This window comes from Bartonella sp. AP72JLCBS (genome assembly GCF_042195705.1).
GTDB lineage: Bacteria > Pseudomonadota > Alphaproteobacteria > Rhizobiales > Rhizobiaceae > Bartonella.
Map to the genome: position 1 here is coordinate 1 of NZ_JBHIOU010000007.1, position 57,671 is coordinate 57,671.

Below are 57,671 nucleotides of genomic sequence, written 5' to 3' on the forward strand. Positions count from 1 at the left end.
AAGCTATCCTCTGCATTATTGATCAGGACATCGTTGCTGGCTTTCAGCCCTACCTTGCCATCAGCCGCAATGGAACTACCTGTAATGCTAAGATCATGCGGTTTGCCATCCTGCCCTGCAATGACAGTGGTGTCACCTCCCGATTTTATCGAAGAGCCAACCGCATGAGAGGCTTGCATATCCACTTTCGTGTTTTTGGCGCGAAGATGATACTCCATCTCATCGTTTCTCACCCCTATTGTTATCTCCCCTTGGGCGCCAAGAGCAACATTACCCTTGGCATCTATATCGGAAGCAGCCATATGGATATCGCCACCCGATAGAACAGTGGTCTCTTTTCCAGAACTTAAATGAGAGCCATTGTGCAAGGCAACATGAGATGTTTGATCCCCGCGATGGCTATTGGCACTGTTGCGTGTGGCATCAATAGAAACATTCCTCTCAGCCTGCAAGAGAAGTTTATCCGTTGCTTGAACATCAGAGCCTAGAATATTCAAATCTTTTCCAGGGACATAAGTGAGCTTGATATACTTTGAAAAATATTTCTTTAAAACAAATGTGTGAATACACAACAACAAATGTATTCCGTTGGGGCGTTCTGTTTTGCATGAGGAGTATGATCCCATTAAAAATGAAGAGATTAAGAGAAATAAAATAGAGAGATAATAAAATAAAGGCCCCGTTAAACGAGGCCTTAGTATTTTTTGTGCTGATAATTTCATTTTTACGAAATTAGAATTTGTAAGCGACACCTACACGGAAGTCATTGGTTTTGTAGTTGAATTCACGTGTATCGTTGGCGAATTTCTTTTTACCAAAATCGGAGTAACGGTATTCTGCACGTAAAAGAACGTTGTCGGTCATTGCAAAGTCAACACCGCCGCCAATAGTGAAACCAACCATTGTCTTCGTGTCATCAGCCCAAGTACCACCAGTCAAATCTACATTTTGCTTAACTGATGGGTTTTCAACCACACCAGCTTTCTGTTCAACTTTAACTCTCTCTCCTTTTCCTGTAACTGATTGAATACCCTGTACCTGCGCATAGGCAATACCACCAGCAACATAAGGCATAATGCGGTCAACAGCAGCAAAACCGATACGAACGCGTGTAGCACCAGACCATTTTTCTTTGTAACTGTGCTTTTCCGTTACCTTGTCGCCTTTTTCAAACTGTTGCTGACCTTTTAATTCAACCTTAGCTTTTTCAAGGGCAGCATTAAAATCTGCTGCATTTTTTTCAGTAAGAGTCAATTCACGGGCTGTTTTTGATTCTTCACGGTCTGCCCAAACTGCATCGGTTTCAACACCGAGAATGAGACCATTTCCAAGGTCTACGTTAGATCCGGCATAAATCCCACCCATGAAACCAGAAGGACTAGGTGTGTTATCTTTTTTGACAAGTTCTTTATCTTCTCCTGGAATAGTTACTTTAGTTTTACTCGAAAAGTTACCAACTTGACCACCAAGATAAAAGCCTGTCCAAGAAAACGAAGGGGCTGCTGCGATAACTGCTGGGGCTGTTTCACGAGGGATCACCACGTCAGCAGCTTGTGCTGCAGAAGCTGAAATTAAAGCGGCAATAGAAGTTGCTATTAAAGATTTTGTATTCATAATTTTGCTCCTAAATTAACTATAAAACGACCTTACAAGATTATAAATAGAAAAGCTGTAGTAAAAATGTCACAATCACACAAATAAACCCCAGAAAAACAGTGTTTTGATCAAAGTCAAGATCTCTTGAAAATTTAATTTTTTATTAATACTTTTTATTCATAATTGCACTTTTGATGAGATTAGAACTTGTAAGCGACACCTACGTGAAAGTCATTGGTTGTGTAGCCTAGTTTAAGGTAATACTTTTTATATTCCTTCTTACCAAAGTCTGAGTAACGGTACTCCGCACGAAGCAGAACATGATCTGTCATCGCGAAATCTATACCACCACCAAGGGTGAAACCCTCCATCGTTTTTATTTTATCAAATACTGTAGCAGAAACTTCTTTACTTGGCTTACCCATTTGCCAATTTTTTTTGTTCCTGAAACTTTACCAACACCTTGTATTTGCGCATAAGCAATACCATCGCAAGATAAGGCATAATACTGTCAGCGACAGAAAAACCAACACAAACCCGTGTTGCACCAGACCTTTTTTCTTTGAAACCAATGCGATACACTGCTGTGTCACCCTTTTGAAACTTTTTATTTTCATCCAATGTAACACCAGCAATGCAACACCAGCATCTTCAAATTCATCATTAAAATCATTAAATTCATCAATCACAAGAATCTTTGAGACCGTCTTCGTCTCTCCTCAGTCTGCCCAGACTGCATCGGGTTCAACACCTAGGACATTTCTAAGATCTACGTTGAAACCTAAAATAAATACCACCTATGAAACCTGAAGGCTTAGGTAGTGCATCTTTATCTGAAGTTTTTTTCTTTTGTCTCTAAATCAAATACATAAACTTTGACTTGAAAAGTTGCCAACTTGACCACCAAGATAAAAACCTGTCTAAAAAAACGAAAGAGCTATGATAACTGTTGGAGCTTTTTTACGAGGAATGACAATATCAGCAGCTTGTGCCGCAGAAGCTGTAGTCATAGCGATAACAAAAGTTGTTACTGAAGATTTTATATTCGTAAACTTTGCTCCTCATTTATTTACGAGCACAGTATTATACGACTACAAAAAAAAACGCTGTAGTAAAATGATACAATCATAGGAAACGAAAGCTGACGCAAGATAAAGTCATTTCATAACTTCACGTTTCACAAGAAATTGTAAGTTATGAATACGTATAATTCATTGATTTTACCGCGTAATTATTGCCTGTCGTTTATAAAAATCTTTTTAAGGAAATCTGAATAATATCTTTTACACCGCCAATAAATATGGAGTGTGTAATAATATAACAATAGAAAAATAACAGAGGCTCCGTCTTTAACAGAGCCTCATGACAATTTATTTTATCTTCATCATTTCGTTGTTGACGAAATTAGAATTTGTATGCAACACCTACACGGAAATCATTGGTTTTGTAAGCTATTTTATCCCCGTCCTTTACAAATGCTTTTTTACCAAAGTCTGAGTAACGGTATTCTGCACGCAACAGAACATTGTCTGTCATTGCAAAGTCAATACCACCACCTACAGTGAAACCAACCATCGTTTTCGTTTCATCAAACACTTTAGCAGAAGCGATTTCGGCACCATCAGCTCCTTCCGCCTTAAGAGAATCGACTATCTGGAGCTGCGTATAAGCAATACCACCAGCAACATAAGGCATAATGCGATCAACGGCTGCAAAACCAACACGAACGCGTGTTGCACCAGACCATTTTTCTTTTATAGAGGTGCTATCTACACGTTTGTCAGTCGCCGCGATACCAGTAATAGTTTTTCCTGTAGCAGGTGTAGCTTTCGCTGCTATAAGCTCATCTTTGAAAGCATCAAGGCCAATTGCTCCAATGACTGCTGAATGCGCTTTTGAATCTTCGCGGTCAGCCCAGACGGCATCAGTTTCAACACCTAGAATGAGGCCATTTCCAAGATCCACGTTAGAACCTACATAAATACCCCCCATGAAACCGGAAGGCTTAGGTGTCCAGTCTTTATCTGTAATTTTCTTTTTTGTTTCTGAATCATATTCATCAACTTTACCTGAAAAGTTACCAACTTGACCACCGATATAAAAGCCTGTCCAAGAAAATGAAGGGGCTGCTGCGATGACTGCTGGGGCTGTTTCATGAGGGATGACAACATCAGCAGCTTGTGCTGCAGAAGCTGCCGCTATAGCGATAACAGAAGTTGTTACTAAAGATTTTATATTCATAAACTTTGCTCCTAATTTATTTATGAGCACAGTGCTACAAGATTACAGAAAGAAAAGCTGTAGTAAAAATGATACAGTCACAGAAAATGGAGGGCACATCCCAGACAAAATTGCTTCATAGCTTGATTTTGTACGAGAAACCTAAAGATTATATATAAATAACTTATTGATTTTTAAATGTAATTTTTGTTTGTTGTCTATGAATTTTTTTAAGAAAATCTGAATAATATCTTTTCACATCCACAATAAATTATGTATTGTGTGATAATATAGCAACAAAGAATAACAGAGGCTCGGTCAAAGACAGAGCCTCTTCGTTATTTAACTTACCATCTATTAAAATTTGTAAGCAACACCAACTCGGAAATCATTGGTTTTGTAAGATGTCTCATATTTATCATTTGAGAATTTCTTTTTACCAAAATCTGAGTAACGATATTCCGCACGTACAATAATATTATTGGTCATTGCTAAATCAACACCAGCACCAAGGGTGTAACCAACAAGGGTCTTTGTTTCATCAGACAGAGTACCAGAAGCGATTACTTTGTCTGAATCTTTATCTGTTATTGAAATCAACGCACTATCTTGAAGCTGTGTATAAGCGATACCACCAGCAACATAAGGCATAATGCGTTCAGCTGCAAAACCAATACGCACGCGCGTTGCACCAGCCCACTTTTCTTTAAAAGTGAAACTGTGGGTTCGTTTAGCACCAGGTTTAAGCGCATCTTTACCAATATTAATTGCAGCGTCTTTTAATACCTTGTTAATATAATTGATGTGTTCTGGGGCAATGACATATGTTTTTCCTGTCTTCGTGTCATCTTTATTAGACCACATGATATCTGTATCAACACCTAGAATAAGGCCATTACCAAGATCAACGTTGGAACCTGCATAAAGACCACCCATGAAACCAGATAGTTTAGGCAAAAGGTCATCAGGCGCTGGAATCTTGTTTCCATTACTGAGAATATCCATTTTCGTTTTACCCGAAAAACCACCAATCTGTCCCCCAACATAAAAACCTGTCCAAGAAAAAGTTGGAGCAACAATAACGGGAGCAACAGGTGTTGGTCTTGGGGGAACAATAACATCTGCTGCTTGTGCTGCTGAAGCTGAAACAAAAGCGAAAGCAGAAGCTGTTATTAACCATTTCATATTCATATTTTCTCTCCATAGCTGAATATTTATTTGAACACACCGTTTCATATAGAGCCCCATCTTCAGATATCTGTAGCAAAAATGATACACTTATAAAAAAAACAAAAAGCCAATCAAAGTACCCTTAATTGCTTGATCTGTAATAATGAGAATAAAACTATGCCCATGCACAAATGATCTCTTTTCCTCACGTTTTCTCTCCTTTATCATTTTGAAAAAAAACTGCGCCACAGTACCCTCCGTGTAAAGCGTGTGCTATTGACATAAAAATATAATATATTGATTTATAATGAAAAAATATCTTTTATATTAATTTGTCTGCAATATTGACGATGCTCTTATCTTAAGCCTTTTTATACTAAAACCCCCCAGCACCTCACAAACGAGCAAGTGTGTGAATAAATAAAACTATTTAAAAGCTAGAATGGCTCCTATTAATATTCTCAATATTATAACAATGAAGACTGTTACAATATTGAGAGCAGCTAAATGTAACAGTTCCATTTAAATTCATACAAACAACGTTTTTAGCTTCATCCTTCGTATAACCAAATGTGAATAGCTCTTTGATTATTTTTTCATCATTGTAAAGAATGCTTGTACCCGACAGAACAAGATCTTCACTACCCCATGAACTGCAATAAAATTACATGTAATTTCATCACGCTTGCTCTTTGTTTTTAATTTAGGAATTTATTCCTTTTTGACATATTTACGCTTCTGCTTAACTTTCTAGAAAATCTTTTCCAGAGCTTTAGCCCTATTTGTAGGCTATCATTTCATACTCTTTTTAGCTAAATTGAAAAAAATACCTAAAGACAGACAACCGGTATGATAAACATTAAAACTTATATAGAAATCTCCTTAAAGCTGAAAAAACGAGAAATCTTTCTTAAAGTTTTCACACCACACCTTGCTTTAGAAATCATGAATTTGGCAGAAAAAATATCCCTCTTTTTCAACTTCAAAGCATATATTATACTTCTTGATGTTGTTTTTTCACTTTTTAAAAACTCATTGGACCTCGTGCAAATAGGTTTGGCCGTCCTTTTTTCCCTGGTCTTCTTTTAGGATAATGATCTCTTTTTTTACTAGAATGTAACACAGGTACTAACTTAGCTGCTGTTATGCTTTCGCTGTTATTTGTGCAAGAAAGTTCTATCTGAAAAACTTCAGATAATAACTTGCTAAGCTGTTCACCAGTAAAAAAACCTATTGGAGGAACAGCCGAAGATGCTCTCTGTATAAGGTTTTGAGACGCTAAAAAACTTGCACCTTGAGCCATAGAGATTGAAGCAAAAGTAGCAAAAGCTGTAATAAAATATTTTATGTTCATAAATTTAACCTCATCAAATATTCATAATGGATTTTATCTAGTGCCTTCATTGCAAATTTCTAGAGAAAAATAATATGTTTATAGATAAAAAGTGAAAATCCTTAAAAATAAAGCTTGGAGCATTTTTCTTTTAAAATAAAAGCAAATTGCCCTGCTCTGCCAACATAGAAATTACTTATTGAGCAATAAATAAAGGCACGAAGTATCGTCTGAAAATAATAAACTATATGAACTTCATATAATATACTGATTTATAATGCTAATTTAGCGTTATTCATATTGACTGAGAACCCTAAATACCATAAGATTCTCTCCTTCAAAATCTTTTTCATGTTGAATCAATCAAAACCATTTGTTTGCACGTTACAAGTTGGAAGAGCTGTGTGGATAAAAACACTAAAAAGACTAAAAATGTCTCTTATGAACCGTCTCAAGTGCTAAGGACTTACACAACATTGGGAATTGGCACAGTTGTGTGGATGGTAGCGGCTTGTTACTCCATAAGCATAAAGATGGTAGTGTTCAATAGATTTTATATTGGTATTGGAAGCTTTATTGTTATATCTTTTATGAGCGCCACCGTAAAATGAACTTGGGTGTCGGTTTCTTTACAAAAAGCACATGAATTAGCAACACAAATATATTCCGTTTAGGGCGTTCTATTTTACACGAAGAACATAAATCCATTAAAAACATGAGGCAATGCGTAATCTCTATTATTTAACAGACATTGCTTTAAATACTTTTGAAAGTCGTAAAGCAGAATTAAAAATGATGGTAAAGATGAGATTTGGTTTTTACATTTACACATTCATATTCTCCCCCAATTAGGCTGTATACCGGTTTCAGAGATTTAAGTCTTCCAACCTACCGTATGTTTCCAGCCTCTCCTCAAAATTGCTTTGTTTCAAATAAAAGCTGTTACAAAAATAAAAAATATGGATTCGCAAAAGTACTTTTATTGCCTAAACTTCAAATGAAATAGCACTTAAGAATTTATTATAATTCTTATCAGAAAAGATGAGAGGATAAAACGCCCATAATGTACAAGCATTTTGTCCTCTCACATCAATAATTAACTCTATTTAAAAGCCAATTTTAAAGTTAGCTATGCGCAAAAATATCAACTTCCGCCCATCCTAAAAGATCAAGCCTAGCTCTCATAGGCAAAAATTGAAAGCATGCCTTGGCAACATTTTCTCGCTCTTCACGTCTTAAACGTTCTTCAAATATAACCTTTAAACGATGTAAATATAACACATCCGACGCAGCATATTCAATTTGTGCCTGTGATAACGTTTCTGCCGCCCAATCCGAAGATTGTTGCTGTTTAGAAATATTCACATTCAGCAATTCATTACAAATTTCTTTCAAGCCATGACGATCCGTATAAGTGCGCGTGAGTTTCGAAGCAATCTTTGTACAAAAAATAGCCTCTGGCATAACACCAAATGTATGCGCTAAAATAGCAAGATCAAAACGCCCAAAATGAAATATTTTGGTTATTGCGTTATCCTCAAGCAATTTTATCAAATTTGGTGCACTCTTTTGTTCTTTAGCAATCTGAATAACGTCAGCAGTACCATCTCCAGAAGAAAGCTGAACAACGCATAAACGATCACGATAAGGTTGTAATCCTAAAGTCTCGGTATCAATCGCAATGGCATCAGTTTTATAATTGTCTAAGTTTGGTAAATCACCTTGATGAACGCGAATCTCAGCCATTTACCCTCCTACTTGCTAAAGCAGCAAGAATACGCGCCCAAGACCGCTGCCCCTTATGAAACGATTTTAAATTATACTTTTCATTAGGAGAATGAATACGGTCATCAGCCAATCCAAAACCAACCAAAAGAGTTTCCATACCAAGAATTGACCGAAAATCTGCTACAATTGGGATCGAGCCCCCCATGGCTGTCAAGACAGCGGGCACTTCCCACTCTTGTGATAAGGCATCCTTCGCCTCCTTGATAAAAGATGAATCATCAGAAATCTGAAGTGCCGGAGAAGAACCGTGATTCTTAAATTCAACCTTACAATCAGCAGGAATTGAGCTACGTACATAATCACGCAACGCTTGGCGTATTTTCTCTGGATCTTGCTTATGCACCAAACGACACGATACTTTTGCACTCGCTTGAGAAGCAATAACTGTTTTCATCCCTTCCCCTTCATAGCCGCCACTAATACCATTAATTTCCATGGTAGGACGTGCCCATACAAGCTCTAAAATGCTCCGCCCTTTTTCACCAGCTGGAACGGAAAGTCCTATAGGACCAAGAAAATTTTCAGCAGTACAATTAAGTGCATTCCATGATTGTAAAATCTGTGGAGGTGTTTCTTCTACGCCATCATAAAAACCAGGAAGTGTTGCCCTATTATTTTCATCGTGAAGTCCTGCTAAGATTTTCGTTAAAATACGAATGGGATTAGCTGCTACTCCTCCAAAATAACCAGAATGTAAATCACGATTCGCTGCTGTGATAATAATCTCTTCTGCCATAATTCCCCGAAGAGAAAGAGCAATAGATGGTGTATCCGCATCCCACATTGACGTGTCACAAACCAATGCATAATCTGCCTTAAGTTCATCTGTATTTGCTTTTAAAAAAGGAATAAGGGAAGGAGAAGCACATTCTTCTTCTCCCTCAAATAAAACAGTAACTTTAATAGGAAGCTGCCCTGTTTCTTTCTTAAATGCACGACATGCTTCAATAAAAGTCATCAACTGACCTTTGTCATCTGAAGCTCCACGAGCACAAATAACTTTCTCTCCATCTCTCTCTTTTAAAGAAGGTGTAAATGGATCATCCTCCCATAAACTCAATGGATCAACAGGTTGAACATCATAATGTCCGTAAAACAACACATGCAAACAATCATCTGAAGGTCCAGGATGATGCCCAACAACCATTGGATGCCCCGGCGTATCACGGCGTGAAGCCTCAAAACCGATGCTTTTTAAATCCTCCACTAACCAATCAGCTGCTTTACGACATGCATCCTTGTAAGCCGAGTCTGTAGAAATCGATTGAAAACGTAAAAGAGAAAAAAGGCGTTCAAGGCTCTTCTCTATATTTCCATCAAGATGTGTTAGTACTTTATTCAGCATAAAAAAAACCTTTCAAGCCTTGTGTAATTATATTATAGATGCGATGACTTTAAGCCTCTTGTAAGATTTTGCAAGACACCTTATTCATTTTTGACATTGTGAGCAGTAAAAACTTGAACGTCCAGCCTGTAAAATGCGCATAATAGGCGCTCCACATTCCAAACATTGCTTGCCTTCTCGTCCATAAACTGAAAAAGCATGCTGAAAATAACCAAGCGAACCATCTATATGCATATAATCACGTAAAGAAGAGCCACCAGACAAAATGGCTTCAGAAATCACATTGCGTATATTTTGTGCTAAAGAATCTGCAAATTCACGTGCACGTGCTGTTTTTGATGCCAATGTAAATGCACCACGTTGTGGAGACAAACGACTCCGCCAAAGTGCTTCACAAACATAAATATTCCCAAGACCTGCAACAATAGACTGATCAAGTAAAACACCCTTGAGAGACATTTTTTTATTAACAAAAGCCTTTTGTAAATAACGACCAGAAAACGAATTACTTATAGGTTCAAGACCTAGCTTATTTAAAAGTGGATGTTCATAAAGCTTATCCGTATCGACTAAAAGCATAAACCCAAAGCGACGCACATCATTATAAATAAGACGATAAACGTCACCATTCTTTGTCTGAATATCCATGACAAAATGATCATGTTTAACTAATTTACTTGACACTGAACAAGCTTTTCTTAAAAAATCATTCTCTATACGCCATGAACCAGACATTCCTAAATGGCTTAAAATCGTTTCATCCTGAGAAAGATGAAATAATAAATATTTCGCACGCCGACCAAGTTCTATAATTGTTCTGCCAATAAGGCGCTCAGAAAAAGCCTCAGGAAAAGGAAAGCGCAAATCTCTACGATTAAGTTTGACAGATACTATCTTTGCATCAGTTACAACGGACTCAAGTCCACGACGAACTGTCTCTACTTCAGGAAGCTCAGGCATTACTCTTCTTTAATAATTATACACTTTCCAATCGTATCACTGATAAATTGACTTCTTCCCCCCTCAAAAAACGAAGACTTCCTCTACATCTACTAAACAAATTCTTGATGAGTGGATTTTACTTGGATTCCTACTTATGTGAATCATTTAACTAAAGGCTTTATGGACAAACCCTGCCTTGAATATATACCACACACTCTAAAATACTTAACGTATCAATAAAGCTTACATCCCACCCCACCTCAAATGACCGTGTTTTATGGTAACAAAATTAAGCCCATTCACCCTTACGAAATACAGGAACTCTTACACCATCTTGGGTAATGCCATCTATGTCAATTTCACCAGAACCAATCATCCAGTCAATATGAATGACACTTTTATTCCCACCACGTGCTGCAATCTCTTCTGACGTCAATGATGCCCCATCTAAAAAGCATTTGGAATAACACTGCCCTAAAGCAATATGACATGCAGCATTTTCATCAAATAAGGTATTATAAAAAAGGAGGCCACTCTTAGAAATTGGTGAAGAATGGGGCACAAGGGCAACTTCGCCCAACCGGCTTGCACCCTCATCACTTTGCAAAACCTGCTGTAAAACTTCTTGGCCTGTTGATGCACGAGCCTCAACAATACGCCCGGCTTCAAAACGTACTTCAATATTATCAATCAGAGTTCCTTGATAGGAAAGGGGCTTTGTTGAGCGAACGAAACCTTCAACCTTATGAGCATGAGGAGTCGTGAAAACTTCTTCTGTCGGAATATTCGGATTGCAAATAACACCATTTTGAGCAACGGATGCACCACCATGCCATTCATGATCATCTGCCAAACCAACAGTTAAATCAGTCCCTGGCCCTGTAAAGTGTAAGGCAGAAAAACGCTGCTCATTAAGCCAAGATGACCGTTTCTTCAAATGTGCATTATGAACAGTCCACGCCTGCACCGGATCTTCTCCTGTAACACGTGAAGCAGAAAAAATTGCATCGGCTAATTTTTTTATCGCCTCATTAAGTGGTAAAGAAGGAAACATTGCCTCAGCCCATCCTGCTGTTGGATAAGCAACAATCGACCAATTCATAGCAAAATTTGATATTTGCTTGAGTGCCGGCTGGTAAGCTATTGAAGTGGCTTTATTTAAACGTGAAACCTTATCAAAATCCTGATTGGAAAGGAGCAAAGGATTATCACCAACAATCGCTAAACGCGCTGCCCCATTTTCAAAAGCCTTTGCCATTCCCTCATAAAGCCAAGAAGGGGCACAATCAAAACTAGCTGTATGGGCATTTTCAAACCGTGTAAGCGATAACATATCATCACTAAAAATTGGTGTAATGACACCAGCACCAACCTTATAAGCATGATATGCAATACGCCGAACAAAAGGTAACGCTGAAACTGGAGCAGTTAAAACAAGATCCTGCCCCTCTTGTAAATTCAACCCCACTTTCACTGTAATTTCTGCAAGACGATTAAGCATTTCAGGCAAAATTGTCTCATGAATATCAAAGTACATTACCAATACCCTTCTTTAAATAGAATGCGTTCTTTATGTCGTCATATTATAAATTGTTTTTCAGATCCTTTGAGTTCGCTTTCTCTACGTATATTTATGCGTATCATTATCGCTAAAATTCACTTAATTCATAAACCGCAATGGGTATATCATCCTTCTTTGGTCATGAAAAACTTACTAGTTCCTGTGTCGTTTTTCTAACATTGCAACAATTGCATTTAACTGATCAGATGAAGGTAAAACCATAATCGTTTTATTTTCCTCTTTCCTAGCTAGATGTTGAGGTGCATAGGCAGGGATAGGAACTTTATCAAGCTGTACCATAGCAAAAGGCGCAGGATGTGCCATCTTGGACTGTGCTACTTCTGTCGAAGGAGATGTACTTTTCTCTGCCTTTACGCCCCTACTCTCTAAGCCTTCATCTATAAAGCTTGGCGCATGACCAGAACGTTCTTGAGCAAAAGCATAAGCAACATCATAAGGGCGATTATTTGTAGGAACTTGAAGCTCTCCATCACGTGATCGTTTTTCATAAAAAGCATTTCCCCCTGCAACCTGAACATAATGCATGTTTTTATACGGAAAAGACAAACCAGCGGTATGAAAAAACTTAGCGTGTTTAACTTTCTTATCTCGTTCACCCCGTAAAACGGCATCAGCCGCCTCTCTTACACGAGCAACAGATGCTTTCTCCGTCATAGGACGCGTTAAAACACCAGGAGCAAATTGCCTATATTGACCAACAACACCACAAATCGTCTTAGGATAGGCGGTTGAATTAACACGATTCATAACAACCGTTCCAACGGCAATCATTCCTTCACGGCTTGTGCGATTTGATTCAAAATACATCGCTCGCATAAGACATTGACGCTCTGTCAATGGATATGTAACCGTTTTTGTCTTATTATTATTTATTTTTCCAGCATCTAAATGACTTGAAGCACAACCCACAACAACTAACGGCGCTACACAACAGGTAACAAAAACATTCCAACGATTTTTTTTCATCTTATGCAACACATTCCTATAATCTCTGAGATATTCAAGTCTTGAAATGAGCTTTAAATGTATCTCTCAATAAAGTACATAGCTAATTGTTACCACTCAGTAAAATTTTAATACAAGAGGTAATCAAAAAGTATCTATGCAAAATAAAAAATAAAAAACTCTTAATTTACAGATCGATATTGTTATTCTTCATGGTTCAATATAGGCTATAATAACCCACACGTTTCAATTACAATAAAGTAACACTATCCACTTCTTCTACATACGAAAAAATAATACAGATATCCCCTTTAATATAAAATTTTAACAAAATGATCTGAAAGGAAATTCCCCTAGAAAACTCCCCTCCTGCCACAATACGAGTGATGATATCATCCAATATACAAATATGTCAAACCAAGAGTTAACAATCTGCCATGCTTCTCTGAAAAAACTCTTTGTTGCTTCTTTGTGCTTTGCCATAAAATGGTTATCTTATTCTTCTTATAGCTGCACTGTAAGAAAATACTCATATATCTACAAACTTATTTTATACATATAAGAAAAATTTTAATCTATTTTCTTCTCACCTACCCCAACTTTATACGTAAGGTCATCGCGAGGACGATCAGAGGACATATGGTAACCCGTTATGATATAATGCAGCATTTCAGCAATATTAGTAACATGATCACCAATTCGTTCAATATTCTTTAAACAAAACAGTAAGTGCGTACAAACCGTAATATTGCGCATATCTTCCATCATATACGTCAAAAGTTCACGAAAAAGAGAAGTATACAAAGCATCAATCTTCTCATCACGCTCACGCACCGCGTCAACACGCTCTAATAGGCGACTCGTATAAGCATTTAAGACTTCTTTTAATTGATTGAGTGCTAAAGCTGTAATTGTTTCAAGCCCATGATAAACAGAAGCAGATTGACGTATTTCTGAAAGTGCAACAGTCCTTTTAGCAATGTTTTTTGCCATATCCCCAATCCGTTCAAGATCAGAAGAAATACGAATGGCTCCAATAATTTCACGCAAATCGACAGCCATCGGTTGGCGTTTGCAAATAATAGCAACCGCTTTTTCATCAATGTCACGTTCTGCTTCATCTAAAAACACATCATCGGCAATCACTGTCGTTGCAAGTTGAAGATCACTACTCACAACCGATGCGACAGAACGTTCAATCATCCTTTCTGCATGGCTCCCCATTTCTGTAATCCTTACTCTTAAATATTTTAGTTCTGCATCATAAGAACGGACAGTATGTTTCATAGACATATCTTACACTCCTCAATTCACCTATCCAAAACGCCCCGTAATATAATCTTGCGTCCGTTGCTCTTTTGGTGAGGTAAAGATCATTTCAGTCGCACCAACTTCTACCAAATGCCCTAAATGAAACATAGCCGTATGTTGAGAAACACGTGCGGCCTGTTGCATGGAATGCGTTACGATAACAATTGTATAATTTTGCCGTAACGCATCGATAAGCTCTTCAATCCGTGCTGTCGCAATGGGATCAAGAGCTGAACATGGCTCATCCATCAAAATAACTTCAGGACTAACCGCAATAGCACGTGCAATACACAAACGCTGTTGTTGTCCCCCTGATAAACTTGTTCCAAGATCATGAAGGCGGTCTTTTACTTCTTCAAACAAACCTGCCTGCCTCAAACTCTTTTCAACTACATCATGCAATTCAGAGCGTGTTTTAACTAAACCATGAATGCGTGGACCATACGCAACATTCTCAAATATAGATTTTGGAAAAGGGCTGGGCTTTTGAAAAACCATTCCAACACGAGCGCGCAATTCTACAACATCAATCCGTGTGTCATAAATATTCTCCCCATCTAAGGTAATAAGACCAGTTGTTTTAGCGCCTTCAATCGTATCATTCATACGGTTAAAACAACGCAAAAAAGTTGACTTTCCGCATCCTGATGGACCAATCAAAGCCGTTACTTGATGTTCAGGAATATCAAGTGTAATACCGTGGAGTGCTTCTTTATCTCCGTAAGAAACCTTCACATCCTGACCGCGCATTTTAATCTTCATTACAAAAATTCACCTTACAAAAATCTTATCAAAGCTGTTGTTTTATTAAAATTACTGGCGGCGTTCAAATCGTCGACGTAAAAAAACCGCAGAAATATTCATGATCGCAAGAAAAATCATCAATACAATAATAGCACCTGATGTCTTTTCAACAAAAGCACGCTCTGCTTCACCCGCCCACATAAAAATTTGAACAGGCAAAGCCGTTGCTGGATCCATGGGGGTCGTAGGAATATTAACAACAAAAGCAACCATTCCAATCAAAAGCAAAGGAGCTGTTTCACCCAAAGCCTGAGCGACTCCAATAATTGTGCCTGTTAAAATGCCAGGCGCAGCTAAAGGAACAACATGATGAAAAATCATTTGTGTTTTTGATGCTCCCAACCCCAAAGCTGCAGAACGAATAGAGAGAGGAACAGCACGCAGAGCAGAACGTGTTGCAATAATGATCGTGGGAAGAGTCATGAGCGCTAAAACAAGACCACCAACAAAAGAGGCTGAACGTGGTAATCCTAAAAAATTAACAAAAAAAGAGAGTCCTAAAAGACCAAACACAATTGAAGGAACAGCTGCAAGATTATTGATATTAACCTCTATAAAATCTGTAAATTTATTTTTGCGTGCATATTCTTCTAAATAAAGAGCCGTTGCTATGCCTATCGGAAGGGAAACTAATAAAACGATGCCTATCATATAAAGAGAACCAATGATCGCAACACCTAATCCCGCAGTCTCAGGACGACTTGAAGCGCCAAATGTAAAAAAACCAATATTAAATGTTTTATAAAGCGTACCATCATGCGCTAAACGCTTTATCCATTCTATCTGTCGATTAGAAACTTTACGGTTTTTTTCTGCTACACGCAGATCAATCTGTCCCTTATAAGCAGAATCAATATCCGCAGATGCCAAAACTTTAACTTTTTGCATTGTGCCAATCAGTTTTGGATTTTTTGTCACCATTTCACGCAGTTGAACACGGACACCATTTGAAAACATACGGTTAACGTCCAAAAGAGAGGCTCGATCATTTTGATTGATATTAAGTTTCTTCGCTAAAGCATTGCGTACAAGAAGTGGATAATTCGCCGTCATGAGCACTTGTGGTTTTGTTTTACGTTGACCACTTGGATCAATGATCTTTTCATCCAAATAAATCGATAATGTCATTTCACTTTGAAAAAAAGCTGTATAACCCTGACTAATGATAGACCATAAAAGCGTAAATAAAAAAAATAAACCAATAAAAATGGCAATCAAACCATAGGCACGAAAACGACGTTCAGCCCAATACCGACGCTTGAGACTAATATTGCGACGAGGAAAAAAATCTTCATTCATTCATATTGTTCCCGATATTTACGCACAATATAAAGAGCTAGAATATTCATCAAAAGTGTCATAACAAAGAGCGTCATCCCTAAGGCAAAAGCCACCAGAGTTTGTGGAGAATTAAACTCAAAATCACCGGTCAATTGATTAACAATCTTAACAGTCATCGTAGTCATTGCTTCGAAAGGATTGAGTGTTAAGTTTGCTGCAACACCTGCCGCCAAAACCACAATCATTGTTTCTCCAATTGCACGCGATGCCGTCAACAAAATGGCCCCCATAATCCCTGGAAGCGCTGCTGGTATAACAACTTTTTTAATTGTTTCAGATTGCGTTGCGCCTAAACCATAAGAACCTTCACGTAAAATGCGTGGAACAGCCGTAATAACATCATCCGATAAAGAGGAAACAAAAGGTATCAACATAATTCCCATCACAACTCCAGCAGTCAAAACACTTTGTGCCATAATAAAACTAACCCCGTCTGAGAGAGAAGCAGAGAGATCTCGTAAAAATGGTCCCACAACCTTCAAAGCAAAAAAGCCATAAACAATCGTTGGAATGCCAGCAAGAACTTCTAACAATGGCTTCACAATTGCTCGCAATCGCGAAGAAGCATACTCCGCCATATAAAGAGCTGAAAATAGTCCTATAGGTACAGCAAAAAGCATGGCAACAAATGCAATATAAAACGTACCAGCAAGAAGCGGTATTAAACCAAATTGTCCTACTTCATCGCTGGAACCGCTCGCGGAAAAACGCGGATCCCAAACTGTTCCTAAAAAGAAATTTGAAAAGGATACAGACTGAAAAAAGCTTACTGTCTGAAAAAGCATAGAAAGCGCAATGGCTATTGTTGTCAAGACTGCAACAATAGATGCACAAATCAATCCAATAATAATAAAAGATTCAACCTTATTACGGGCACGTTGATGAGGCGCAATTTGCATCATTCCACAGATAAAACCAAAGGACGCAATAGCAAAAAGAAAAACATAACCTATAAACTTAAGCTTTTCAGAAGAGAATACCCACGACTGTGCTATTTTGAACACATCATCCGATGCTTCATCGGATAAAATCAATCCCTTCGCGAGTAATTGTGCCTGCATTTCCTTATAGGAAGCGGTAGAAAGATTCCCCTCAAAGCGATGAATCTTTTTGACGAGACTTCGAAGTGTCTCCCAAAGTAGATCGTGATTTACAGGCTCTGTTACATGCGCACTATACGCCCCCAGCTCTCGAGAGGCATTATACTCTAAATAAATTGTACTCCCAGCATCCCAAACAATTAAAAAAATAAAAGCTGGAATAACCGTAATCAAAAATGTCCACCAGCCATAATAATACGCACGAGAATGCATTTTATGTTGTCTGTATTCAAGAATGCGTGCTCGCATATAAGAAATACAAAAGCCACAAAATCCAAAAATCAATAATAGCAAAACAATGAAGGAAATGCGCATTTTATCTTTCAGTTTTTATAAAAAAATAGCACCCAAATTTCCTATCTCAGAAATCCAACAAATTTTCCCTGCAAATTATTTCAATGTCATTACTCGACCAGCAGAAAAATCAGAACGCTGTGCTTGACGTTCCTTTTCAGGAGAAACAATCAAACCATATTCAGCCAAAGGACCCTCTGGACCAATCATTTGGTCAGAAAGAAAAAAATCAACATACTCTCGCAAACCTGAAATAATACCTAAATGTGCTTTCTTAATATAGAAAAAAAGCGGACGAGAAACTGGATATTGTCCACTAGAAATCGTCTCAACTGTTGGCGCAAAACCGTTAATATCGGCAACCTTTAGCCTATCAGCATTATTTTGATAAAAAGACAAACCAAAAATACCAACCCCTGTTTTATTAGAAATTAGACGCGCAAATGTTTCAGAATAATCACCATCAATATCAACCGCTTTTCCATCCTTACGTACCGCAATACAAGCAGTGTGTATCTCCTTATCATCCATTCCTAAAGACTTCATCACCTCAACTGCCCCACTCTCTTTACACCCCTCAGTAAGTAATTTTTCCTCAAAAACTTCACGTGTCCCATGCTTCTCTCCAGGAATATACGCTGCTATCGTCCAATCAGGAAGAGCACTATTGACTGCACTCCATTTCAAAACATTATTCGGTTGCAACTTTCCGTCTATAATAATTCGAGCAGCAAGGGCTTTATAAACATCTACTGGCTGTAATTTCCAATCAGGTCCCTTAATATCAGTTGCAAAAACAATGCCATCATACCCAATACGTATTTCCTCAACATCTTTTACACCAGCATCAAAACAAGACTGTAATTCACTCGGTTTCATTGCTCGCGAAGCATTAACAATATCAACAGTGTTCTCCCCAATACCACGGCAGAATTCCTTAATACCAGCTCCTGTTCCTCCCGATTCGATAACAGGAACCTTAAAATGGGGATAAATTTCTCCAAATGTTTCAGCAACAATCTTTTGATAAGGTAAAACTGTAGATGAACCAGTAATCTGTATTTGATCGCGCGCATTGCCTCCATTTGCTGACAGCAGTAGCGCAAAAATCAATCCCACTCCAATTGATAATACTTTGTTCATCTATAAACTCCCTAAAAATTGAAAACAAAGCCTCTTAATTTATATTATACGGTCATTCTAGTTCACATTTGCAACATAACAAATATAAAAAACAACATGGATCATTTTTTTAAAACCATGTTTTTGTCCTCTGTCAAATAAATTCATTTGAACGCTTGAACTCAATAACATCCCAAAACAAATGAGCAACATCCGTACCGCAGAAGCGTTTAATTTCACGAATTCCCGTAGGAGACGTCACATTAATTTCTGTTATATAATCTCCGATCACATCAATCCCCACAAAAAGAAGACCGCGTTCCTTTAAGGCTGGACCAATGCGTTCACAAATTTCATAATCACGTTTTGTTAACTCCACATTTTCCGCGCGACCTCCAACATGCATATTAGAGCGCACATCTGTTTCTGTCGGAATTCGATTAATAGCTCCAACAGGTGTACCATCAAGCAAAATAATCCTTTTATCTCCTTTTCGTACTGCCTCTAAATAGCGCTGAACAATAAAAGGTTCGTGATAAATTTCTGCAAACATTTCTAACAATGATGCTAAATTGCGATCATCTTGTCTTAAATAAAAAATACCAGCGCCCCCATTCCCATAAAGTGGTTTAACAATAATATCGCCAAATGTCTCTCTAAAAGCTGTTATTTCTTCAATATCTTTGGTAATTAATGTTTCTGGCATCAGATCAGAAAATTCAGTAACAAAAATTTTTTCTGGACTGTTGCGTACCCATGCAGGATCATTCACAACGAGTGTTTTAGGATGAATACGCTCTAACAAATGAGTTGTTGTGATATAATTGAGATTAAAAGGTGGATCTTGGCGTAAAAGAACCACATCCATATCTGTTAATTCCGTACGAACAGGCTTTTCTAATCGATAGTGGCTTCCCTCTTTATCATGTACAATCAATGGCTCTAGTCGTGCAATCACACAACCATCGTATAGAGATAAACGATCTGGTGTATAATGGAAGAGAGAGTGTCCACGTTCTTGGGCTGCTAAAGCGAGTGCAAATGTCGTATCTCCTTGAATCCGAACTGTTGAAATATGATCCATCTGAATGGCAATTTTCATAAATAAATCCTCTCTATCCTAAAAGCAGACTGGTCTATGCATCATAAACTTAGTAAACAATAAAAGAACTATGACAAGAGAAAATTTATGACACAAGAAACAGATATAAAATTAAACAACAAAGAAATCGAACGCTATGCACGCCACATCATTTTGCCTGAGATTGGTGGTGCAGGGCAACAAAAGCTAAAAACAGCACGTGTTCTTGTTGTAGGCGCGGGTGGTCTTGGTGCTCCTGTCTTAACCTATTTGGCTGCCGCAGGTGTTGGAACCCTTGGAATTGTCGATAACGACATCGTTTCACTTTCCAATTTACAACGCCAAGTTATTCATAAAACAAATGCAATCAACAAAAGCAAAACAGACAGTGCTGAAACCACTATAAAAGCAATAAATCCCCATGTTGTAGTTGAAAAACACACCCTACGCTTAGATAAAAGTAATGTGGATAAACTGCTCAATGCTTACCACATCATTGTTGATGGAAGTGATAATTTTACCACACGCTATCTTCTCGCTGATCACGCTGCCCAATGCAAAAAACCTCTAATAAGCGGTGCTGTAGAACGTTTTAATGGCTCATTAACGGTCCTTATGCCGTATAAAGACAATAATCCTCACTATCGCGATTTATTTCCCACCCCTCCAGCTCACGGGACTATCCCAACATGCGCTGAAACTGGAATCATCGGTGTTTTACCTGGCGTTATTGGGACCCTACAAGCAATGGAAGTTATTAAAATGATCACAAACATCGGAGAGCCATTAGTAGGAAAGATTCTTCTCTATAATGGATTATTAGCGCAATTTAATATTATTACTTATAAACGCTCAAATTATAAAGAAAATACCATAGTTATTAAGAAGCTTGGAGAATCATGATTATGTCCTCTCTTCCACTAATTTTTAGCACTCTCGCAATATGTATTGAAATACTAATTAATTTTATCGCAAGTCATCGAAACATTGTAACCAATGAAACCTATTAAATTTATCACAAATATGGCAAACCTTTTGTGAAAAAATAATTCTCTATAATGGATTATCAGCATAATTTCATGTCATCGTCTATAAATGGACAGAGACTCGTGGGAACGCAGCTGCTATCAGTATTCTTGTGTAAAAAATTTTCGACGTAGATAAAAATACAATCAGCAGAACTCTATTCAACTATTTTACTATTCACACATAAAAATTGTTTCACATGAAAGTGCTTACTTCAAACCATAACCTATAAATAAATAATTTAAGTCATATTTTAGTGATCGATACTATAAAAAGTCAATGATCTGTCCGTACATCTCTAACCTCAAGAGAAAACGTCTATTCATCGAGCATCATAAAATGCAGCTTAGGATTATTGCACGTATAAGAACAATCAATTGTCTCTGTTCATAAGAAAAATACATGGGACTTGATGTAAAAGTACATAGGGATTGATGTGTATAGAAGGATTGAGATAAACCTCATGGAGAGCTTTAATTACATAATTATTGCATTCAGAAGCAGAAAGCTGCGGCTCATGAATTGATAATCCTTCAGCAATAATTTCACAGACAAGTATATGTAGAAAAAGTGAAGCACACAAATCTTGAAAACCAATCCACAGACGACAGTGTAAAGAGTGCATTTTTATAAAAGATCTCTTTAAAATAAGCGAGTAAATATGCAATGTTAAATGTATTCTGTTTTGCGTGAGGGGCGTTCCCCCCTAACAAAACATCAATAAGAGCTCTTTTTATAAAACTGTGAAACTAAAATTACAAAAAAAATCAGACTTCTTTCTAAAATTAACATCTATGGTATAAGTTAATTTGGCTCATTCGCTTTATTATTATCCATTGGTAAAGGAACAGGATGATCGGATAAACTGCGTAAATAAAGCAAAAGATCGGCACGATCTTGGTCATTTTTAATTCCACGAAAAGACATAATGGTCCCAGGAAAAGCTTCACGTGGAGAATGTAAATAACGATCTAACGTTACAAAATCCCATTTTTGATCAGAATGAGCACGTAATGCCCGTGAATAAGCAAAACCTGCTGCTGATGCCAAAGGGCGGTTAACAATCTCCCAGAGAACTGGACCAACACGCCCTGCTTCATTGCGTCCAGATGTGTGGCATATGGCACATTGGCGAAAAACTTTACGGCCATTTTCAAAATTGCCTTGTTGAAGACGGCTATTTAGTGATAGGGAAACATCAGGTGCTTTTTGTTTTTCTTGAAATATATCATTCTTGGCAACTGTATGATGATATTGGACTGATGTAGGATGATCGTAAATTATATTGCTGAGTGTGGAAATCCCCACAACAGCGACCAGCACACATAAACAAGCACAAATAAAATAAATAAATCTCCGGCGATTCATAAAAACTCAAATGTTCACGGTTTCATTACCATTTTTAGTCTAAGCTTTTTCTTTATAACACACAATATCATAAATGCATCACAGATGACATTGGGAATCTTACAATGGCTCTTGAACCAATTATTCTTATTCCTGCCCGTATGGGCTCAACCCGTCTTCCTCAAAAAGCTCTCGCTGAAATTGGCGGAAAACCGATGATTGTTCATGTCGTAGAACAAGCCAAAAAAGCTGGAATAGGACGTACAATCGTTGCAACAGATCATAATGATATCGCTAAAGCTGTTGCAGATTATGGGCATGAATATATCATAACACGAGGTGATCATAAGTCTGGATCTGATCGTATTTATGAAGCTTTAGTGCGTATTGATCCTGAACAACGCTACAACGCCATTTTAAATATACAAGGTGACTTACCAACAATCATGCCTCGTGAAATCATTCGTGCGCTACGCCCTCTAGAAAATAGCTTTACTGATATTGCAACCTTGGGTGCCAAAATCATTGAAGAAAATGAAACAAGAGATCCCAATGTTGTCAAAATCATTGGTACACCGCTTTCTCAAAATCGCCTTCGTGCTCTTTATTTTACGCGCGCCAAAGCACCTTATGGAGAGGGTCCTCTTTATCACCATATTGGAATATACGCCTATAGGCGCGAAGCACTTGAGAAATTTGTATCATTCAAACCCTCACCACTTGAGAAACGTGAAAAACTTGAACAATTACGTGCATTAGAAAACAATATGCGTATCGATGTGGAAATAGTCGATACAATTCCCTTAGGTGTAGACACACAACATGATCTCGATAGAGTTTGTGAGATTTTAGCATGAAAATACTTAAAAAAACCAATAAAATTTCTTTCCAAGGAGAATACGGCGCTAATTCCCATATTGCTTGCTCCAATATGTTCCCCAATATGGATGCTGTTCCCTCTGCTACTTTCGAAGACGCCCTTAATTTAGTGGAAAGCGGGAAAGCTGATCTTGCTATGATCCCTATTGAAAATACCCTTGCGGGACGCGTTGCAGACATTCATCATCTTTTACCACAGTCATCTCTTTATATTATTGATGAATATTTTTTACCTATCCATTTTCAACTCATGGTTTTGCCCGGCGTTACACATGACGAAATTAAAACCGTCCACAGCCATACGCATGCCCTTGCACAATGCCGAAAAATCATACGAAACAACGGTTGGAAACCTGTTGTTTCTGCTGACACCGCTGGAGCTGCAAAATTTATTAAAAAAAATGCTAAACGTTCACAGGCTGCCTTAGCACCTTTAATCGCAGCAGAACTCTATGGACTTGATATTCTTGAAAGAGATGTTGAAGATAACCCTCATAATATTACCCGTTTTGTCATCCTTTCACGCTCCAAACGACATGTCCCCAAACCTCAAAATGGCGAAAAAATCATCACCAGTCTTCTTTTTCGAGTGCGCAATGTCCCCGCTGCTCTCTATAAAGCTATGGGAGGATTTGCAACGAATGGTATCAATATGACAAAATTAGAAAGCTATCAAATTGGTGGAAATTTCAATGCAACACAGTTCTTTGTTGATATTGAAGGACATCCTGAAGACCCGATGATGAAACTTGCCTTAGAAGAATTATCTTTCTTTTCTGCAGAACTGCGTATTATCGGTACTTATCCAGCACAAAACGATCGAACATCGTATATATAAAAGCAATTAAGCTGCTATCATTTTTTGTTGATATCAAAAAGCATCGTAAAAATTTCATAATGCAACGTATCTTGAAAGAGCTCGTTTTTTTCTACTCAACACCCTTCATAAAAACTGAAGAAGAAAAAACGGCTCATAAAAGAATATATAAATTATTTCCATAATATTTTTTCACAAATTATATCATGATAAAAAGCACTTCAACTTGTATAAAAACCAGTGTAAAAAAACACAGTAACCAAAAATAAAAACGCTTGTACCATCTATTTCCCTTTATATATTCAAAGAGAGCTTCTTGAGAAAAGTCATTTCCTCTGACAATATTCCAATAAAGATAACGAACTTCTAAATTAGCTCTCAAAACAATTCAAATTATTATACATGATAGAGCATTCAAATTTCTTAGACTGATATCAGTCTGAACATGGTTTAAAGCTAGAAAATGCAACTCAACCCTGATTTTAGCGTTAAGTTTGAGCTTTTATCTTTATAAAAATTGATTTATGATTCACCTCACTTTAGAAAAAGGAGAGGATAATGAAAAAAATCTTCATGCAAGTATTATTAGCCGCAAATATTCTTGCCTACTCTAGTGTTGCATTTGCTGGCTTTGGTGAGAAAAAATGGAATTTTGGGCTGGATGAAAGTGTTGTGATCATCCCATCCGATACAATCCATCAAGGAGCTGAATACTCTTGTAGTATCTTTGAACCGAAGAAAGTATCCTTTACTTTATCATACTCTACCCCTTCTGATTTAAACAAATTGAGAATTGCTGTTGATGATGAAAAGAAAATAACCCATGATAAAGAAAAGAAGATCTTTATCCTAAAAAATATAAAATCTCTTCATATAAGTTTTCCTTCGTCAGGACATTATATTTTTAAAAATATTACGAAGAAAAAAGTTGTTGGAACAAATTGTGACACAGGAGATTATGATTAACAATATTTCTATAACATCTAAATTTGAGTAGAGTTATTCTTTTTTCAGGTATTTTTTTCAAAATAGGGCATAATGAGCCATTAAAACTAATCGCTGAAAAGCTTATTTTTGTCCTAATATGGCAAACCTTAAGCTGCTTATAAGGTTAGATATTAAAGAACTTTTGCGAAAACTAAATGACTAAAATTAAATTGTTCTGTATTTTCTACTATCAGAGCTATTTTTTTAATAAGAATATAACTTCTATCTTTGCAACTGCTTTATTTTAAGTACTATAAAGCACATCGTACCCAAATCACTTAGATAAACAGAAAAGTAAAATTTGCTCTACAGATGCATTCCTCGCTGCATTTTAAATCATACTCATTCAGCTTTTGTAAAAATTCATCTCGCTTTTCCCTCCTTATTAAAGAATATAATTATTTGAAACTATAAAATATCGCTTATATCGAATAAGAACCATTTTTATGCTTATAAAACCAGTATCCCCTTATTTCTATAGCGTTGAATGTTGCATCTTCTCTTGTATAAGTACAGCCCCTTAAAAATATATGAAATCTTTTCTCAAATAATGAAACTTCATATATTGATCCATTTTGTGATAAACATCAATGTTTTTTAATTAAAAGAACAAGCACGCAAAAAAAGAGCGATAACATCTACTCAGTACTTATATATTTATATTATGTTAAAAGAAAAAACATTACATATTTTATATTCTCATTCACTATAGAAATGAGGTGGTACTCTTATAAGATACTGGCTTATCATTATAAGACTTTGATTTTCTTACACTGAATTACAACCACAAATAAAGTAAGATCCTCCCATCTTAAATCTCATATTGAATCCATTAAAATCGTTTCCTTGAAAGTTACAAATGAGAGTGGTGTGTGAGTAAAAACGATTAAAAAAGGAATAAAAATGCTTCTTATAAAGCCTCTCAAGTGCAAGGGATCGCAACATTGGGAGTTGTTAAGTAGTATGAGGGCTAAAATTTATACTTTGTATTAAGCATAAAGAGGGTAGCGCAACAATAGATTTATAACTCAAGGGAAGCATGTATACTATTTATGAGTGGAGTTTGAAATATAGTTAAGAGTATTGAGCAATCGCTCTTTCAAAAGCCTGTGAATGTATAACATTAAATGTATTCTGTTTGGGATGTTCTGTTTTGTATAGAGGAGCAACACCATTAAAGCAATATTTTATAATTCTTTAAATAGCACTCTTCCCCCTGACTTTCGAATGTTAGCCAATCACATGATCTATCTGCTTTATTTGCTTCTTTGACTGTTGTAAATTTTTGATGATTCAATTTCGTAGTTTTAGAACAGATGTATCTATCCTAAAACTCTTACATGTTTCAGCGAATGAGATAATTATACATTCAGACTATCTTAAGCGAAAAAATATTTTCATACCAAATAAATATGCAGAGCTACTGCTATAAAAACTGGTAAATCCACAATCTCTTTGTTGTTTATATATCAATAAATTAAATGCAAAGGAAAATTCTTCGTCTTTCTTAGGATATTTTTCGTTTCTGAGCTTGATTTTTCATTCCAAATCGACAATATGGACTTGGGAGGTTGGTGGTGGACGAACTACTCGCCAACTGGGTCAGGTCTGGAAAGAAGCAGCCCCAACGAGTTCTGGTACGGGTCATCGTTCCAACCTCCTATTTTGCTGAAGAAATTATTTTTTATGCTGTCTTTTAGCGAGGTATTTTTAATCTTCAGAGCGGCATTTGTATGCAGCAAATAAAGGGGTTTTGTTATTTTTAAACAAATTGTCCCATAAATAATTTGATTAAGAAAAAATCCTTTTATATGAGACTACAGTATTGATCTATGCTTTTGTATTATCAAAATGTACGCATAAAGAACTTCGAAGTTGGAAATACTCATGGAAAATTTACCGGTAGAAACAGCCTATCGTGTTCTTGCTCGTAAATATCGACCCCAAAACTTCTCTGACCTCATTGGTCAGGAAGCTATGGTGCGTACTCTCACCAACGCCTTTGAAAAAGGTCGTATTGCACAAGCGTGGATGTTAACAGGGATTCGTGGCGTAGGTAAAACCACAACAGCACGTATTTTGGCACGTGCACTTAATTATAAAACAAAAGATATTGACCAACCAACAACTGTATTGGACTCTCTTGGTGAACATTGCACACAAATTATCGAAGGACGCCATATTGATGTTATAGAAATGGATGCCGCTTCTCATACGGGCATTGATGATATTCGTGAAATTATTGAACAAATACGCTATCGTCCTGTTTCTGCACGCTATAAGGTTTATATTATCGATGAAGTACATATGCTCTCAACACAAGCCTTTAATGGTTTATTGAAAACTCTTGAAGAACCACCTTCCCATGTGAAATTTATTTTTGCCACAACAGAAATTCGCAAAGTTCCTATTACAATTCTTTCGCGTTGCCAACGTTTTGATTTACGACGTATTGACTCAAAAGCTTTGAGTGCACATTTGCGTCAAATTGCGAAATATGAAAAGGTAGAAGTAGAAGATCAAGCACTCTCTATGATTGCCCGTGCTGCAGAAGGATCTGCACGTGATGCATTATCCATTTTTGATCAAGCAATCGCCCATAGCAATGGCAATGTTAATGCTATTGCGGTGCGTACAATGTTAGGATTAGCGGATCAAGCACGTATTATTGATCTTTTTGAATTTATCATGAAGGGCGATGTTGTCAATGCGTTACATGAATTACGCAGTCAATATGAAGCAGGTGCTGATCCTCTTACTATATTGACAGAACTAGCCGATTTTAATCATCTGGTCACACGTTTACGTTTTACACCAGAAATAGTGGAAGATTTCTCTCTGACTGAAGAACAACGTTTAAGAAGTTTAGACTTTTCAAAAAAACTTTCCGTTCCTATTTTATCCCGAAACTGGCAAATGTTACTCAAAGGTTTACAGGAAGTTAATCAAACTGCACGTCCTCTTCAAGCCGCTGAAATGCTTTTAATTCGTCTTGCTCACACGGCTGACTTACCAACTCTTGATGAGGCTTTAAAAAAGCTTACGCAAGAAAAAACGCCTCTCACACTGGTTAAAAACTCTTCTCATCAAGAATCTACAAATGAAAATAATATAACAAAAGAAACAATGGTCGGAGCCCATGCTTCCTCGAGCATTTCAAATACATTAGCCGATCAATCAGATTTAAAAACATCTTTGAAAAACCAATTAGATCATTCCTTACAACCAGAAAATTTAGTTAAAAATCAAAACCATGACAAAATCAGCGCCCAAGAAGTAACAGAAATTCTAGAAACTTCTCAATCTACTGATCTTTCTGAAAAGATTGCAAATTTATCGCATTCTGTCACGCAAACAACAGAAAAGATTACTGAACCTAAAACTCTCGTGATTAATTCTTTGCACGATATTGTTCAATTAGCCGAACAGCATAATGACGTTCCCTTCAAACTCCTTGTTAAAGAATTTGTTCATCCTGTTTCTTTTGAAGCTGGGCATATTACCTTAAGACTTTCTGAAAATACCCCACAATTTCTTGCTCATGATATAGAAAAAAAGATATCTCAATGGACAGAAAAACGCTGGACAATAACTTTTGTTAATGAAGGAGGTGGCCCAACCTTACAGGAGGAAAGTATAGCGATTCAAAAGACTCTTTTTTCCAATGCAGAAACAGATCCTGATATCGCGAAAATCCTCAATCATTTCCCAGAAGCAAAAATTGTCGATATTCGACTTAATAAAGAAGAAAATGATCTTGATTTACTCCCCAATACCTTTAAAAATGCTGATATTTTTAAAAATAAAAATGATATCAATGATGAATAAGGATACCTATTCCTATGCGTGAAATGATGAGCATGATGAAAAAAGCCAAAGAAATGCAAGAAAAAATGCAGAAGATTCAAGAAGAAATAGCTAATCTGCAAGCTGTGGGCACTGCAGGGGGTGGTCTCGTCAATATCACTTTAAATGGCAAAAATATTATAACAGCAATTCAAATTGATCCTTCATTACTCAAACCTGAGGAAGCTGAAATTCTTGAAGATCTCATTATGGCAGCTTATAATGAAGCAAGAACAAAAATCGAAATCGCAATAGAAGAAAAAACCAAAAGTATGACGGCAGGACTACCACTCCCATCAGGTTTCAAGCTTCCATTTTAATGAAACGGATTTTTTCCGTGGGACAAAAATATGTCTAAATACATTGCAGGACCTGAGATTGAACGTCTCATTCAGATTTTATCACGGTTACCAGGTCTTGGTCCACGTTCAGCGCGTCGTGCTGCACTTCATCTTATCAAAAAAAAAGAGACATTGCTGGAGCCTTTAGGAGCAGCTATACAAGCAGCTATAGAAAAAGTCGGCATTTGTTCTGTTTGTGGAAATGTCGATACCATTGATCCTTGTTCAATTTGTACAGATTTGCGCCGCGATGATACAACAATCATCGTTGTTGAGGATATTGCTGATCTGTGGGCTCTTGAACGCGCAAAAACTTTAGCCGCACGTTACCATGTGTTGGGTGGACGACTCTCCCCCTTAGATGGAATAGGTCCTGACGAACTCAACATTGCCACCTTAATACAGCGTGTTGTACAAAACCCTATTACGGAAATTATTCTTGCTGTCAATGCGACTGTCGAAGGTCAAACAACTGCTCACTATATCACCGATCAGCTTTCCAATTTTCCAGTTAAAATTACGCGACTTGCTCATGGTGTCCCTGTAGGAGGCGAGCTTGATTATCTTGATGACGGAACTTTAGCAGCAGCTGTACAAGCAAGAACAAATCTTTAAAAATTTCTTTCTCTTACCTGTTATCTCGTTTTATTTACTATTATTTCTTTGTATGGGGAAAATATTCAAGTGATAAAGAAAAAACTCTCACTTTTAAACGACCTTGGTCCTGGTATTCTAGTATGTTTACTCATATCAGCCTTAGCTTATGGCTTAGAAGTCTTAGAAAAACAGCTTTTGGGACAAGCTTGGCTTGAAAGCCTTGTTTTGGCAATTCTTTTAGGATCGATTATCCGTAGTTGTTTTCCTTTGCCAACATATTTTCAAAAAGGTATCACCTTTTCTGCAAAAACACTTCTCGAAATTGCTATCGTTCTTCTAGGAGCAAGCATTAGCATTAACGCAGTCCTTTCAGCTGGTTGGAATTTGCTTGCTAGTATCATTTTCGTGATATTCGTAACGATTATCCTGAGCTTTGCCATCGGCCGACTTTTCGGGCTTTCTACACATTTAGCAATGCTGGTCGCTTGTGGGAATGCTATTTGTGGCAATTCAGCTATTGTCGCCGTTGCACCTGTCATAAAAGCAAAACATGACGATGTAGCTGCGTCAATTGCCTTCACTGCTCTTTTAGGAATTCTTATTATTTTATTTCTACCCTTTTTACATCCATCTCTGAATTTGTCATTTAGCCAATATGGTGTGCTTGCTGGCATGGTTGTGTATGCTGTACCACAGGTTTTAGCAGCAACAGCACCTATCTCTTTTCTGAGTGTTCAAATTGCAACAATTGTCAAATTAGTACGGGTTCTCATGTTAGGCCCTGTTATTTTTACTCTATCAATCATTTATCGCCGATCAGCACAAACACGCTTGCGTTTACATACCCTCGTCCCATGGTTTATCATTGGCTTTATTATCATGATGCTTGTTCGCTCAAGTGGTCTTATCCCTGAAAAGGCTATCAATCCCATCAAATTTATTGCCCAGTTGTTTACTGTTATCTCAATGGCTGCACTAGGATTAGGTGTTGATATCCGATCACTAAAAAAAGCAGGATGGCGCGTCATTTTGGCTTCAACCTGCTCCATAATTATTCTCGGTATTTGTAGCCTTATCATGATACAATTGAATGATTTAAATCATATAACATTTTAAATGTGCATTGATTATTATTTTTTCAACGTAGTATGCAATCAACCCAAAGTCCTCATTATTATTAAAATCAGTTCTTTCATAAACCAGAAAAAATTCTAAAATACTGCTCATTATTCTATACAAAAAATTGAAAGAGCTGATATTTAAGTGAAAACTGTCAAATGTGCTTTTCAGTCCATAATGATTTGCAACAGGGTAGTATCAAAATACGTAACTCATGCAAAATAATGCCATTTCTTTCATCTGCTCTCATTACGCTAAGGTTTTTATACAAAGACTGATAAAATATATTCTTATTTGGAAAAAATGTGGGGTCATAACTTTTCCTCTTTTAAATTACTTTTACTTACTATGTAATACAAGTGGCATCAAAGTACTATTTGATAGCTTACAAGTTGTGACAACCCTTACATTTAAACGATTCGTGAAAGGAGTTTTGATTCATACGCTAACTCCGCTTGTAATATACAAGCTAATAACTTTAATTGTTTCACCATAAGTAGACTTAAAATAAGAGAATCTTACAATACTCAAGGTACTCATTCAAAAAGTGATAAAAATAAGGATTAAATCAACATCTCGTTCTATCCCATAAAAAGATATTGTTGCTTATTGGCACTAGTAACTTTCTTACAAATGAAATATACGATAATGAAAAGATTAAAAATACAGCAGGACTTTTATTTATCGTTTTATTCAACTAAAATATTTTTATGCTTATCCTTGCTATAGATACTGCTTCAATTTATTGTGCTGTTGCGCTTATTCGTCATAAATCTGTTATTGCGCGTATCAATGAACGCATGAACAAAGGACATGCCGAAAAAATTATTGGGCAGATTACACAAATAATGAAACAAGCCAATATGACGCTTGATCAAGTTGAGCGTATTGCTGTCAATATTGGACCTGGATCATTTACTGGTGTACGTGTCGGTGTTGCAACAGCGCGCGCTTTGGCATTAGCACTTGAAATACCAGCTGTTGGAGTGAGTGCTCTTGAAGCGTTAGCAGCACAAGTCATAAACAGTAAAAGTACAGTATCAGCAATTACTGTTGTCATTGAAGCAGGGAGAGGGATGTTCTACCATCAAAATTTTCATAATGATCTCACACCTTTGGGAGCGCCGGGATTAAAAACAATTGAAAATATCCTCGAAGATTTGCCAAAAAAAACCCGACTGACTGGCCCAGCTGCTGATGTTGTTGTGGAGCATATTAAAAACCATAAAATACACGAAAAAATTGTCCTAGAAAAAATTCCCTGCGAAGCGGCCGATATTGTAAACTATGCTTATCTTGCTGCAAACAAACAATCAAAAAATTCACCTCGCCCACTCTATCTACGCAGCGCTGATGCAAAACAACAAACCAATTTTGCTTTACCACAAAAAAAATAATGCCCAAATTTTCATTGACAAAAAAGAATTTTGGAATTGCTCCGCTACAAGTTAATGATAGTGCTTCTCTTCATCAAATTCATCAGCATTGTTTTACCCCTTCTTGGGAAAAACAAGCTTTTGATAATTTCTTAACAGATCACTCTATCTTCGGATACAAAGCTTTTCTCATTGATCACTCTGATCAAATTTTAGGCTTTTGCCTATGCCGTCTCATCCTTGATGAAGCAGAAATCATCACAATTGCTGTTCACCCTCATTATCGTCAAAAAGGAATTGGTACCTTTCTTATTGAAAGCACAGTTCACTATCTTCACGACAAGGGCGCCATAAAATTATTCTTGGAAGTAGAAGCCACAAATCTTTCTGCTTTGAACCTTTATCAACGCTTTGAATTTCAAAAAATTTCTGAACGTCTTGCCTACTACGCGTCAAAAAATGGTCGTGGTGATGCAATTATCATGCAAAAAACTTTTAAGCAAATAGATTGAGATTTGTGTAAAAAACATTTACACATGCGCTATGAATAAAGTAAATCCTAAAAATACGCCTCCTGTTGCTCCTAAAAAGGTTTTTATCAAAACCTATGGATGTCAAATGAATGTTTATGATAGCCAACGGATGACTGATAGCCTCAGTTCGCAAGGCTATGTGACAACACAAATTCCCAATGATGCCGATCTTATTCTTGTTAATACCTGTCATATTCGTGAAAAAGCAGCAGAAAAACTTTATTCTGATCTCGGTCGTTTGCGCGTTATGCGTCAAGAGCGCACACCTGATAAACCCCTTATGGTTGGTGTAACAGGTTGTGTTGCACAAGCTGAGGGAAGTGAAATCTTGCGCCGTGCTCCAACAGTGGATCTTGTTATTGGTCCGCAAATGTATCATCGCTTGCCAGAATTGTTAGAAAAAGCCAAACAAGGGAAAAAAATTATCGAAACAGACTATGCTGTTGAAGATAAATTTGCTCATTTGCCGCCCCATAATAAACATGCAGTAAGAAAACGAGGTGTTAGCGCATTTTTAACAGTACAGGAAGGTTGCGATAAATTTTGCACTTTTTGTGTTGTTCCTTACACACGCGGTGCTGAAATATCACGATCCGTTGAGCAAATTACTGAAGAAGCCCTTCAACTCATCGAAGCGGGTGTCAAAGAAATTACGCTGCTTGGACAAAATGTCAATGGTTGGCATGGACAAAGTGCTGATGGCAAAACTTGGCGTCTTGGCGATCTTCTTTATCATCTCGCAAAACTCGATGGTTTAAAGCGTTTGCGTTACACAACCAGCCACCCACGTGATATGGATGATAGCCTTATTGCCGCGCATCGAGATCTTGATATGTTAATGCCTTACCTCCATCTTCCTGTTCAATCAGGTTCAGATCGCATCTTAAAAGCCATGAACCGACAACACAAAAGCTCTCATTATCTTCATCTTATCGAAAAAATTCGAACCGTACGGCCAGATATTGCCTTTTCAGGCGATTTTATTGTAGGGTTTCCAGGAGAAACAGATGAAGACTTTGAAGAAACCATTAAACTTATTCAACAAGTACAGTACAGTTCAGCTTATTCTTTTAAATATTCCCCCCGTCCTGGAACAGTGGGAGCCACAATGAAAAATCATGTTGATGAATCTGTAAAAGATGCCCGACTTCAACATTTACAAGCCCTTCTCCTTGAGCAACAAAATGCGTTTTTGCGTTCTAAAATTGATCAAAAAACGGACGTTCTCATCGAAAAACCTGGACGTCACTCAGGGCAAATGGTAGGGCGTTCCCCTTGGCTTTTACCTGTTGTTGTCGATACAGAAGCCTCTACAGGTAGCGTGATAGAAATTCATATTAAAAATGCAAGCTCAAACAGTTTTGTTGGTGAAGTGACAAATAGATAAACATGCCTCTAATACCTTGTTCAAAAATAAATATTTTGGAAAACTCTTTTATTTTAAAAGCAAATGATTACATCTAAAGCGTGCACTTTTTGTAAAAATTGTCTTTTATAAAATTTACTTAACAAAATGTGCAACATTTATGTAGATATGGAGAATAGGCTGAAAGCTTCAACCGAAAAAATAAAGCGTATTAAAGAAAAAGTAAATACGTCCCTTGAAAAGGCTGATACCTTGAAACAAACAAGCGCTTCAGATGTGAGCCAAGTTGTTTTGATTTTCGAAAATAATAAATATGCAAAAGCAGTTTTTGGTAAATTTGACGAAAATCTCGCTTATATCGAAAAAAAACTCGAACTTAGTATTCATCCGCGTGGTAATGAAGTCTTAATCCGTGGAAATGTTTCTGTTATAAAACGTGCGCAATATGTATTGCAGCAGCTTTATGAACGTGCCAAAACACATCAAGAGCTCACTTTATCAGATATAAAAGGAGCGATTGCTATGGCAAATATACCAAAGAAGCAGAAAGAAGACACAATAACACACAAATCTGCAACGAAACGTATACCAGCTCGGTTGAGTACCCATAAAAAAATAATTCATGCAAGAACTCCAACACAAGACGCTTACATAAGTGCTATGGAGCATACTGAACTTGTGTTTGGTGTAGGACCAGCAGGAACAGGAAAAACATATCTTGCTGTTGCTCATGCTGCAATGCTTCTAGAACGTGGTATCATTGAGCGAATTATTCTCTCACGTCCAGCTGTTGAAGCTGGAGAACATCTTGGTTTTCTTCCCGGTGATCTCAAAGAAAAAGTCGACCCATATTTACGACCACTTTATGATGCTCTTTATGATATGATGCCCGCTGAAAAAATAGAACGCATTTTAGCCTCTGGTGTCATAGAAATTGCTCCTCTCGCCTTTATGCGCGGACGAACACTTGCCCATGCTGCTGTTATTCTTGATGAGGCACAAAATACTACCCCCATGCAAATGAAGATGTTCCTCACACGTCTTGGAGAAGGAACGCGTATGATCGTTACCGGTGACGTAAGCCAAATTGATTTGCCTACAGGGCAAAAATCAGGTCTCATTGAAGCAATTCGCATTCTTTCAAATGTAGAAAATATTGCAATTGTGCATTTTGATGAAAAAGATGTTGTACGCCATCCACTTGTTGCTGCTATTGTTCGTGCTTATGATCTTGATTCCGAAATACAAAATAAAAAAAAATCATTCGCATGCGATGCATTAAAAAATGAATTTGATTCATCATGATTATTATTGATATAATGATTAAAAGCGCAGGGTGGAATGATGAGAAAATGCTTTATAATATCACTGAAAAAGCATTAATGACAACTATGCATCATGTTTCATTGGCAAATGTTGTAAGCGAGATTAGCCTGCTTTTTACGGATGATGAACATATGGCACAAATCAATGCACAATGGCGCAACAAAAACAAATCTACTAATGTATTATCCTTTCCTGCTTTTCCACTTAAAGCTGGAAATCGACCTGGTCCCATACTCGGTGATATTATTATTGCCCGAGAAACTGTTGTTTTCGAAGCAGAGAAAGAAGGAAAAACATTTCAAGACCATTTAACACATATGATTGTTCATGGTATCTTGCATCTGCTTGGTTATGACCATGAAACTGATGATGAAGCATATAAAATGGAAAAGCTCGAAAGAGAAATTCTTCAAAAGCTTTCCATAAAAGATCCTTACGCATAATTGTCTATCAATGATAAAATTTAACTTTTAAAATCAATATTACCAGCATACCATTTAAAGCCTCTTATTTATCTATTATAAAAAAGAAAGTCTAAAAGATTTCAAAACCATGGCAAACAAAATAAATGCACAAAATAATAGTCAAGCATCTTCTAATAATGAAAAAGACCCCTCTCAACAGACGAATCATACAGAGAAATATTCCCTGATGAATCATTTATTTTCATTCTTACGGGGTCGTAATTGTGCATCTACGTCACTGCGCGATGATCTTACCATTGCACTCACGACTAACAATGAAAAAGATACCGCCCTCTTCTCACCTGAAGAACGTACTATGCTGCATAACATTTTACGCTTACGTGAAGCACGCGTGGATGATGTTATGATACCTCGTTCTGAAATCGAAGCATTAGAAATAAACACCTCTCTTGGAGAAACCCTTAAATGTTTTGCAAAAATTGGTCATTCTCGTATCCCCGTTTATGCTGAAACTTTAGATGATCCGCGCGGCATGATCCATATCCGCGATATTCTTAACTACATCACTCGCTTTATTATCAACCCAACAAAAACCGAACAAAAATCCGATTTGCTTCAATTAAACCATACAGACTTGCATACTCCAATCGGTGAATTGGATTTGATCCGAACAGTTCTCTTTGTTCCCAGTTCTATGCTTGCAAGCAAATTATTAACACGGATGCAAACTACACGAACTCAAATGGCTTTAGTTATTGATGAACATGGAGGAACAGATGGTCTCGTTTCAATGGAAGATATTGTTGAGTTAGTCGTTGGGGATATCGAAGATGAACATGATAATGTCGACAATGCTATCGTACGTGAACCAAATAATAAATGGCTCGTTGATGCAAGAACTGAACTAGAAGATGTGGAGAAAGCTCTTGGTCCTGATTTTATCGTAGGGGAATATGGTGATGAAGTTGATACTATTGGTGGTTTGATCGTCTCAATTCTTGATCGCATTCCTGCTAAAGGTGAAATTGTCGAAGCTGTACCTGGCTATAGATTTCGTATTTTAGAAGCTGATAAACGCCGGATTAAACGATTGCGCATTTTTCGCATTCCCAAAAATGAGAATCTTGAGAACAATGCCATCCCTAAAGAATAGTCCAGCATTTTTAAACAATTTCATCGTTTTTTTGTTCTCTGTTACAGGCTGGAAGCGCCAAGCATGGATATTTCTGTGTGGTGCTCTTACTTCTTTTGCACTTCCACCCTTTTATTTAACACCTCTTTGCTTTTTAACTTTCCCTCTCTTTATTGTTTTACTTGACTCAATACAGACCACCCAAAACAATAAAAAACATTTTTTTACTTACGCTTTAAGCTGTGGAACCTTTGGTTTTAGTTATTTTATTTGCGGCCTTTGGTGGCTATGCAATGCTTTGTTAACAGATCCAGATTCTTTTGGTTGGGCAGTCCCATTAGCCATTTTAGTCCCTCCACTCTACCTTTCTCTTTATTGGTTTTTTTCTGGTTTCATTGTCGGTTTATTATGGACAAAAGGAATAGCACGCTTTTTTGTTTTAGCCTTTGCATTAGGATTATCCGAGTGGTTGCGTGCGTTTTTATTCACAGGATTTCCATGGAATTCTCTTGGCTATACAGCCATGCCAACCCCAATGTTCATGCAATCTGATGCAATCGTAGGACTTTACGGAATGAATATTCTTGCTGTCTTAGCCTACAGTTTGCCAACTGTTTTATTAACGAATGAAAAAAAGAAAGTGGCACTTTCTCTTTGCTTATCACTTATATTCATTCACTGTGGTTTTGGGTTTTATCGTCTTCATACTATAGAAAACACAACTGAAGATCAAAAAAGTGCTTATTGGGTGCGCATTGTTCAACCGTCCATCCAACAAAATATAAAATTGCGTGATAATACACGAGAATCTATGTTGGAAGCGCATATGAAGCTAAGTGCAACGCCAACAACCGATCAAAATTCAGAACCCGATTTTATCGTATGGCCTGAAGCTTCCGTTCCTTACCTTCTCTATGATAATTCATCTATCACAATGCGCATTGCCTCTTTTTTAAAACCTAAACAATGGGCTATTGTTGGAGCAATACGCGCCAGCAATGATCTACCTCATTCCCAAACACAATATTTTAATACAATTGCAGTCATTAATGCTCAAGGTAATATTTTAAATACTTCCGATAAACTTCATTTGGTTCCTTTTGGTGAGTATCTTCCTTATCAGAATTTATTGAAAAAAATTGGATTGCGTACCCTTGCTGATAATATTGGTGGATATAGTGCTGCAAGTGTGCGCAAAATTGTTACAATGCCAAACGGATTTTCTTATCTACCCTTAATTTGTTATGAAGCAATATTTCCCCATGAAATGACTTTTAAAGGCTCCCCGCCTCAAGCAATTATTAATATTACAAATGATGCATGGTTTGGTGTAACACCTGGACCCTATCAACATCTTCAACAAGCACAGCTTCGTGCCGTTGAACTGGGAATCCCCCTCATACGGGCAGCCAATAATGGCATATCAGCTGTTATTGATTCTTATGGACGAATCGTTGTAGCTCTTCGACAAAATGCTGTAGGCATTATTGATTCACAAGTTCCATCATCCATTACCCCTATAGGAAGCAATGAATACAGAACTTTCTCTACTTTTATCTTATTCATCCTTATGCTATTGTGTCGTATTGGTTTTGGTTTTACAAAACAGCTTAAATGATTCAAGTGCCCTTTGTACGGTATTGTGTTGCGTGTACCAGTGATATTGGGAAAAAATATTACATATTGTTTTAATTATATGATAAATCAACTGCGCATAAATATGATGTTGGTTTAGAAGAAAAATGCTGGAAATAAAGAGTTGCATTATGACCGAAACTAGAAAAAAACCTGACCCTATAGATATCTATGTTGGAACTCGTATCCGTTTACGTCGTAATATTTTAGGACTCACTCAAGAGAAACTAGGTGAAAAATTAGGAATTACTTTTCAGCAAATCCAAAAATATGAAAAAGGAACAAACCGTATTGGTGCCAGCCGTCTTCAAGCGATAGCGGAAATTATGGATGTTCCTGTTTCTTACTTTTTTGATAAAGGTATTACCTCCCAACAAGTAGAGGGTTTTGCTGAAAGTGAACACAATTTTATAGACTTTTGTTCTAGCAGCGAAGGGATTCAGCTCATGCGCGCTTTTACAAATATATCTGATGCTAAAGTGCGTCGAAAAATTATTGACTTGGCAAAAGCACTTTCTGAGGAAGATTTGACAAATAAGTTATAACTTAAAATTATATCTTTTCTCTTTTATTCATATACATTTGCATTGACTATTTGCTGTAGAATTAGCAAATGGTGACGACTTTAGTAAGCAATTGATTAAATCGTTGGTTTTCTTTTTTGAAGGAGTTCCTATGCCGCATCAAGATTATCTTTTTACGAGCGAATCGGTATCGGAAGGACATCCTGATAAAATTTGTGATCGTATTTCCGATGAAATTGTTGATATGATCTATAAAGAAGCTGAAAAGACTGGTACTGATCCATGGTTAGTACGCGTTGCCTGTGAAACTCTCGTCAGTGTCAACCGTGTTGTTATCGCTGGTGAAGTACGTGTTCCCGATACGCTATTAAAAAAAGATAAAAATAAAGAATTCATCTATGATGAAACTAGCTTTCCACTCATTAATCCTACACGTTTTCGTACAGCAGCGCGCCGTGCTATTCGTACCATTGGCTATGAACAAGCAGGCTTCCATTGGAAAACTGTTAAAATTGATGTTCTTTTGCGCCCACAATCAGCTGATATAGCAAGAGGGGTTGATAATGCTACGGATCGGCATGGTGAAGAAGGAGCGGGTGATCAAGGTATCATGTTTGGATATGCTTGCCGTGAAACACCTGATCTCATGCCTGCGCCAATTTATTATGCGCATAAAATTCTCAAACTTCTTGCCGCAGCTCGTCATAAAGGAGAGGGAGAAACTGGAAAATTAGGACCAGATGCTAAAAGCCAAATAACCATACGTTATAAAAATGGAAAACCGATAGAGGTCACATCCATTGTTCTTTCAACGCAGCACCTTGATGAAAGCTGGGATTCCAATAAAGTACGTACAGTGGTTGAACCTTACATTCGCCAAGCTTTACATGACATTCCCATTGCAGCTCAATGCAGTTGGTATATTAACCCAACAGGAAAATTTGTCATTGGAGGCCCTCAAAGCGATGCCGGATTAACGGGACGCAAAATTATTGTGGATACTTACGGAGGTGCAGCACCCCATGGAGGCGGTGCTTTTTCAGGAAAAGATACAACAAAAGTTGATCGTTCTGCTGCCTATGCGGCACGCTATCTGGCTAAGAATATTGTTGCTGCTCATTTAGCAGAGAGATGCACCATTCAACTCTCCTATGCAATTGGTATTGCACAACCTTTATCTATTTATCTTAATCTTCATGGAACAGGAAAAGTCGATGAAAAGGTTATTGAAGAAGCCATCCGCAAAATAATGGACCTTTCACCTACCGGCATTCGAAAACATCTTGACCTCAATAAACCTATTTATGCGAAAACAGCTGCCTATGGTCACTTTGGTCGTAAACCAAAACACGATGGTTCGTTTTCATGGGAAAAAACTGATCTCGTGAAAACGCTTCAAACAATGATCCAAATCCCATGATTAAACATAATATACGTAAGAGTGAAGCATTTTTTGGACGCCGACAAGGAAAACAACTTCGAGACAGTCAGCTTACACGTATACAAATGCTTCTCCCCAGTTTGAATATTGATTTAAATGTCCCTCCTCCCTTAAACCTTACATCCTTATTTTCAAGCAAAGTAAGAGAAATTCGACTTGAAATCGGTTTTGGTGGAGGTGAACATTTACTTCATGAAATGGCATATTTTCCAAAAACCGGTTTTATCGGCGTCGAGCCCTTTATCAATGGCATGGCAAAAATATTATCGTCTCTTGAACAGCATCAAAACCATCAAAATCGTCTTCGCCTCTATAATGATGATGCTACACGCCTTCTTGATTGGCTCCCTGATAACTCGCTTGATGGAATAGACCTCTTCTATCCTGATCCTTGGCCGAAAAAGAAACACTGGAAACGACGCTTCATCAATATAAAAAATCTTAACCGTTTTGCTCGTGTTCTTAAAATAGGAAAATTTTTTCGCTTTGCTAGCGATATAGACAGTTATGTAAACTGGACTTTGTACCATTGTGCACAACATGATCACTTTGAATGGAAAGCAGAAAGCCCTCAAGACTGGAAACTCCCTTATCCACTATGGAGTGGAACCCGCTATGAAGCAAAAGCTTTACGCGAAGGACGAACGCCTGCCTATCTTACCTTTATCAAGAAATAAATGATCAAGCGCTTTTCTCATAAACAACTTGAAAAATTTTGAATTTAAGAGTATCAATAGTTAAATTCTTGGTCTTATGATGAAGAGTGGGCCGTTGGACCCGCTCTTTTTTAATATCATAAAACTGATGAAACCAACTTGGATAAAATGTATGAACGAAGCTGAAAAAATAAGCAATCTTGACGAACCGCGCCTGTTTGAAGAAGATGGTATCGAAGCACAGGTTGCTGCTCTTGTCATACCACTACTTAAACCTTTAGGTTTTCGTTTGGTTCGTGTAAAACTTCTTGGTCAAAATGGTTTAACACTTCAAATTATGGTTGAACGTGCCGATGGTTCTATGACCATAGAAGATTGTGAAACTGTTAGTCGAACTGTTTCTCCCCTCCTTGATGTACAAAATGTTATTGAACGCAAATATCATTTAGAAATCTCATCACCTGGAATTGATCGTCCATTGGTAAGAAAATCTGATTTTTTTCATTGGCAAGGGCATCTTGCAAAAATTGAAACCAAAATAACAATTGATGGGCGCCGAAAATTTCGTGGGACACTTACAAATATCACGCAAGATGGATTTATTTTAAACACTGATAAAGCTGCTTATGGAGAAGCCATGTATACCCCTATTTCCTTTTGTGATATCATAAATGCGCATTTAGTGCTTACCGATGAGCTTATTCGCGATGCATTGAAACAAAATAAAGATTTAAGTCAACAATTCATTGCCGAAGAGAACGCTAACGACTCTATACAGACGCTCAATTTCAAAAAATAATATCACTGGGAAATACCCATCGTGTGGCACAAAGAAGGAGAAAATTGATGGCTACAAGCGCTAACAGGCTTGAGATTCTGCAAATTGCAGATGCTGTTGCACGTGAAAAGTCAATCGACCGTGAAATTGTCATTTCTGCGATGGCTGATGCTATTCAAAAAGCAGCACGTTCTCGTTATGGTCAAGAAACCAATATTCGTGCTGAAATCAATTCTAAAACAGGTGAAATTAAATTACAGCGCCTGCTTAAAATCGTTGATGTCGTTGAAGACTATACAACGGAAATTACTTTGTCTGATGCTCTCAAACGTCAAGCAGAAGCAAAAATTGGTGATTTTTTTGCTGATCTTTTACCTCCTATGGATTTTGGACGTATCGCAGCACAATCTGCTAAACAGGTTATTGTACAAAAAGTACGCGATGCAGAGCGCGATCAGCAATATGAAGAATTCAAAAATAAAGTTGGTGAAATTATTTCTGGTACAGTTAAGCGTGTGGAATATGGTAACGTCATCGTTGATCTAGGGCGCGGTGAAGCTATTGTGCGCCGTGATGAATTAATTCCTCGTGAATCATTCCGCTATGGAGATCGCATTCGTGCTTTTGTCAATGATGTACACCGTGAAACGCGTGGTCCGCAAATTTTCCTTTCACGCACACATCCCCAATTTATGGTAAAACTTTTCACTATGGAAGTACCAGAAATTTATGATGGTATTATAGAAATCAAATCTGTTGCTCGTGATCCAGGTTCACGGGCTAAAATCGCCGTTGTTTCACGTGATGGTTCCATTGATCCTGTTGGAGCATGCGTTGGAATGCGAGGAAGTCGTGTACAAGCTGTTGTTGCTGAATTACAAGGCGAAAAAATTGATATTATTCCTTGGTCGCCTGATGCGGCAACATTTGTCGTTAATGCACTGCAACCTGCTGAAGTTTCTAAAATCATCCTTGATGAAGATGCTGAACGGATTGAAGTTATTGTGCCAGATGATCAACTTAGCCTTGCTATTGGACGACGTGGGCAAAATGTTCGCTTGGCTTCGCAACTAACAGGATGGAACATTGATATTTTAACGGAAAAGGAAGAATCTGAAAATCGTCAAAAAGAATTTACTGAACGAAGTAAATTGTTTATGGAAGCCTTAGAGGTTGACGAAATGATCGGACAGGTTATGGCATCAGAGGGTTTTTCTTCTATTGAAGAAATCGCCTATATTGATCTTGAAGAAATCGCTTCTATTGATGGTTTTGACCATGATACCGCCGCTGAAATCCAAAGTCGTGCCCGCGAATATCTTGATCATCAAGAAAAAGAACTTGATGAAAAACGCAAAAAGCTTGGAGTTTCTGACGAATTGCGAACACTTCCTGGAATGACAAGTGCTATGTTGGTTGCTGTAGGTGAAGATGGTGTAAAAACAATAGAAGACTTTGCTGGCTATGCCGTTGATGATTTAGCTGGTTGGAGAGAACGTAAAGAAGGTCAAACACAGAATTTTTCTGGTATTTTAACCCCTTTTGACATTACACGCGCAGATGCAGAAGCTATGGTTTTAGCCGCACGTGTACAAGCAGGCTGGATAGACCAAGCTGATCTTGTTACAGAAAGTCCTGTAGAAGATGAAAATTCTGCAGAAAATGAAAAAACAGATGATTTGGATGTGGATACACTTTAAATGAATGAACGGACTTGCATTGTGACCCGAAAAAATGCTTCAGCACAAACGCTGATCCGTTTTGTTATTGGTCCCAATAACCAAATTGTTCCTGATCTTAAAGCGAATTTACCAGGGCGTGGCGTTTGGATTTCTGCCCATCACGCTGTTATTGAGAAAGCAATCAAACAGAAAGCTTTTCATAGAAATTTTAAAACAGATGTTGAGGTTGCACCAAATCTTGTGCATGTTGTTGATACGCTTTTACTAAAAGCCGCTCTTTCAAGCCTTTCCATGGCACGAAAAGCGGGAGCAATTGTTATGGGAGCAACAAAGGTTGACGCTGCTATCCGCTCTGGTAAAGTTATTCTTGTACTTCATGCTAAAGAAACAACAGAAGATGGGAAACGAAAAATTGCACAGGCCATCCATTCAATACAACAACAAACAAATCGGACTATAAAAACCATATCTTTATTTACAAGTAATGAAATGCGAGTGGCTTTTGGCTCTAATCCTGTAATGCACGCGGCCTTACTGGACACAAAAGCTGCTGAAGGATTTCTCAAAACAACATGTAAATTGATCAGCTATCGTGACGACAAGCATAGTAAGTCTAGTGAGATGACGGCCCAAGCCGTGAAGGAAGTACAATGAGTGAAAATAACAACGACAAAACAACCGTCAAGAAGACACTAACTCTCAAGAGGTCTGTCTTGGAAACGAGTACGGTTAAACAAAATTTTAGTCATGGCCGTACGAAGGCTGTCGTTGTCGAAACCAAACGGCGTAAAATTACGCGACCTGATGAAAAAGCTGAAACCCTACAGCCCATTACAAAGCCGCATGTGGCCCCCCAGCGTTCTAAACCGCGTTTTGAGGGAAAAAAGCCTCAAGAATCTGTGACCAAAAGCAATCTTTCATCAACTGAAATGGAAGCGAGACTTCGCGCGTTAGAAGAAGCACATATCCAAGAAAAAATAACGCGAGAACAAGCCGAAGAAGAAGCAAGACGCGCTAAAGAGCGTGAAGAAATTTTACAGCAAGAAATTAAAGAGAAAGAAATACATCTCCAACAAGAAGAAGAAATATCGCCAGTACAGACTCCACCTGTTCCCCCTCTCATTGAACAGACAGATATTCCTATTGCCCCTAAACAGACAACCGTGGTTGAAAAACGCAAAATAGATGACAATAAAGAGGAAGAACGGCATAGTCGACGTGCTAATCCTGCTAAGTCAGAAATACGTGTACCCAAAGTTGTCAAAGGAGCTGATGAGCGGAGACGCGGAAAGTTAACTCTGAATAGTGCACTGGATGAAGAAGGAAGCGCACGTGGGCGCTCAATGGCTGCAATGCGGCGTAGACAGGAAAAGTTTAAGCGTGCACAAAATCAAGAACCAAGAGAAAAAATTTCTCGCGAAGTTGTTCTTCCTGAAACGATTACTATTCAAGAGCTCGCACAACGTATGACTGAGCGTTCTGTTGATGTGATTAAATTCTTGATGAAACAAGGACAAATGATGAAACCTGGCGATGTTATTGATGCAGATGTTGCCGAACTCATCGCTGTTGAATTTGGCCATACTGTTAAACGTGTTTTAGAATCTGACGTAGAAGAAGGTATCTTTAATATAACAGATAATCCTCAAAACATGCAGCAGCGCGCCCCTGTTGTAACCATTATGGGCCATGTTGACCACGGAAAAACTTCGCTTTTGGATGCTATTCGTAAAGCAAATGTTGTTTCTGGCGAAGCAGGAGGTATTACGCAGCATATTGGTGCCTATCAAGTAGAACAAAACGGTCAAAAAATTACCTTTATTGATACACCAGGTCATGCTGCATTTACCGCTATGCGTGCACGCGGAGCTCGTGTTACTGATATTGCTGTTCTCGTTGTAGCCGCTGATGATAGTGTTATGCCTCAAACGATTGAATCAATCAATCATGCGAAAGCTGCTGGTGTACCTATCATTGTTGCTATCAACAAAATTGATAAACCAGCTGCGAATGCACAAAAAGTGCGTACAGAACTTCTACAACATGAAGTGTTTGTTGAAACTATGGGTGGAGAAACTTTGGACGTTGAAGTTTCTGCTAAAACTGGTCAAAATCTTGATAAACTTCTCGAAGCTATCCTTCTTCAAGCTGAAATGCTTGATCTGAAAGCAGATCCTCAACGAACTGCAGAGGGCGTTATCATTGAAGCCAAATTGGATCGCGGACGTGGGTCTGTTGCAACAGTTCTTGTTCAAAAAGGTACATTACACCCTTCTGATATTATCGTTGCTGGAAATGAATGGGGTCGTGTACGTGCTTTGATTGACGACCATGGCCGCCATGTCAAAGAGGCCGTTCCCTCTACACCAATTGAAATTTTAGGCATGCAAGGAACACCACAAGCCGGAGACCGTTTTGCTGTTGTCACACATGAAGCAAAAGCACGTGAAATTTCTGAATATCGGCAACGATTAGCACGTGATAAAGCTGTTGCGCGGCAAACTGGTTCGCGTGGTTCTCTTGAACAGATGATGACAAAATTGCAAACGACTGGTGTTAAGGAATTTTCTCTTATTATAAAAGGAGATGTTCAAGGATCAATTGAAGCAATCGCTTCAGCATTGGAAAAACTCGGAAATGACGAGGTTCGTGCGCGTATTGTACATTCTGGTGCTGGAGGAATTACCGAAAGTGATATTTCTCTTGCAGAAGCTTCTAACTCTGCTGTAATTGGCTTTAATGTTCGAGCCAATAAGCAGGCACGTGATTTTGCTAAAACACAAGGAATTGAAATTCGTTATTACAACATCATTTATGATCTTGTTGACGATATCAAGGCTGCTATGTCTGGATTACTCTCACCAGAACAGCGTGAAACTTTCCTTGGTAATGCTGAAATTCTAGAAGTCTTTAACATTACAAAAATTGGAAAAGTTGCAGGATGTCGTGTTACAGAAGGTAAAATAGAACGAGGAGCCGGTGTTCGCCTTATCCGCGATAATATCGTTATTCACGAAGGAAAGCTGAAAACACTCAAACGCTTTAAGGATGAAGTCAATGAAGTGCAAAGTGGTCAAGAATGTGGGATAGCCTTTGAAAATTATGAAGACATGCGTGCAGGAGACATCATTGAGACCTTCCGTATCGAACATATTAATCGCACATTATAAAATAATCCAATAACTTTACTCTGTTGTGAAATGAGAAAAGTTATTAGGTTTTATACACAATATCTCTTTTTCCTTATCTAAATGGTCAAAAAAGAGATCTTGTAGCAAGGATAAAACTTTGATGAAAAATGCAGGGCCATCACAACGGCAACTTAGAGTAGCAGAGCAAGTACGTCATGCAATAGCGCATATATTACAGCGTGATATTTTGCTTGATGATATCTTAAAAGATATTGTTATTTCTGTCTCTGAAGTACGCATGTCACCAGATTTAAAAATTGCTACTTGCTTTGTATCACCTCTCAGCACTCTTAAAAATGCTTCTCATACCGATGTTGTTGATACCCTCAATAAACATAGTCGTTTTCTCCGTGGAGAAATCAGTCATGCGTTGCGACAAATGAAATATATGCCAGAACTGCGTTTCCGACTTGATAATAGTTTTGATAATTTTTCAAAAATTGATGCCCTCCTTCGCTCGCCTGAGGTTGCACGCGATCTTCACCATAGTGATACAGATGAGGATTAAAGATATGGCGCGGCAACACAAGAAAAAAGGGCGTCCTGTTTCTGGCTGGGTCATATTTGATAAACCAAAAGGAATGAAATCAACAGAAGCTGTCTCACAAATCAAATGGCTCTTCCATGCTCAAAAGGCAGGACATGCGGGTACACTTGATCCTCTTGCTTCTGGTCTCCTTCCCATTGCATTGGGCGAAGCAACCAAAACCGTCCCTTACGTGATGCAAGGCAAAAAAACTTACCGTTTTCATATTGCTTGGGGGCAAGAGCGCTCAACAGATGATTTAGAAGGAGAAATAACGAAAACTTCTCTCATACGTCCAACACAAGAAGAAATACTTGCTCTTCTTCCTCAATATACAGGTGTTATTTTGCAAACACCTCCACAATTTTCAGCAATCAAAATTGCTGGAAATCGTGCCTATGATTTAGCGCGTGAAGGGGAAGTTGTTGACATTCCGCCCCGTGAAGTGGAAATAGAAACTTTCAAGTTATTAGAAATGCCTACCAAAGAGCATTCTATCTTTGAAATAACCTGCGGAAAAGGAACTTATGTGCGCTCTTTAGCACGCGATATGGGACGTGATCTCGGTTGCTATGGGCATATTGCTGATTTAAGACGTATTGCCGTCGCACCTTTTGATGAAGAAGATCTCATTACATGGGAGGAACTAAAAGCGGCCATTCCGCCAAATAAAAACACTACAGATGAGAATAATCGTTCTTTTGAAAAAAACTTCTCAACACTCGATGGGCTCTTAATTGACACAAGCGCCGCATTGGATTGCCTCCCTCACTATATCCTTAATGAAACTCAAGCACAGAGAATTATAAGAGGCCATTCTATCCTCTTGAATCATCACAAAGCACCTCTTGATGAAGAGGAAATTTGTGTCCTCTATAAGGAACAACTTCTTGCTATTGGCACTCTCGACAAAGGTCTATTTAAACCAAAGCGGATTTTCACAATTTAATCGATTCTTTTCCCAACCACCTTTTGCGGAAAGATATTTTTCTCTATCAATTAAGAAAAATATGGTGCTTTTCATTGTCTATATTTACCGTATTCATATCAAAATTTAAGTCAGTGCTATAAGCTAACACCACCACACACTTTTTCCTCTTAATGTCGCAACAATCCTTGCATTTAAAGGATTCATAAGAGGCTTTTTATTTCTTTTTCAATCGTTTTTTACTCATACTTTAGTCCTCGTTTATAATGTACAAGCAAAGATATGGACTGATTTACTCTAAATAGATTTGAAACGAGAAAAGCTTAAGATTTTCAGAACTATCACTCAACATGAAAAATGACAAATAACCATTATAAATCAATTCATTAAATATTGAAATAGCAATTTTTTATGATTATGCTAACAAATTGATCGAAATAATATTAATATATGTAATATTTACAAAAACTGTTTTAACCCTAAGGAAGATGATCAGAGGAAACTTTTAAAAGCATCTCATTGGCTTGAGGTATTGTTTGGCGTTCAATCATGCGGTGCACTCTTATACCGTTAGGAGCACAATTTAAATGACGCAGACGCTTATTGACTTCTGCATCTGCTTTTGTACGACGATGATTATGGCGTAAATAATCTACCCATGTTGGCATATGATAAGCCTCTGTCCAATATTCAGGTCTTTCAAGATCTCGTAAAAGGACCCACTGACGCGCACCATCACGTAATCGAATATGGCGTCGACGCGTCATCACTTTGAGAAACTCTTCAAGATCATTTTCATGAATTTTATAATCGATCATTATCATGATCGGGCCACTTCTTGCTTTGAGGTCAAGTAATAATTCCGGCTCTCTAAAATGATCAAGAGGATTTAAATCTATCTGAGGAATTTCTTGAATTCTAAATTTTACCCCCGCAAGAGCACCAAAAATCAAGAATAGAGAACAAACGCTCAAAGCAATTGTTGGAGAATAACCATCAGCCAAAACTCCCCAGATTGCACTTCCAATAGCCATCCCCCCATAAGATGCCGTTTGATAAAGTGCTAAAGAACGTGCAACAACCCAGCGTGGTGTAGAGAGTTGTACAGATGTATTAAACAATGATAATGCCAAAACCCAACATAACCCTGCAGGAAATAAAGCAATATGGCTTATAATCAGTGAACGGCTGATTCCCAATAAAAAGCAAGAAAAGGCGAAACCAATAAATGCACTTGCAATAATCGTTTCTGAACGAAAATGATGCCGTACAACTGCATTAATAATACCTGCTGTCATGGCTCCTAACCCAAAACAACCGAGCAGTGTACCATAAAGAAGGGCACTTCCTCCAAGAACTTTATGCGCAACAATTGGCAAAAGTGCTAAAATAGAAATTGCTCCTATACCAAAAAGGAACGCTCGAACCATAATACTCAGCAGATTAGGTGACATCGCAACATAACGCAAACCATCTGAGACAGCTCCTAACAGCCTTTCTCGTGGCAATGAGTTGTTTTCATAATTCGACTTCCAGAAAAACAACGCACCAATAAGAGGAATATAGCTTATAGCATTAAACAAAAAAGCAGCAGATGCCCCCAAAGTTGCAATGATGGCACCACCAATAGCAGGACCAACACTCCGCATCAAATTAAAGCCGACACTATTCAAACTAACAGCAGCAGGAATATTTTCCCTGCTCACAATATCTCCTATCGTTGCTTGCCAAGAAGGATTATAAAAAGCTGTACCACATCCAATCAAAAACGTAAAACATAACAAAAGCCAAGGTGTTAGAAATCCCATATAGGCTAAAACAGATAAACTCATCGATATGACCATCATCATAATCTGCGCACACAACATAATTTGACGCCGATTAAAATTATCAGCTAATGCCCCTGCCATCAAAGAAAACATAACAAGTGGTAATGTTGTGGCACTTTGAACTAGCCCAACCATGGAATGCGAAGAACTAATCAACGCCATTAACCACCCTGCTCCAACAGCCTGTATCAGCCCCCCTAAATTAGAAATAAGAGTAGATGACCATAAATTTCGAAATACCGAATTACGAAAAAGTTTTAATGTTGAAATGCTCTGCATCTTTTCCCTCCAAATCGGTATTTATCACTTTTGTTACCACATACACGCTCATAATCTTTGTATCAAAAGGATGCATAATTCTTTAAAAAACTTCTCATAAAACTCTATTTAAATCAATATTTCAAAACAAAAGCTTTTATTTAAAGAAAGACTTCAAAATGCTGTCAAGGACTAGTATTTTAACCTTCTTTCCTATATAAGAACGAAAATAGGTAAGAGTCTTCGACTTTTCCTGTTTTCTCACAGACCCTTGCTGAACGACATCTCGGCTATGGGTGACTTTATGTTTCTTCGTTTTTGGAAAGGATAATACGATGTCGATTACAGCTGAACGTAAAAAAGCTCTTGTCTCAGAATACGCAAACAAAGTTGGTGATACAGGATCACCAGAAGTGCAAATTGCTGTACTTTCTGAACGTATTTCTAATTTAACAAACCACTTTAAATCTCACAAAAAGGATAATCATTCTCGTCGTGGTCTTTTGAAGATGGTGTCTCAACGTCGGCGTCTTCTTGATTATCTTAAAGGAGTTGACCAAAATCGTTATCAGACACTTATAAAGAAGTTAGGTTTGCGTCGCTAAAAGAAAAATAGAAGTGGTATTTAAAAAAACACCCATTTTTTCAACGTGTTGCTTTTAATTAAAAATTTTAAAAACTGATAAGTTATTATGGGATAGAACTGCTCATCGTTTCGCATTTAAGCAGTTTACTTCTCTTTTCTCGCAACAAAGATAAAAAGTATGTTGTCCACCCCAGATCTTGGAAGTATGCTACGCAAAACCAGAATGTGAGCAATCAAAGATTTAAACACTGGTCATTAAGGATAAAAAATGTTCAAAACGCACAAGATAGAAATTGAATGGGCCGGGCGTCCGCTCACCCTTGAAACAGGGAAAATAGCGCGTCAAGCTGATGGTGCAGTGATTGCTACCTATGGAGAAACGATTGTCTTAGCTACCGTTGTATCGGCCAAAATCCCAAAACCAGACCAGGACTTTTTTCCACTCACCGTTAATTATCAAGAAAAATCCTATGCTGTTGGTCGAATACCTGGGGGCTATTTAAAACGTGAAAGTCGACCAAGTGAAAATGAAACTTTGGTTTCACGTTTGATTGATCGCCCAATTCGTCCCCTTTTCGTTGAGGGATATAAAAATGATACACAAGTTATTGTTTCCGTTATACAGCATGATCTCGAAAACAATCCCGATATCCTTGCGATGATTGCATCTTCTGCCGCATTGACCCTGTCAGGTGTTCCTTTCATGGGGCCTATAGCTGGTGCCCGCGTTGGCTATTGTAATGGACAATATGTTCTTAATCCTCATATCGATGAAATGCCTGAATCAAAACTTGATCTTGTTGTTGCTGGAACAGAAAGTGCTGTTTTGATGGTTGAATCAGAAGCACAAGAATTACCGGAAGATATCATGTTGGGGGCCGTAATGTTTGGTCACAAAGGCCTTCAACCTGTCCTTGATGCCATTATAAAGCTTGCTGAAGTTGCTGCAAAAGATCCTCGTGATTTTGTTCCTGAAGATCTTTCTGAGCTTGAAAAAGCGATGCAGAAAATGGCAGAACAGGATATACGAAAGGCTTACACAATTACTGATAAGCAAGAACGTTATGCTGCAATTGATGCACTAAAGACAGAAATCCTCAATAAATTTATGCCAGAACCAGAAAAAGACTGTCAATTTAGTGCAGATCAAATTGCAACCGTATTTAAACAGTTGCAAGCAAAAATTGTTCGCGGAAACATTCTTGATACCCAAAAGCGGATTGATGGACGCAATCTTTCTACCGTACGCCCTATCCAATCAGAAGTAAGTATTTTACCCCGCACACATGGATCAGCACTCTTTACCCGCGGAGAAACACAAGCGATTGTCGTTGCAACATTGGGAACTGGTGAAGATGAACAATATGTTGATTCTTTAACGGGTATGTATAAGGAAACATTCCTTCTCCATTACAATTTTCCACCATTTTCAGTGGGTGAAACGGGACGCCTTGGTTCTCCAGGTCGTCGTGAAATTGGACATGGCAAATTGGCATGGCGGGCAATTCACCCCATGTTGCCAACGAAAGAATCTTTTCCTTATACCATTCGTGCTGTCTCAGAAATCACTGAATCCAATGGCTCTTCTTCTATGGCAACGGTTTGTGGAACCTCACTTGCTCTTATGGATGCTGGTGTTCCTCTAGCACGCCCTGTTGCTGGTATTGCTATGGGCTTGATTAAAGAAGGAGAACGCTTTGCTGTTCTTTCTGATATTTTAGGGGATGAAGATCATCTTGGAGATATGGATTTTAAAGTCGCAGGAACAGAAAATGGTATTACTGCCTTGCAAATGGATATCAAAATTGATGGTATTACCGAAGAGATTATGAAAATCGCGCTTGAACAAGCCAAAGGTGGACGAATCCATATCCTTAATGAAATGGCGAAAGCTTTAACCAGTGCACGTGCTGAGCTGAGTGAATTTTCTCCACGAATCGAAGTTATGAATATTTCTGTCGATAAAATCCGTGATGTTATCGGCTCTGGTGGTAAAGTTATTCGGGAAATCGTGGAACAAACTGGAGCAAAAATTAATATTGAAGATGATGGTACCATTAAAATTGCTTCTGCTGATGCTAAAACCATTGAAGCAGCAAAACGTTGGATCCATTCTATTGTCGATGAGCCTGAAGTTGGTGCTATCTACCAAGGAACAGTTGTAAAAACTGCAGAATTTGGTGCATTTATAAACTTCTTTGGTTCTCGTGATGGACTCGTTCATATCTCTCAACTTGCATCAGAACGCGTCACCAAAACAACCGATATTGTAAAAGAAGGTGACAAAGTTTGGGTTAAATTAATGGGCTTTGATGAGCGTGGAAAAGTTCGGTTATCAATGAAGGTCGTTGATCAAACAACCGGAAAGGAAATCACCGGTGATAAAGCGATGAATGAAGAAAAGTGCGTGGATGAAAAAAAACAACCTGAAAATAAGCGCCGCCGAAAGAAAAAAGAAGAGTAAGTTTTTCCTCTTATCGTATCATGAAATGCCATCCCAATATTGGAGTGGCATTTTTCTTTGAAAGAGTCATATGTGTTATTATTTTTGCCTTTTGAAAATCATGAACTCCCGTATCCTGATCCAAACCAGTGTTGGCTAAGTTTTGGTTTAACACAAATCCCAGCTCCAGAATGGGCACAAAATTTAAAAGTTATTACGCCTTGGCGACCAGATTTTTTAAAATTTGTCGATACTCAATTTCACTGCTCTCCTCAAATAGATAAAACTTTCAGCTATGATGGTGCATTTTTACATTTGAGCAAATATCGTGGTTTGAACCAAAATTGTTTTCTTGATTTATTAGAATGCGTTAAACCCAATGGATGGATTGTAATCAGTGGGAATAAAACTGCTGGTGCTGCTTCAATGATGAAATGGGTCAAAACAATTGTTCCCATCACCAATAAATTGTCTAAAAATCATGGTCTTGTATTTTGGTTGCAAGTTCCTCAACAAATTGAGAGACATAACATTGCGCAATTGCGCTCACCACCGCTCACTTTTGGTAAATTTCAAACCACTTCTGGTATGTTCTCACACGGACGTATTGATCCAGGATCTGCTGCCCTTGCTTCTTATATGCTCAAAGTTATTTCTGGAAAAACGGCTGATTTTGGTGCTGGATGGGGTTATCTTTCTCACGTTGCGCTTGAAAGAAGTGAAAAACTCACCGCTCTAGACCTTTATGAAGCAGACTACAATGCTTTGAGAGCAGCAAAACAGCACCTTAAATCCATAACAGCTCCTTTTCCAATTCATTTTTATTGGCATGACCTTGTACATGAACCTATCACAAATCTATATGACACAATCATTTCAAATCCACCGTTTCACACACAACAAACAACAGATGTTGCATTAGGAAAAAATTTTATTATAAATGCTGCAAAGTGCTTAAAGCCAAGCGGCAGTCTGCTTTTTGTTGCAAACCGCCACCTGCCTTATGAAACATTATTAAAAAATATTTTCCGCACAGTGTTGATACATGAACAAGCCCATGGTTTCAAAATTATCGAAGCACGCAGATAAACAGAACAAGCAATAACTTTCAAAGAATAAAACGTGAAAGATCGATATCAGCAGCAAGCTCGCCAATAGATTTTCTCACGTAAGCAGCATCAATTTTAAACGATGTTCCAGCTTTATCAGGTGCAGTGAAAGAAATCTCATCCAAAACGCGCTCCATCACTGTTTGCAAACGACGTGCCCCTATATTTTCAATCCTTGCATTTAAATCTACAGCAATATCTGCTAAAGCATCAATTGCATCATCGGTAATTTCCAAATGAACCTCTTCCGTTGCCATAAGAGCGATATATTGTTTAATCAAACTAGCTTCTGGTTCCGTTAGAATGCGCCGTAAATCTTCCCTTGTTAAAGGGTTCAGCTCCACACGGATGGGCAAACGTCCTTGAAGTTCCGGTAATAAATCAGATGGCTTGGAAACATGAAATGCACCTGAGGCAATAAAAAGAATATGATCTGTTTTGATTTGCCCATATTTTGTAGCAATTGTTGTTCCTTCAACCAAAGGCAAAAGATCCCGTTGAACGCCCTCACGCGAAACCGCAACACTTGCTCCACCATCCCTGGTTGCAATTTTATCAATTTCGTCGATAAAAACAATACCGTCATTTTCAGCAACACGAAGCGCCTCTTGAATAATTTGCTCCTGATCAAGGAGTTTTTCAGATTCATCATCAATGAGCGGTTTAAAAGAATCCTTTACTGTCGTCTTACGGACTTTTGTACGACTGCCCATTTTACCCAAAATATCTGATAAATTCATAATACCCATTTGTGCCCCAGGCATACCAGGAATATCAAAGGTTGAAGCACTATTGCTATTATTATCGGCGACTTCAATTTCAATCTCTTTCTCATCCAATTCACCTTCACGCAATTTTTTACGAAAACTATCACGGGTAGCAGGACTTGCTGTTTTACCAACAAGGGCGTCTAAAACGCGCTCTTCAGCATTCACGTGAGCCTTTTCTTTTATTTCATCCCGTTTCTTTTCACGCACAAGAGAAATGGCAATTTCAACAAGATCTCGAATAATTTGCTCAACATCACGTCCCACATAACCAACTTCAGTAAATTTAGTCGCTTCTACTTTAACGAAGGGTGCTCCAGAAAGTTTTGCTAATCGACGTGCAATACCAGTTTTACCAACTCCTGTTGGCCCTATCATTAAAATATTTTTTGGCATAACTTCTTCACGCATCGGCTCATCAAGCTGTTGCCTACGCCACCGATTGCGCAGTGCAATAGCTACAGAGCGTTTGGCATCATTTTGGCCAATAATAAAACGATCAAGTTCAGAAACAGTTTCACGAGGGGAAAATACAACACACATTTAAATAGCTTTCTCTAAAGAAGATAATTCTGCATCCAATGTTTCAATCGTAAAATGATCATTGGTGTAAACACAAATTTTAGCGGCAATAGCCATAGCTTTACGAGCAATAGTTTCTGCATCCAAATCCAAATCCATGAGTGCACGCGCTGCTGAAAGAGCAAAATTTCCTCCAGAGCCAATTGCCATAACCCCATCTTCTGGCTCTAAGACATCACCAAGCCCTGTTAGAGCCAAAGTTACTTTCTTATCAGCCACGAGCATCATTGCTTCGAGACGACGCAAATAGCGATCTGTTCTCCAATCTTTTGCAAGTTCCACACAAGCACGCATAAGCTGATCAGGATATTGTTCAAGCTTTGTTTCCAATCTCTCCAGTAATGTAAAAGCATCTGCCGTAGCACCAGCAAAACCAGCAATAACCACTCCGTTCTTTCCAAGACGACGCACTTTACGTGCATTGCCTTTCATAATTGTCTGTCCAAGAGAGACCTGACCATCCCCGGCCATCACGACTTTTCCACCTTTTCGTACCGTAATAATTGTTGTACCATACATTATGTCTGGCTTATGTTCTGTCATAAGGAAACTCCTTAATATTAACTTTACTTTTTAATATTGATTTCTTTTCATACAATGTAAAACTCAATTCCTATTGTCCTATTTAAGAACATATACAGCAAAACACAATGATTCAGCATAACTCAATTTGTTGAAAATGGAAAAATGATATCATTGTTGTCAATGTAAATTACTGCTAAATAGCTTTATATAAACAGTTTGTGCTTTTTAGAGGAAAATTATGAAAAAAATAGCCATAGGGACCTTAGGTGGAACAATTGCAATGACTGCTGATAGTTTTGGTCACATGCAACCGACTTTAACTTCAGATAACCTCATAAAAAGTGTTCCTGATTTAAATAACGTTGCTGATATTAATGCACAAACATTAATGCAAATACCAAGTGGATCTTTATCGTTTCAAATGCTTTTTGAAATAATTAAGTGGGCAAAACAACAAATAAACGCTGGTGCAGAAGGTATTGTTTTAACACAAGGGACTGATACTCTGGAAGAAACAGCTTTTTTTCTTTCTCTTTATTGGAAAGAAGCCGAACCACTCATCATAACCGGTGCTATGCGCATGCCTCATGAAGCAGGCGCCGATGGCCCCGCCAACATTTTAGCAGCCACTCGTGTCGCAGCAGCCACACAAAGTCGTAACAGGGGCGTTCTCGTTGTCATAAATGATGCAATTCATTCACCTTATTGGCTCTATAAAAGCCATACCGTCAAAGTCGAAACATTTCAATCAGGTCTTGCAGGTGTTTTAGGAACTATTTTAGAGGGAAAACTTATTTATTTCAATGATCGAAAATTTTTCCCAAAAACGTTTGATCTTCCCCAAAACCATGATCATCAAATTGCACTCCTCTATTCCTCTTTATCATCTGATGCAAAATTAATGAAACTATGCCTTGAAAGTGGGTATTATGCTGGAGTTGTTATTGCTGGTTTTGGTGCAGGACACTGTAGTTTTCAAGAAGCAGACCTTGTACAACAATATGCACAAAAAATACCAATCATTATTGCTAGTCGTTGTTGTAATGGCTCAACAACTCGTATAACTTATGGCTATAAAGGCTCCGAAATCGATATGATTGCTTCTGGTGCTCTTATGTCT

Annotated in this window: 50 protein-coding genes, 1 other RNA gene and 2 pseudogenes (1 of these 53 running past the window's edge); 31 read left to right on the forward strand and 22 right to left on the reverse strand. The window is 37.9% G+C overall.

All coding sequences use genetic code 11. The features are described from left to right. The 4 genes and pseudogenes from ACFILO_RS04935 to ACFILO_RS04950 all read right to left on the reverse strand — a co-directional run. Positions 1 to 518 (reverse strand): annotated as a pseudogene (locus ACFILO_RS04935) (hemagglutinin repeat-containing protein); the annotation flags it as partial. Between the two features lie 214 nt (positions 519 to 732). Then, positions 733 to 1,614, reverse strand: a complete 882-nt coding sequence (locus ACFILO_RS04940; protein ID WP_375677926.1) for an outer membrane protein — start codon at positions 1,612 to 1,614, stop codon at positions 733 to 735. 182 nt (positions 1,615 to 1,796) lie between these two features. Further along, a complete protein-coding gene (locus ACFILO_RS04945; RefSeq protein WP_375652522.1) occupies positions 1,797 to 2,021 on the reverse strand; it encodes an outer membrane protein in 225 nt (74 codons plus the stop codon). Continuing rightward, complete coding sequence (locus tag ACFILO_RS04950; protein WP_375677927.1) at positions 2,014 to 2,217, reverse strand: hypothetical protein; 204 nt, start codon at positions 2,215 to 2,217, stop codon at positions 2,014 to 2,016. Before ACFILO_RS04950 ends, ACFILO_RS04945 begins: the two co-directional genes overlap by 8 nt. A gap of 318 nt (positions 2,218 to 2,535) precedes the next feature. On the opposite strand from ACFILO_RS04950, the gene ACFILO_RS04955 reads away from it, so the two are divergent. Beyond that, positions 2,536 to 2,727 (forward strand): hypothetical protein, encoded by a 192-nt coding sequence (locus tag ACFILO_RS04955; RefSeq protein ID WP_375677928.1) that lies wholly within the window; start codon positions 2,536 to 2,538, stop codon positions 2,725 to 2,727. 273 nt (positions 2,728 to 3,000) lie between these two features. Here ACFILO_RS04955 and ACFILO_RS04960 read toward each other — a convergent pair whose 3' ends face one another. From ACFILO_RS04960 to ACFILO_RS04970, 3 genes are all read right to left on the reverse strand, one after another. Next, positions 3,001 to 3,837: a porin gene (locus ACFILO_RS04960; RefSeq protein ID WP_375652515.1), complete on the reverse strand. Its 837-nt coding sequence runs from the start codon at positions 3,835 to 3,837 to the stop codon at positions 3,001 to 3,003. A 336-nt stretch (positions 3,838 to 4,173) separates the two neighbouring features. Then, positions 4,174 to 5,007, reverse strand: coding sequence for an outer membrane protein (locus ACFILO_RS04965; protein WP_375621215.1), 834 nt, complete (start codon positions 5,005 to 5,007; stop codon positions 4,174 to 4,176). 1,003 nt (positions 5,008 to 6,010) lie between these two features. Then, the gene (locus tag ACFILO_RS04970) at positions 6,011 to 6,340 is read right to left on the reverse strand and encodes a hypothetical protein (RefSeq protein ID WP_375677929.1); all 330 of its coding nucleotides are present in this window, start codon (positions 6,338 to 6,340) and stop codon (positions 6,011 to 6,013) included. A 411-nt stretch (positions 6,341 to 6,751) separates the two neighbouring features. On the opposite strand from ACFILO_RS04970, the pseudogene ACFILO_RS04975 reads away from it, so the two are divergent. After that, a pseudogene (locus tag ACFILO_RS04975) lies at positions 6,752 to 7,194 on the forward strand (integrase); the annotation flags it as partial. Between the two features lie 250 nt (positions 7,195 to 7,444). On the opposite strand, the gene ACFILO_RS04980 reads toward ACFILO_RS04975, so the two are convergent. The 11 genes from ACFILO_RS04980 to gshB form a co-directional block, all read right to left on the reverse strand. After that, positions 7,445 to 8,065, reverse strand: coding sequence for a ribonuclease D (locus ACFILO_RS04980; protein WP_375632307.1), 621 nt, complete (start codon positions 8,063 to 8,065; stop codon positions 7,445 to 7,447). Continuing rightward, complete coding sequence (locus ACFILO_RS04985; RefSeq protein ID WP_375611787.1) at positions 8,058 to 9,452, reverse strand: M20/M25/M40 family metallo-hydrolase; 1,395 nt, start codon at positions 9,450 to 9,452, stop codon at positions 8,058 to 8,060. Before ACFILO_RS04985 ends, ACFILO_RS04980 begins: the two co-directional genes overlap by 8 nt. A gap of 84 nt (positions 9,453 to 9,536) precedes the next feature. Next, the gene (mutM, locus tag ACFILO_RS04990; protein ID WP_375632305.1) at positions 9,537 to 10,412 is read right to left on the reverse strand and encodes a bifunctional DNA-formamidopyrimidine glycosylase/DNA-(apurinic or apyrimidinic site) lyase; all 876 of its coding nucleotides are present in this window, start codon (positions 10,410 to 10,412) and stop codon (positions 9,537 to 9,539) included. Between the two features lie 271 nt (positions 10,413 to 10,683). Continuing rightward, complete coding sequence (locus ACFILO_RS04995) at positions 10,684 to 11,931, reverse strand: aminopeptidase (RefSeq protein ID WP_375613327.1); 1,248 nt, start codon at positions 11,929 to 11,931, stop codon at positions 10,684 to 10,686. 177 nt (positions 11,932 to 12,108) lie between these two features. Further along, a complete protein-coding gene (locus tag ACFILO_RS05000) occupies positions 12,109 to 12,942 on the reverse strand; it encodes a cell wall hydrolase (protein ID WP_375652512.1) in 834 nt (277 codons plus the stop codon). Positions 12,943 to 13,491: 549 nt separating this feature from the next. Next, complete coding sequence (gene phoU / locus ACFILO_RS05005; protein WP_375611791.1) at positions 13,492 to 14,214, reverse strand: phosphate signaling complex protein PhoU; 723 nt, start codon at positions 14,212 to 14,214, stop codon at positions 13,492 to 13,494. Between the two features lie 21 nt (positions 14,215 to 14,235). After that, positions 14,236 to 14,994 (reverse strand): phosphate ABC transporter ATP-binding protein PstB, encoded by a 759-nt coding sequence (gene pstB / locus ACFILO_RS05010; RefSeq protein WP_375632304.1) that lies wholly within the window; start codon positions 14,992 to 14,994, stop codon positions 14,236 to 14,238. A gap of 51 nt (positions 14,995 to 15,045) precedes the next feature. Beyond that, positions 15,046 to 16,335, reverse strand: a complete 1,290-nt coding sequence (gene pstA, locus ACFILO_RS05015) for a phosphate ABC transporter permease PstA (RefSeq protein ID WP_375611793.1) — start codon at positions 16,333 to 16,335, stop codon at positions 15,046 to 15,048. Beyond that, positions 16,332 to 17,792, reverse strand: coding sequence for a phosphate ABC transporter permease subunit PstC (pstC, locus tag ACFILO_RS05020; protein WP_375632303.1), 1,461 nt, complete (start codon positions 17,790 to 17,792; stop codon positions 16,332 to 16,334). Before pstC ends, pstA begins: the two co-directional genes overlap by 4 nt. Positions 17,793 to 17,867: 75 nt before the next feature. Next, positions 17,868 to 18,914, reverse strand: a complete 1,047-nt coding sequence (locus ACFILO_RS05025; RefSeq protein ID WP_375611795.1) for a PstS family phosphate ABC transporter substrate-binding protein — start codon at positions 18,912 to 18,914, stop codon at positions 17,868 to 17,870. Positions 18,915 to 19,047: 133 nt separating this feature from the next. Then, on the reverse strand, positions 19,048 to 19,995 hold the full coding sequence (gshB, locus tag ACFILO_RS05030; protein WP_375627632.1) for a glutathione synthase: 948 nt from the start codon (positions 19,993 to 19,995) through the stop codon (positions 19,048 to 19,050). Between the two features lie 87 nt (positions 19,996 to 20,082). Here gshB and ACFILO_RS05035 point away from each other — a divergent pair, with 87 nt between their 5' ends. Beyond that, positions 20,083 to 20,877 (forward strand): molybdopterin-synthase adenylyltransferase MoeB, encoded by a 795-nt coding sequence (locus ACFILO_RS05035; protein WP_375627633.1) that lies wholly within the window; start codon positions 20,083 to 20,085, stop codon positions 20,875 to 20,877. Between the two features lie 927 nt (positions 20,878 to 21,804). On the opposite strand, the gene ACFILO_RS05040 is transcribed toward ACFILO_RS05035, so the two are convergent. Then, positions 21,805 to 22,368 (reverse strand): c-type cytochrome, encoded by a 564-nt coding sequence (locus ACFILO_RS05040; RefSeq protein ID WP_375632302.1) that lies wholly within the window; start codon positions 22,366 to 22,368, stop codon positions 21,805 to 21,807. Between the two features lie 104 nt (positions 22,369 to 22,472). Between ACFILO_RS05040 and ACFILO_RS05045 the strand changes: the two genes are divergently transcribed. From ACFILO_RS05045 to truB, 24 genes are all read left to right on the forward strand, one after another. Then, positions 22,473 to 23,204: a 3-deoxy-manno-octulosonate cytidylyltransferase gene (locus tag ACFILO_RS05045; protein ID WP_375632301.1), complete on the forward strand. Its 732-nt coding sequence runs from the start codon at positions 22,473 to 22,475 to the stop codon at positions 23,202 to 23,204. Continuing rightward, positions 23,201 to 24,064 (forward strand): prephenate dehydratase, encoded by an 864-nt coding sequence (locus tag ACFILO_RS05050; RefSeq protein WP_273790573.1) that lies wholly within the window; start codon positions 23,201 to 23,203, stop codon positions 24,062 to 24,064. The genes ACFILO_RS05045 and ACFILO_RS05050 overlap by 4 nt, the downstream gene beginning before the upstream one ends. Positions 24,065 to 24,601: 537 nt before the next feature. Then, on the forward strand, positions 24,602 to 25,009 hold the full coding sequence (locus ACFILO_RS05055) for a hypothetical protein (protein WP_375677930.1): 408 nt from the start codon (positions 24,602 to 24,604) through the stop codon (positions 25,007 to 25,009). Positions 25,010 to 26,596: 1,587 nt separating this feature from the next. Then, an RNA gene (ffs, locus tag ACFILO_RS05060) (signal recognition particle sRNA small type) lies at positions 26,597 to 26,694 on the forward strand. A 223-nt stretch (positions 26,695 to 26,917) separates the two neighbouring features. Then, positions 26,918 to 28,858, forward strand: a complete 1,941-nt coding sequence (locus ACFILO_RS05065; protein WP_375632298.1) for a DNA polymerase III subunit gamma/tau — start codon at positions 26,918 to 26,920, stop codon at positions 28,856 to 28,858. 14 nt (positions 28,859 to 28,872) lie between these two features. Then, positions 28,873 to 29,196: a YbaB/EbfC family nucleoid-associated protein gene (locus ACFILO_RS05070; RefSeq protein WP_375632297.1), complete on the forward strand. Its 324-nt coding sequence runs from the start codon at positions 28,873 to 28,875 to the stop codon at positions 29,194 to 29,196. 30 nt (positions 29,197 to 29,226) lie between these two features. Next, on the forward strand, positions 29,227 to 29,832 hold the full coding sequence (gene recR, locus ACFILO_RS05075; protein ID WP_273790577.1) for a recombination mediator RecR: 606 nt from the start codon (positions 29,227 to 29,229) through the stop codon (positions 29,830 to 29,832). A 69-nt stretch (positions 29,833 to 29,901) separates the two neighbouring features. Further along, complete coding sequence (locus ACFILO_RS05080; RefSeq protein WP_375677931.1) at positions 29,902 to 30,930, forward strand: YeiH family protein; 1,029 nt, start codon at positions 29,902 to 29,904, stop codon at positions 30,928 to 30,930. A 713-nt stretch (positions 30,931 to 31,643) separates the two neighbouring features. Further along, complete coding sequence (gene tsaB, locus ACFILO_RS05085; RefSeq protein WP_375677932.1) at positions 31,644 to 32,330, forward strand: tRNA (adenosine(37)-N6)-threonylcarbamoyltransferase complex dimerization subunit type 1 TsaB; 687 nt, start codon at positions 31,644 to 31,646, stop codon at positions 32,328 to 32,330. Continuing rightward, the gene (gene rimI / locus ACFILO_RS05090) at positions 32,330 to 32,821 is read left to right on the forward strand and encodes a ribosomal protein S18-alanine N-acetyltransferase (RefSeq protein WP_375627639.1); all 492 of its coding nucleotides are present in this window, start codon (positions 32,330 to 32,332) and stop codon (positions 32,819 to 32,821) included. The genes tsaB and rimI overlap by 1 nt, the downstream gene beginning before the upstream one ends. Before the next feature lie 31 nt (positions 32,822 to 32,852). Continuing rightward, entirely contained in the window at positions 32,853 to 34,229 is a 1,377-nt protein-coding gene (miaB, locus tag ACFILO_RS05095) for a tRNA (N6-isopentenyl adenosine(37)-C2)-methylthiotransferase MiaB (RefSeq protein WP_375632294.1), read from the forward strand. 159 nt (positions 34,230 to 34,388) lie between these two features. Beyond that, entirely contained in the window at positions 34,389 to 35,513 is a 1,125-nt protein-coding gene (locus ACFILO_RS05100) for a PhoH family protein (protein ID WP_375621222.1), read from the forward strand. Continuing rightward, positions 35,510 to 35,977: an rRNA maturation RNase YbeY gene (ybeY, locus tag ACFILO_RS05105; RefSeq protein WP_375632293.1), complete on the forward strand. Its 468-nt coding sequence runs from the start codon at positions 35,510 to 35,512 to the stop codon at positions 35,975 to 35,977. Before ACFILO_RS05100 ends, ybeY begins: the two co-directional genes overlap by 4 nt. A 109-nt stretch (positions 35,978 to 36,086) precedes the next feature. After that, a complete protein-coding gene (locus ACFILO_RS05110; protein WP_375677933.1) occupies positions 36,087 to 37,112 on the forward strand; it encodes a hemolysin family protein in 1,026 nt (341 codons plus the stop codon). Continuing rightward, positions 37,075 to 38,709, forward strand: a complete 1,635-nt coding sequence (gene lnt, locus ACFILO_RS05115) for an apolipoprotein N-acyltransferase (RefSeq protein WP_375677934.1) — start codon at positions 37,075 to 37,077, stop codon at positions 38,707 to 38,709. The genes ACFILO_RS05110 and lnt overlap by 38 nt, the downstream gene beginning before the upstream one ends. A gap of 148 nt (positions 38,710 to 38,857) precedes the next feature. Continuing rightward, positions 38,858 to 39,271 (forward strand): helix-turn-helix domain-containing protein, encoded by a 414-nt coding sequence (locus ACFILO_RS05120; protein ID WP_375611810.1) that lies wholly within the window; start codon positions 38,858 to 38,860, stop codon positions 39,269 to 39,271. A gap of 130 nt (positions 39,272 to 39,401) precedes the next feature. Then, positions 39,402 to 40,670, forward strand: coding sequence for a methionine adenosyltransferase (metK, locus tag ACFILO_RS05125; protein ID WP_375613312.1), 1,269 nt, complete (start codon positions 39,402 to 39,404; stop codon positions 40,668 to 40,670). Further along, on the forward strand, positions 40,667 to 41,368 hold the full coding sequence (locus ACFILO_RS05130; protein WP_375613311.1) for a tRNA (guanine(46)-N(7))-methyltransferase TrmB: 702 nt from the start codon (positions 40,667 to 40,669) through the stop codon (positions 41,366 to 41,368). The genes metK and ACFILO_RS05130 overlap by 4 nt, the downstream gene beginning before the upstream one ends. Positions 41,369 to 41,495: 127 nt before the next feature. Next, positions 41,496 to 42,146, forward strand: a complete 651-nt coding sequence (rimP, locus tag ACFILO_RS05135) for a ribosome maturation factor RimP (RefSeq protein ID WP_375611870.1) — start codon at positions 41,496 to 41,498, stop codon at positions 42,144 to 42,146. Between the two features lie 47 nt (positions 42,147 to 42,193). Next, positions 42,194 to 43,825, forward strand: coding sequence for a transcription termination factor NusA (nusA, locus tag ACFILO_RS05140; protein ID WP_375639482.1), 1,632 nt, complete (start codon positions 42,194 to 42,196; stop codon positions 43,823 to 43,825). Next, positions 43,826 to 44,461 (forward strand): RNA-binding protein, encoded by a 636-nt coding sequence (locus tag ACFILO_RS05145; RefSeq protein WP_375677935.1) that lies wholly within the window; start codon positions 43,826 to 43,828, stop codon positions 44,459 to 44,461. Beyond that, a complete protein-coding gene (gene infB / locus ACFILO_RS05150) occupies positions 44,458 to 46,977 on the forward strand; it encodes a translation initiation factor IF-2 (protein ID WP_375611815.1) in 2,520 nt (839 codons plus the stop codon). Before ACFILO_RS05145 ends, infB begins: the two co-directional genes overlap by 4 nt. A 121-nt stretch (positions 46,978 to 47,098) precedes the next feature. After that, entirely contained in the window at positions 47,099 to 47,506 is a 408-nt protein-coding gene (gene rbfA, locus ACFILO_RS05155; protein ID WP_375613309.1) for a 30S ribosome-binding factor RbfA, read from the forward strand. A gap of 4 nt (positions 47,507 to 47,510) precedes the next feature. After that, on the forward strand, positions 47,511 to 48,473 hold the full coding sequence (gene truB, locus ACFILO_RS05160; RefSeq protein ID WP_375611817.1) for a tRNA pseudouridine(55) synthase TruB: 963 nt from the start codon (positions 47,511 to 47,513) through the stop codon (positions 48,471 to 48,473). A 458-nt stretch (positions 48,474 to 48,931) separates the two neighbouring features. Here the strand turns inward: truB and ACFILO_RS05165 are convergent, their stop codons facing one another. Then, positions 48,932 to 50,560: an MFS transporter gene (locus tag ACFILO_RS05165; RefSeq protein ID WP_375613307.1), complete on the reverse strand. Its 1,629-nt coding sequence runs from the start codon at positions 50,558 to 50,560 to the stop codon at positions 48,932 to 48,934. Positions 50,561 to 50,874: 314 nt separating this feature from the next. Here ACFILO_RS05165 and rpsO point away from each other — a divergent pair, with 314 nt between their 5' ends. From rpsO to ACFILO_RS05180, 3 genes are all read left to right on the forward strand, one after another. Continuing rightward, positions 50,875 to 51,144 (forward strand): 30S ribosomal protein S15, encoded by a 270-nt coding sequence (gene rpsO / locus ACFILO_RS05170; protein WP_375613306.1) that lies wholly within the window; start codon positions 50,875 to 50,877, stop codon positions 51,142 to 51,144. A gap of 249 nt (positions 51,145 to 51,393) precedes the next feature. After that, a complete protein-coding gene (pnp, locus tag ACFILO_RS05175) occupies positions 51,394 to 53,589 on the forward strand; it encodes a polyribonucleotide nucleotidyltransferase (protein ID WP_375632286.1) in 2,196 nt (731 codons plus the stop codon). A 72-nt stretch (positions 53,590 to 53,661) separates the two neighbouring features. After that, positions 53,662 to 54,657, forward strand: coding sequence for a class I SAM-dependent methyltransferase (locus ACFILO_RS05180; RefSeq protein WP_375613304.1), 996 nt, complete (start codon positions 53,662 to 53,664; stop codon positions 54,655 to 54,657). A gap of 19 nt (positions 54,658 to 54,676) precedes the next feature. Here ACFILO_RS05180 and hslU read toward each other — a convergent pair whose 3' ends face one another. Further along, positions 54,677 to 55,987, reverse strand: coding sequence for an ATP-dependent protease ATPase subunit HslU (gene hslU / locus ACFILO_RS05185; RefSeq protein WP_375611822.1), 1,311 nt, complete (start codon positions 55,985 to 55,987; stop codon positions 54,677 to 54,679). Further along, positions 55,988 to 56,569, reverse strand: coding sequence for an ATP-dependent protease subunit HslV (gene hslV / locus ACFILO_RS05190; protein ID WP_012754621.1), 582 nt, complete (start codon positions 56,567 to 56,569; stop codon positions 55,988 to 55,990). Between the two features lie 220 nt (positions 56,570 to 56,789). Here hslV and ACFILO_RS05195 point away from each other — a divergent pair, with 220 nt between their 5' ends. Further along, positions 56,790 to 57,671 carry the 5' portion of an asparaginase gene (locus ACFILO_RS05195; RefSeq protein ID WP_375652499.1) on the forward strand. Its footprint extends 108 nt past the window's final position, so the window shows 882 of its 990 coding nt (coding positions 1-882); its start codon is at positions 56,790 to 56,792; its stop codon lies off the right edge, out of view.

Excerpts from the sequence above, each read along its gene's own strand:
- ACFILO_RS04940 (WP_375677926.1), bottom strand. The coding sequence starts at position 1,614 with ATGAATACAAAATCTTTAATAGCAACTTCTATTGCCGCTTTAATTTCA.
- ACFILO_RS04945 (WP_375652522.1), bottom strand. The coding sequence starts at position 2,021 with ATGGGTAAGCCAAGTAAAGAAGTTTCTGCTACAGTATTTGATAAAATA.
- ACFILO_RS04955 (WP_375677928.1), top strand. The coding sequence starts at position 2,536 with ATGATAACTGTTGGAGCTTTTTTACGAGGAATGACAATATCAGCAGCT.
- ACFILO_RS04960 (WP_375652515.1), bottom strand. The coding sequence starts at position 3,837 with ATGAATATAAAATCTTTAGTAACAACTTCTGTTATCGCTATAGCGGCA.
- ACFILO_RS04965 (WP_375621215.1), bottom strand. The coding sequence starts at position 5,007 with ATGAATATGAAATGGTTAATAACAGCTTCTGCTTTCGCTTTTGTTTCA.
- ACFILO_RS04970 (WP_375677929.1), bottom strand. The coding sequence starts at position 6,340 with ATGAACATAAAATATTTTATTACAGCTTTTGCTACTTTTGCTTCAATC.
- ACFILO_RS04980 (WP_375632307.1), bottom strand. The coding sequence starts at position 8,065 with ATGGCTGAGATTCGCGTTCATCAAGGTGATTTACCAAACTTAGACAAT.
- ACFILO_RS04985 (WP_375611787.1), bottom strand. The coding sequence starts at position 9,452 with ATGCTGAATAAAGTACTAACACATCTTGATGGAAATATAGAGAAGAGC.
- mutM (WP_375632305.1), bottom strand. The coding sequence starts at position 10,412 with ATGCCTGAGCTTCCTGAAGTAGAGACAGTTCGTCGTGGACTTGAGTCC.
- ACFILO_RS04995 (WP_375613327.1), bottom strand. The coding sequence starts at position 11,931 with ATGTACTTTGATATTCATGAGACAATTTTGCCTGAAATGCTTAATCGT.
- ACFILO_RS05000 (WP_375652512.1), bottom strand. The coding sequence starts at position 12,942 with ATGAAAAAAAATCGTTGGAATGTTTTTGTTACCTGTTGTGTAGCGCCG.
- phoU (WP_375611791.1), bottom strand. The coding sequence starts at position 14,214 with ATGTCTATGAAACATACTGTCCGTTCTTATGATGCAGAACTAAAATAT.
- pstB (WP_375632304.1), bottom strand. The coding sequence starts at position 14,994 with ATGAAGATTAAAATGCGCGGTCAGGATGTGAAGGTTTCTTACGGAGAT.
- pstA (WP_375611793.1), bottom strand. The coding sequence starts at position 16,335 with ATGAATGAAGATTTTTTTCCTCGTCGCAATATTAGTCTCAAGCGTCGG.
- pstC (WP_375632303.1), bottom strand. The coding sequence starts at position 17,792 with ATGCGCATTTCCTTCATTGTTTTGCTATTATTGATTTTTGGATTTTGT.
- ACFILO_RS05025 (WP_375611795.1), bottom strand. The coding sequence starts at position 18,914 with ATGAACAAAGTATTATCAATTGGAGTGGGATTGATTTTTGCGCTACTG.
- gshB (WP_375627632.1), bottom strand. The coding sequence starts at position 19,995 with ATGAAAATTGCCATTCAGATGGATCATATTTCAACAGTTCGGATTCAA.
- ACFILO_RS05035 (WP_375627633.1), top strand. The coding sequence starts at position 20,083 with ATGACACAAGAAACAGATATAAAATTAAACAACAAAGAAATCGAACGC.
- ACFILO_RS05040 (WP_375632302.1), bottom strand. The coding sequence starts at position 22,368 with ATGAATCGCCGGAGATTTATTTATTTTATTTGTGCTTGTTTATGTGTG.
- ACFILO_RS05045 (WP_375632301.1), top strand. The coding sequence starts at position 22,473 with ATGGCTCTTGAACCAATTATTCTTATTCCTGCCCGTATGGGCTCAACC.
- ACFILO_RS05050 (WP_273790573.1), top strand. The coding sequence starts at position 23,201 with ATGAAAATACTTAAAAAAACCAATAAAATTTCTTTCCAAGGAGAATAC.
- ACFILO_RS05055 (WP_375677930.1), top strand. The coding sequence starts at position 24,602 with ATGAAAAAAATCTTCATGCAAGTATTATTAGCCGCAAATATTCTTGCC.
- ACFILO_RS05065 (WP_375632298.1), top strand. The coding sequence starts at position 26,918 with ATGGAAAATTTACCGGTAGAAACAGCCTATCGTGTTCTTGCTCGTAAA.
- ACFILO_RS05070 (WP_375632297.1), top strand. The coding sequence starts at position 28,873 with ATGCGTGAAATGATGAGCATGATGAAAAAAGCCAAAGAAATGCAAGAA.
- recR (WP_273790577.1), top strand. The coding sequence starts at position 29,227 with ATGTCTAAATACATTGCAGGACCTGAGATTGAACGTCTCATTCAGATT.
- tsaB (WP_375677932.1), top strand. The coding sequence starts at position 31,644 with ATGCTTATCCTTGCTATAGATACTGCTTCAATTTATTGTGCTGTTGCG.
- rimI (WP_375627639.1), top strand. The coding sequence starts at position 32,330 with ATGCCCAAATTTTCATTGACAAAAAAGAATTTTGGAATTGCTCCGCTA.
- miaB (WP_375632294.1), top strand. The coding sequence starts at position 32,853 with ATGAATAAAGTAAATCCTAAAAATACGCCTCCTGTTGCTCCTAAAAAG.
- ybeY (WP_375632293.1), top strand. The coding sequence starts at position 35,510 with ATGATTATTATTGATATAATGATTAAAAGCGCAGGGTGGAATGATGAG.
- ACFILO_RS05110 (WP_375677933.1), top strand. The coding sequence starts at position 36,087 with ATGGCAAACAAAATAAATGCACAAAATAATAGTCAAGCATCTTCTAAT.
- lnt (WP_375677934.1), top strand. The coding sequence starts at position 37,075 with ATGAGAATCTTGAGAACAATGCCATCCCTAAAGAATAGTCCAGCATTT.
- ACFILO_RS05120 (WP_375611810.1), top strand. The coding sequence starts at position 38,858 with ATGACCGAAACTAGAAAAAAACCTGACCCTATAGATATCTATGTTGGA.
- metK (WP_375613312.1), top strand. The coding sequence starts at position 39,402 with ATGCCGCATCAAGATTATCTTTTTACGAGCGAATCGGTATCGGAAGGA.
- ACFILO_RS05130 (WP_375613311.1), top strand. The coding sequence starts at position 40,667 with ATGATTAAACATAATATACGTAAGAGTGAAGCATTTTTTGGACGCCGA.
- rimP (WP_375611870.1), top strand. The coding sequence starts at position 41,496 with ATGAAACCAACTTGGATAAAATGTATGAACGAAGCTGAAAAAATAAGC.
- nusA (WP_375639482.1), top strand. The coding sequence starts at position 42,194 with ATGGCTACAAGCGCTAACAGGCTTGAGATTCTGCAAATTGCAGATGCT.
- ACFILO_RS05145 (WP_375677935.1), top strand. The coding sequence starts at position 43,826 with ATGAATGAACGGACTTGCATTGTGACCCGAAAAAATGCTTCAGCACAA.
- infB (WP_375611815.1), top strand. The coding sequence starts at position 44,458 with ATGAGTGAAAATAACAACGACAAAACAACCGTCAAGAAGACACTAACT.
- rbfA (WP_375613309.1), top strand. The coding sequence starts at position 47,099 with ATGAAAAATGCAGGGCCATCACAACGGCAACTTAGAGTAGCAGAGCAA.
- truB (WP_375611817.1), top strand. The coding sequence starts at position 47,511 with ATGGCGCGGCAACACAAGAAAAAAGGGCGTCCTGTTTCTGGCTGGGTC.
- ACFILO_RS05165 (WP_375613307.1), bottom strand. The coding sequence starts at position 50,560 with ATGCAGAGCATTTCAACATTAAAACTTTTTCGTAATTCGGTATTTCGA.
- rpsO (WP_375613306.1), top strand. The coding sequence starts at position 50,875 with ATGTCGATTACAGCTGAACGTAAAAAAGCTCTTGTCTCAGAATACGCA.
- pnp (WP_375632286.1), top strand. The coding sequence starts at position 51,394 with ATGTTCAAAACGCACAAGATAGAAATTGAATGGGCCGGGCGTCCGCTC.
- hslU (WP_375611822.1), bottom strand. The coding sequence starts at position 55,987 with ATGTGTGTTGTATTTTCCCCTCGTGAAACTGTTTCTGAACTTGATCGT.
- hslV (WP_012754621.1), bottom strand. The coding sequence starts at position 56,569 with ATGACAGAACATAAGCCAGACATAATGTATGGTACAACAATTATTACG.